Raw genomic sequence first — 54,619 nt, 5'->3', positions numbered from 1 at the left:
GCGACGTTGACGTTGATGCTGACCGCGACTTCGGCGTGCAGGTGCAGCGGCACATTGTGCAGGCCGACCGTCTTGATCGGGTCGGCGAGGTCGACCTGGCTGCGGGCGACGGTGAAGCCGTCGGCGCTCAGCGCCTCGGCGATGTCGCGCGAGCTGACCGAGCCGTAGAGCTGGCCGGTCTCGCCCGCCTGGCGGATGATGACCACGGTCTTGCCGTTGAGGCCGGCGGCGATGCCGGCGGCGGCTTCGCGGCGCTCGGCGTTGCGCTTTTCGATCGAGGCGCGCTCGGTCTCGAACTTCTTGCGGTTGGCTTCGGTGGCGCGCAGCGCCTTGCCCTGCGGCAGCAGGAAATTGCGGGCGTAGCCGTCCTTGACGGTGACTTCGTCGCCGATATGGCCGTGCTTGCCGACGCGCTCGAGCAGAATAACTTTCATGGGGGAGTTCCTTGGCTGTCCCGGCCGGCTGGCCGGTTAGGAGCGGCGGACCATTCCGCCACCCCAGCGAGTACGAGCGAGCCGGCGCGCGTCTCCGGCGCCGGCCGCCACGAGCCGTTCGTTACGAGACGGCGTAGGGCATGAGCCCGATGAAGCGGGCGCGCTTGATCGCCTGGGCGAGCACACGCTGCTTCTTGGCCGACACCGCGGTGATGCGGGACGGCACGATCTTGCCGCGCTCGGACACGTAGCGCTGCAGCAGGCGAACGTCCTTGTAGTCGATCTTGGGGGCGTTCGGGCCCGAGAACGGGCAGGTCTTGCGCCGGCGCTGGAACGGACGGCGCGACTGCGAAGTGGAGAGATCCTTGATGGCCATTTGGCTGCGTTCCCTGGATTAGAAGCGACGGGGAGGACGGGGGCCGCGGTCGAAACCGCCGCGGTCGCCACCCGGGCGTCCGCCCGGACGGTCGGAGCGATCGTCGTCGCGGTCGCGCTTCTGCAGCATGGCCGAGGGGCCTTCCTCGAGCTCGTCGACGCGCACCGTCATGAAGCGCAGGATGTCTTCATTGATGCGCATCTGGCGCTCCATCTCGGCCACGGCCGGGGCCGGGGCGTCGATGTTGAGCAGGCTGTAATGGGCCTTGCGGTTCTTCTTGATGCGGTAGCTGAGGGATTTGAGGCCCCAGTACTCGTTCTTGGTGACCTTGCCGCCGCCCTGGGTGAGGACTTCGGTCAGGGCGTTGGTCAGTTCCTCGACCTGCTGGGGCGAAACGTCCTGGCGGGCCAGATAGATATGCTCGTAGAGGGGCATGAAGCGCCTTCCTTCTGGTTCAACACGGCATGTCCGGCGCGGAGCCCCTTTGAAGCCCGGAAAGGCGACAAAGCAGTCTTCTAAAGAGCGGGAACACGGGAGGCCGGGAATTTCACCCTATCCGGCACTGCCTAGGGCAATGCCAAACCCTCCGTTCAGCCCCCGGCCGAACGAATGCGAGGCGTCAGATAGGGGAAAAGCGGCGGGATGGCAAGGCGGACGTCAATTGATGGACTCGAACGAAACGCCGAGACGCGTCGCAACCTGGCTCATTCGCTTGTCGCGCGTCCACAGCCGACAATCGTCGGAAGCCACGGCGGCTGCGATCAGGTGAACATCGATGTAGCCGAGGCCGACCGCAATGAGCTGCTGCCGTTCGATCAACAGCAGGACTTCCTCGGGGTCGGCGATGTGGATTGACGGCAGTTCGAGCAAGTCGGCGAGAATGGCCTGGCGCGGTCGCAGATGTCCGAGAGCCAGTTCGCCCAGAACGAACGGATGCATGACCACTTGGCCCGCATCGAGAAGTCTGAAGACCTCGGCTTCGCCACGCCGCAAATGGTCTGCCCAGACCGATGTATCGAGCAGGATCATTCCGCGTCGGGGGGAAACCTGCGGCGAGGAGGGGCAACGAAATCCGGCTGTGTTCCGCCCAGACGGGCCAGGCGACGACTCGCTTCGCGTTGTACGAGCGATTCAAGGCCCATACGAATAAGCGCGGAGCGCTCCTTCACGCCGGTGTAGCGCTCCGCTTTTTCCAGCAATTCGTCATCGACGGTGACCGTGGTACGCATGGATGTCCTCCGCATCAAAAGTAGCATCAGACGATGCGCATTTCAATGCGTGCCCCTTGACTCGCGCCGGCTGCTCCTGCACACGCCGCGCCAACTTGAAGCCGGGCGCGGCGGCCCGTAGGCTGATTCAGCACATCAAGAGGCGGGGACCATGGCCAAGCGGGCATTCACCTTTCCGGGGCAGGGCAGCCAGGCGGTCGGCATGGGCAAGGACCTGGCGGCGGCCTATCCCGCGGCAAAGGCGGTGTTCGACGAGGTCGACGCGGCGCTGGGGCAGAAGCTCAGCCAGGTGATGTTCGAGGGCCCCGACGAGACGCTGCGGCTGACGGCCAACGCGCAGCCGGCGCTGATGGCCGTCAGCATGGCCGTGGTGCGGGTGCTGGAGAGCCGGGGCGTCCGCATCGCCGACGCGGCGTCCTATGTCGCCGGGCACTCGCTGGGCGAATATTCGGCGCTGTGCGCGGCCGGGGTGATCTCGGTGGCCGACGCGGCAAAACTGCTGCGCATCCGCGGCGAGGCCATGCAGCAGGCGGTGCCGGTCGGGCAGGGCGCCATGGCGGCGATCCTCGGGCTGGACCTCGAAACCGTGCTGCGCGCCGCCAACGATGCCGAACAGGGCGATATCTGCGGTGTCGCCAACGACAACGCCCCCGGCCAGGTGGTGATCTCCGGCCACGCCGGGGCGGTGGCCCGGGCGATCGAGCTGCTGAAGGCGGCGGGGGCCAAGCGGGCGCTGCCGCTGCCGGTGAGCGCGCCCTTCCACTGCGCGCTGATGCGGCCGGCCGCCGACGCCATGGAACATGCGCTGGCGGCGGTGGCGTTCGAGGCGCCGTCGGTGCCGGTGGTGGTCAATGTCACGGCGCGTCCGACCAGCGACCCGGCGGCGATCAAGGCGCATCTGGTCGAGCAGGTGACCGGCATGGTGCGCTGGACCGAAAGCATCCAATGGCTGGCCGGCGAAGGCGGCGTGACCGAGTTCTACGAGCTCGGCGCCGGCAAGGTGCTGACCGGCCTCGCCAAGCGCATCGCGCCGGACGCGGCGGCCAGCGCCGTGGGCACGCCGGCGGATATCGAGGCGGCCCTTGCCGCTCTCTCCGCCTGACTCATTTTCTCCCACGGAGACTGCAAGTGTTTGATCTCACAGGAAAACGCGCGCTGGTGACGGGCGCTTCGGGCGGCATCGGGCGGGAGATCGCCAAGGCGCTGGCGGCGGCCGGGGCGACGGTGGCGCTGTCGGGCACGCGGGTCGCCGCGCTCGAGGACACCGCCACGCAGATGGGCGGTGGCAGCCATCCGATCCTGCCCTGCAACCTCGCCGACGCCGAGGCGGTGGACAAGCTCGGGCCGGCCGCCGAGGCCGCGCTGGGCGGGCTCGACATCCTGGTCAACAATGCCGGCATGACGCGCGACAACCTGTTCATGCGCATGAAGAACGAGGAGTGGGACGAGGTCATCGCCGTGAACCTGACCGCGGCGTTCCATCTGACCCGCTCGGTGCTGCGCGGGATGATGAAGCAGCGCTTCGGCCGCATCATCTCGATCACCTCGGTGGTGGGCGTCGCCGGCAATCCGGGGCAGGGCAATTACGCCGCCTCAAAGGCCGGGCTGATCGGCATGAGCAAATCGCTGGCCCAGGAAGTTGCCTCGCGCAATATCACCGTCAACACCGTGGCGCCCGGCTTCATCGCCTCGGCCATGACCGACGAGCTCAACGACAAGCAGCGCGAGGCGATCTTGCTGAAGGTTCCGGCCGGACGGCTCGGAACGGCGGCGGAAGTGGCCGGCTGTACCGTGTTCCTGGCGTCGGACGCGGCCGCCTATATCACCGGCCACACCTTGAGCGTGAACGGTGGAATGCTGATGATCTAGAGCGGTTGGCCGATCGGGCGCTCTCGCGACTGATCGGCCAGAGCTAATAAGGAGTTTCAGCGGTTGGCCGATCGGGCGCTCTCGCGACTGATCGGCCAGAGCTAATAAGGAGTTTCAGCGGTTGGCCGATCGGGCGCTCTCGCGACTGATCGGCCAGAGCGCGAAACAAAACAGGCTTCATGGCCCTGTGGGCCGGCCGTTTCTGCAATATGGCAAAAGCCCGGCGAGTATGTTAGTTGCCCGCGCTGAGTTGAACGGCCAGGACCCCGGCTTGCGGGGTTCGTGAAGCCCGCCTAGAGTTGCGCCGGTCTTTGCAGCGCTCGCGCGACAAGAACGAACGAAGACTATCGAAAGGGAAGTCAAAAACTATGAGCGATATCGCTGACCGCGTCCGCAAGATCGTTGTGGAGCACCTCAATGTCGATCCCGAGAAGGTGACCGACAAGGCCAGCTTCATCGACGACCTCGGCGCCGATTCCCTCGACCAGGTCGAGCTGGTGATGGCCTTCGAAGAAGAATTCTCGGTCGAGATCCCCGATGATGCCGCCGAGTCGATCCAGACCTTCGGCGATGCCGTGGGCTATCTTACCAAGGCGGTCGGCTGATCCCAGCCGGCCGAACGGCAGCATCGATGGAACTACGTCGCGTCGTCGTAACGGGAATGGGGGCCGTGACCCCGCTCGGATGCGGCGTAGAAGCCACCTGGCAGAACATCCTCGCGAGCAGGAGCGGCGCCAGGCGCATCGACGATTTCGAGATCGATGACATCGCCTGCCAGATCGCCCACCGCATCCCGCTCGGGGCGCTTGCCGACGGCAAGTTCAACCCCGACGACTGGATGGACGTCAAGGAACAGCGCAAGGTCGACCCGTTCATCGTCTTCGCGATGGCGGCCGCGACCATGGCCATCGCCGACGCCGGCGTCGAACCGAAGACGGCTGCCGAAGCCGAGCGCGCCGGCGTTCTGATCGGCTCGGGCATCGGCGGCGTCGGCACCATCTACGACGCCTCGGTGACGCTGCACGAAAAGGGCCCGCGCCGCGTCAGCCCGTTCTTCGTGCCCGGCCGCATCATCAACATGGCGTCGGGCAACGTCTCGATCCGCTTCGGCCTCAAGGGCCCCAACCATTCGGTGGTCACCGCCTGCTCGACCGGCGCGCACGCCATCGGCGACAGCTGGCGCATCATCGCCATGGGCGACGCCGACGTGATGGTGGCCGGCGGCGCCGAATCCCCGGTCAACCGGCTGTCGATGGCGGGCTTTGCCGCCTGCCGGGCGCTGTCCACCGGCTTCAACGACCGCCCCACCGAGGCGTCGCGCCCCTACGACAAGGACCGCGACGGCTTCGTCATGGGCGAGGGCGCCGGCGTCGTGGTGCTGGAAGACTACGAGCACGCCAAGGCGCGCGGCGCCAGGATCTATGGCGAAGTCATCGGCTACGGCATGTCCGGCGACGCCTACCACATCACCGCCCCGGCGCCCGACGGCGACGGCGGCTATCGCTGCATGCAGATGGCGGTGAAGCGGGCGGGAATCGCGCCGGCCGACATCGACTACATCAACGCCCACGGCACCTCGACGCCGCTCGGCGACGAGATCGAGCTGGGCGCGGTGACGCGGCTGCTCGGCGATGCGGCGCCCAAGGCGGCGATGTCGTCGACCAAATCGGCCATCGGGCACCTGCTGGGCGCCGCCGGCGCGGTGGAGGCGATCTTTTCGCTGCTCGCCATGCGCGACAACATCGCGCCGCCCACGCTCAACCTCGACAATCCGTCGGTCGAGACGGCGATCAATCTGGTGCCCAAGGCGCCGGTGAACAAGCAGATCGACGTCGCGCTGTCGAACTCCTTCGGCTTCGGCGGCACCAACGCCTCCCTGATCTTCCGCAAGGTGGCGTAGGGCGGCCCATGTCCAGTCCAGCGGATCTGAAGCGGCGGCTGATCTGTGGTGGCTGTGGCCCCCACCCCCATCCCCTCCCCGCAAGGGGGAGGGGAGCCTGACTGCGGCGCCGGGGGCAGGCGGCTCTATCGCCTCCCTCCCCCTTGCGGGGAGGGACCGAGGGTGGGGGCCCCAACCACCGGATGCGCATCCGCCAAAGCGCGAGGGCGCCAGCCGGGGGCGCAAGGCAGCCCCCACCGCCCGGCACGTTTTCCCAAGCTTCGGTTGCACTTGCGTCCTTGTTTTGCCCGCTTCGTTGAGGCAAATGGCTGGGCGGGCGGCGGTCGAGAGGGGAAGCCATGGCGTCGGGCGACAGGAAGAAGCGGCGGAAGCGCTCGAGCGCGGTGGTGTTGCTGAGCGGGCTGTTCGGCCTCGTGATCATCGCCATCCTGGTGCTGGGCGGGGTGACGGCCTACGGCCTGCACCTGTTCTACGAGCCGGGCCCCAAGGATGCCGATACGCCGTTCCTGGTGGAGCGCGGCAGCAACCTCAACGCCGTGACGCAGGACCTCGTGGCGCAGGGCTTCACCCAGGACGGGGCGCTGCAGCCGCTGGTGTTCCGCGCCGCGATCGAATTGCTGCACCTGAAGGGTTCGAAGCTGCTGCCCGGCCAGTACATCATGCCCGCGCATGCCTCGATGGACGACATGCTGCGCGTCGTGACCCAGACCAAGCCGCAGGAATTCTTCGTCAACGTGGTGCCCGGCGAAACCTCCTGGCAGGTGGCGCAGGCGCTCAACAATCCCGGCCTCAACCTCACCGGCGATCCGGTAACGCCGCCCCCCGAAGGCTCGCTGCTCGCCGTGCGGCACGATTTCTTCCCCGGCGACAGCCGCAAATCGGTGATCGACGGCATGCAGAAGAAGATGGCCGACACCGTCGCCGACATCTGGGCCAAGCGCGACCCGGCGATCGACGACGTCATCGGCTCGCCCGCCGACCTCGTCACCATGGCCTCGCTGGTCGAGAAGGAGACCGGCATCGACAGCGAGCGGCCGGACGTGGCCTCGGTGTTCCTCAACCGGCTGCGCAAGCACATGCGGCTGCAGACCGACCCCTCGGTGATCTACGGCATCACGCTGGGCCAGCAGAAGCTCGACCGGCCGCTGACCACCAGGGATCTCGGCTCCAAGACGCCCTACAACACCTACCAGATCGACGGCCTGCCGGCCGGACCGATCGCCAATCCGGGCGTCGATGCGCTCGAGGCGGTGGCGCATCCGTCCAAAACGTCGTTCCTGTATTTCGTCGCCAAAGGGCCCGACCCCAAAGACGGGCACACCTTCGCCTCGACCTATGCCGAGCACCGCCGGAACGTGCTGAAATACCGCCAGGCGGTGGCTTCGGACGAGGCCGAGCAGGCCAAGGAGCAATTGGAGGAGGAACAGGCCAAGGACGCCGGAGACACCACGCAATAAACGGTGTATCGGGCTCAGATGGCCTCACCCCTCGCCAGCATGACCGGGTATGCGCGCGCCCAGGGCGGCGTGCCCGGCATCGTCTTTGCGGTCGAGATCAAATCGGTCAATGCGCGCGGCCTCGACATGCGCATGCGGCTGACCCCGGGCTATGACGCGCTGGAGCCCGAAATCCGCCGCCGCGTCGGCAAGGCGCTGAGCCGCGGCTCGGTGACGGTCAACCTCAACATCGAGCGCGAAGGCGAGGGCGGGCGCGTGGTGATCAACCACGCCGCGCTCGATGCGGTGCTCGGCGCGCTGCGCGAGGTGGCCTCCCGCATCGACGCCACGCCGCCGACGCTCGACGGCATCCTGGCGCTCAAGGGTGTGCTGGAACAGCACGACGCGCCGCTCGACGCGGACGCCGAGGAGCGGCTGCAGGCGGCGATCTACGAGGCGGTCGATGCGGCGCTGGGCGATCTCAGGACGGCGCGGCAGGCCGAGGGCCGGGCGCTCGAAGCCATCCTCATGCGCCAGATCGACGAAATCGCCCGGCTGCGCGACCTGGCCGAGACGCATCCCGGCCGCGGCCGCGAGGCGACCCTCGGCCGGCTCCGCGAGCAGGTCGCCGAGCTCAGCGCCGCCGGCAGCGGCCTTAGCGAGGACCGGCTGCTGCAGGAGGCGTTGCTGCTCGCCACCAAGGCCGACATCCGCGAGGAGCTCGACCGGCTGGCGGCGCACGTCGCCTCGGCGCGGGCGCTGCTGCGCGAGGGCGGCCCGGCCGGCCGCAAGCTCGACTTCCTGTCACAGGAATTTAACCGCGAAGCGAATACGCTGTGCTCCAAGTCCAACGCCGTGGAGCTGACGGCGATCGGCCTCGACCTCAAGGCCGTGATCGACCAGTTCCGCGAGCAGGTGCAGAATCTGGAGTAGGCGGTGATCGAGTTCCCGCGCCGCGGCGTGATGTTGGTTCTGGCCTCGCCGTCGGGGGCCGGCAAGTCGTCCATCACCCGCGCGCTGTTTGCGCAGGACCCCAATATCGCCCTCTCGGTTTCGGTGACCACCCGGGCGCGCCGCACCGACGAGGTCGAAGGCCAGCACTATTACTTCCGCACCGTGCAGCAATTCGAGCAGATGCGCGCCAATGGCGAGCTGTTGGAATGGGCCAAGGTGCACGACAATTTCTACGGCACGCCGCGCGCCCACGTCGAAGAGCAGCTGGCTGCCGGAAACGACATTCTATTCGACATCGACTATCAGGGCACGCTGCAGCTCTACGACCGGTGCCGCCCCGACATGGTGACGGTGTTCATCCTGCCGCCATCGATCAAGGAGCTGAAGTCGCGCCTCGAGCGGCGGGCGCAGGACTCCGTCGGCACCATCGGCAAGCGGCTGAAGAACGCCAAGGTCGAGATGGCGCACTATCGCGAGTACGATTACGTGCTGGTCAACGAGGACCTCGAAGCCTCGACGCAGAAGGTGCGCACCATCCTCGCCGCTGCCCGCCTGCGGCGCGACCGCCTGCGCGACCTCGAGGGCTTCGTCAAGGATCTGCAGGACCAGATCGACTCGATCTAGCCGGCTGGGGCCACGGGCACCGCAGCAAGAGCTTTCGCCATCGCGAGGAAGGCGTCGATCGGCAGCACTTCGGCGCGTTCGTCGCCCTTGAGGCCGGCCGCGGCGAGCAGGGTGTCGACCGGGGCGCCGGTGGCCTTGAGGCTTTGCCGCACCATCTTGCGGCGCTGGCCGAAGGCGGCGCGGGTGACGGCTTCGAGCTTGCGCACCGGGATCGTTGGGTCGACCGGCCTGGGCACGAGATGCACCACCGCCGAGGTGACGTTGGGCGGCGGCGTGAAGGCCGAGCGCGCCACGTTGAAGGCGATGCGCGCCTCGCTGCGCCAGCCGGCCAGCACCGCCAGCCGCCCATAGGCGTCGTCGCCGGGCCGCGCCACGATGCGCTCGGCCACCTCGCGCTGGAACATCAGCGTCAGGCTCTCGTAGAACGGCGGCCACGGCTCGGCGGTGAGCCAGCCGATGAGCAGCTCGGTGCCGATATTGTAGGGCAGATTGGCGACGATCCGCGTCGGCCCGTCGGCGAGCGCGGCGTAGTCGGTGGCCATGGCGTCGCCGGCAATGATGCTGAGCCGGCCCGGATAGGCCACCGCGATCTCCTCGAGCGCCGGGATCGCCCGCTCGTCGCGCTCGATGGCGATGACGCGGCGCGCGCCCTCGGCCAACAGCGCCCGGGTGAGGCCGCCGGGGCCCGGACCGACCTCGATCACGGTGTGCTGCGCGAGATTGCCGGCGGCGCGCGCGATGCGGGCGGTGAGGTTGAGGTCGAGCAGGAAGTTCTGCCCGAGCTGCTTTTTGGCGCTGAGGCCGTGCCGCGCGATGACCTCGCGCAGCGGCGGAAGCGTGTCGATCCGGCTCAAGCGCCGCTCGTCATGCGGTCGGCGAGGCGGATGGCGGCGAGCATGCTGGCCGCCGACGCCTGTCCGGTGCCGGCCAAGGCGAACGCCGTTCCATGGTCGGGCGAGGTGCGCACGATGGGCAGGCCCAGCGTGACGTTGACGCCCTGGTCGAACGCCACCGTCTTGATCGGGATCAGCGCCTGGTCGTGGTACATGGCCAGCACCGCGTCGTAGGTCTTCCAGCTGGGCAGGTGGAAGATGGTGTCGGCCGGGAACGGCCCCTCGACGCGCGAGCCGGAATGCTGCAGGTCGGTGATGGCCGGCAGGATGATGTCGCGGTCCTCGGTGCCGATGCTGCCGCTCTCGCCGGCGTGCGGATTGAGCCCGGTGACGGCGATCCTGGGGTCGAGGATGCCGAAGCGGGTGCGCAGATCGTGCTCGAGGATCAGCACCGTGTCGCGGATCAGCTTCTGCGTGACGAGGCCCGCCACGTCGCGCAGCGGCACGTGGATGGTGAGCGGCACCACGCGCAGATCCTCGTGCGCCAGCATCATCACCGGCTGCGGCGTGCCCTTGCCGTTGGCGCACAGCGCCGCGAGATATTCGGTGTGGCCGGGATAGCGGAAGCCGGCGGTGTAGAGCGCCGCCTTGTGGATCGGCGCGGTGACCACGCCGCGGCAGGCGCCGCCCAGCGTCTCGCTGACGGCGCGCGCGATCGACTCGATCACCACCTTGCCCGACAGATGGCTGGTCTCGCCCGGCTTGTCGGGCACCAGCCCGTCGATATGGCTGACGGGCAGGGCGATGGGGAACTGCCCGGCCGCTTCGGCCGCCGTGGTCTGCGCGAAATTGATGTTGAGGCCGAGCCGGCGGGCCCGCGCCGCCAGGAACGCCATGCTGCCCATGACGATGAAGGGCGGCAGCTCGTACTCCGCCCGTTGCGCATAAAGCTGCAGGATGAGGTCGGGGCCGATCCCGGCGGGCTCGCCCATGCTGACCGCGAGGGGAGCGAGCCCGGCCATGATCAGTTGTAGACGATCTGCGCCTTCGCCTTGAGCTCGGCGAGGTATTTGTCGGCTTCCGTCTTCAGCGCGCCGTTGCCCTGGTTCTGGCGGATGCTGTCGGCGAGGTAGGTGGTGTCGTCCGACGTTTCCTTGCTGCACACGGCGAACATCGACACGCCGTTCTCGACCACCCGCGGCTTGGTGATGCCGCCGACATTGAGCTTGCTGAGCTCGGCGGCGATCGGATCGGGAAGCTGCGTCGCGTGGCGCCGTCCCACGTCGCGCACCGCCGCGTCGGTGTAGGCCAGCGATTCCTGCACCGCGCTGTCGCAGCCCTTGAACGCGGCGCGGTATTTGTTGGCCTGCGCCGTCCGCGCCGCCGCCGAGGGGCCGCCCTTGACGGTGAGGAACAGCACTTCCTTGAGGATGTAGTCGAAGCTGTTGGCGGCAGTCAGCTTGGCCTTGGCCTCCTTGTCGATCTCGGCCTCCGACACGGTGACGCGCGAGCTGACGGCGGTGGCGGTGATCTTGTTCCAGGCGATGTTGGCCTTGAGCCGGTCGCGCAGCGTCTGGATCGCCACGCCGCGGTCGGTCAGCACCTTTTTGAGGTTGGTGTCCGACAGGCGCATGTTGCGCGCCAGTTGCAGCACCGCCGCGTCGATGTCGGCTTCCGAGATCTCGAAGCCGAGGCGCTTGGCCTCCTGCACCTCCAGCGCCTCGTTGACCAGCTCGTCCTGCGCGGCTTTGCTGCCGCTGCGGTTCTCGAGCTTCATCAGCGCCAGGCGCTGGCTGATCTGCACGTCGGTGATGGGGGTGCCGTTGACGGTGATCTTGACCGTCGCCGCTCCGGCCGGCGCTGCCACGAGCAGCGTCAGGCTGAGGAGAGCGGCGCCGATAACACGATGCATGTTCATAGCGTGCCTGTTGAAGAGTGCCTCGCGGCGTGTGTGGGTGAAAAATGCGGCTGAAATCGGTGTGTCAGAAAACGGCCTGGCCGTCGGGTCCCTTCAATTTGAAGGTAAAGCCGGTGCCCCAGCTCGTCGGAGTGAAATTGGCGCCGGCCCCCAGCACCAGATAGCCGTCGTCATAGGTGACCCCGACATCGGAGCGCAGCCAGGAATTGCTGGCGAGGTTCCAGGTCAGGTCGCCGTTGAGGCGCCAGTAATCGGCGACGGGAATGCCCACCGCGCCCTGGATCTCGTGCTGGTCGACGGTGGTGCCGAGCGCCGCGTCCTTGGCGATGTAGATGTAGGTGCCGCTGGTCGACAGGCCGTTGGCGAAGGTGAAGCTGGCGCCGGCGCCGGCGCGGGTGATGCGCGGCGTCGATTGATCGACCTGCAGCTTGCCGGCGAGCGTCAGCCCGTTGGCGAAGCCGGCGCGGGCGCTGCCCACGAGGTACGATTCGGCGCTGCCCAGCCCGGTGCTGGTGCCGGTCTGCGCCGCGTCGCTGGCGCCGAAGGCGTTGACGCCGGCGAGATGGAAGGACTGGCCGGCGACGAGGTCGATCCAGCTCCCGTCGGCGAAATTGCCGAGATAGTGCGCGCCGATATTGGCCTGCAGCCCGGTATCCTGCCGGTCGATGCCGGAGAAATGGTTGTAGGTGAACAGGTTCGAGGTATCGAACACGAAGCTCTGCGCGTCGTCATTGGTGATGCCGACATTGGTGGTCGACGAGCCGCGATAGACCAGTTGCGCCACCGGCTCGACCAGGTGCGTGTCGAAGCCGGATTTGGCCACCAGCGGCCAGCGCACGTCCATCGCCGCGATCGGCGTGACGCTGAGCAGCGAACTGTCGAACTGCGTCGGGTAGGGAAGTGCCGGTGCGGGAAGCGACGGAATGGCCCCCAGCGTGCGGTCGTAGGAGGTGGCGTCGAGCCGGGCGCCGAGATAGGGCGTCGCCACCAGCCCGCCGGGCAGGATGAACTGGTCTTCCCACGCCCCTTCGAGCGCGAGGTGCTGCTTGGTGCCCTCGTAGCCGGTGACGTAGGGGATGCCGCCATAGGTCGCGGTCTGGTCGGCCTGGCGCGTGACGCGCAGCAATTCGCCGCTCAGATGCGCGCGGCCGAAGCCGGGGGCGAGGTCCTGCACGTGCTCGAACGTCACCTGCGGCAGCAGCGTCGCCTGCGCCGGATCGTCGGTGGCGTAGTTGCCGAGCAGGTTGCCCCGTTCGATGCGCGCATCGAAATAGGTCATCTCGTTGAGATAGGTGCCGTAGACGCGGTTGGTGTAGCTGTCGGCGTCGGTGAATTTGTAGTCGACCAGATACGCCTGGTCGGTGAAGGTCGAATACGACCAGCCGGCGATCCAGTGGTCGGCCGGGGTGAAGCGGCCCGAGGTCTGGATGGCGCCGCGCCACTGCCGGTCGCCGACCGTGCCGGCGAAGGCGGATTTGTCGAGCTGGTAGAGGCCGGACGCCTTGATCGACACCTCGCCATAGGGCGGCAGGCGCCATTTGAGCGCGCCGCCCATCAGCACGCCCTGCCGGCTCATCAATTGCGGCGTGAGCACCAGGTCGATGTCTTCGCCTACCGGCACGAAATACGGGATTGCGGCGACGGCGCCGCGCTTGGCGTCGTAGTCGACGCTGGGCATGCGCAGGCCCGTGGCGCGCGGCTGCGTCGGATCGGGAACCCAGAACCACGGCAGCCAGGCCACCGGAATGCCCAGCAGTTCGAGCGAGGGCTGCTCCAGCGTCACCGAGGCATGGTCGCGGCTGTAGTGGATCTTGGCGGCCTTCACCTTCCAGCCGATCTTGCGGCCCTTGCTGTCGATGCACAGGCCGCACGGCGAATAGCTCGCATCGGTCAGCATGGTCTCGAAATCGGACTGGAAGTGCACGCTGCCGGCGGTGATCCTGGCGCCTTCGCCGGTGGTGATCGTCAGCGAATTGAGGAACGCCTCCTTGAGGCCGCCCGTGACCTCGATCGAGTCCATGTGCATCACCGTGCCGCCATTGGTCAGCGTCACGTGGCCCACGGCCATGACCGAGCCTTTTTGCATGTTGTATTCGACGCGGTCGGCCGTCAGCGTGAAGCCCTGGTAGGACATCACCACCTTGCCGTCGGCGGCGATCATGCCGGTGCCGCCCTCGTACGACATCTGGTCGGCCTCGACCGCCGCAGGGTTGCCGCCGGGCGACGGCACCATGTCGAAAAAGCCCTCGGGCAGCAGCGTGGCGTGGGCCGGCAGCGCCGTGAGCAGCACCAGGCCGAATCCGGCGAGGACGCGCGCAATCGCCCGCCGCGTCCGAGATCCGTTGCTGCTGCCTCGGGGCAAGATCGTCATGCTCGCCCGTCCGGTTGTCTGAACAGCACCCTGCGCCCAACAAAAACGCCCACAAATGCCGGCCCCAGAGCGGCAGATGCGGGTCCCCACGCCCCGACGGCCGGATGCCCGGCCGCCAACTCGAAAGCTACATACAGCACAAAACCGGCGACGACACCATAAAGGACCACGCCGCAATGGTTATTTGGCGTTAGATAAACCTGCGTAAATTGCCGGCCGGCAGCGTGCCGGATGGTTAATTTCCGCCTCGCGCCGCCCCTCACGCTCATGCCGCCGCCTTCCGCCGCCAGCGGACCGGCCGGAACACCCGCAGCCGCGCGCCGAGCAGCACCAACGCGGCAGCGAGGATGATCACCGATCCCGACGCGACCCCCAGAATGCCCGGGCCGACGACGTAGGAGGTGAGGGCGCGCTCGATGAAGGCGGCGCCCAGCACCACGATCTCGACCGGCGCGTCGCCGCGCCGCCGGCCGCTGGGGAACAGCGCCAGCGCCGTGACCAGGGCGCACAGCGCCAGCACCCGCAGCCCTTCGCCGCTGCGCTTGAGCAGGGTCTTGACCACCGCCGGGTCCCAATGGCCGGTTTCGAGCGCCGTGGCGACCAGGTCGTAGCTCGGGCTCTGCGCCAGGCCGTCGGCGGCCCCGGAATCGGCCGCCAGCCGGTCCATCGGCAGATCGTACTGCTTGAACGCCACCTGCGAGAAGCGGCCGTCGGCCGTGAGGTATTGCACCGCCCCGTCGTGCATGCGCAGCACGTAGCCCTGCTCGTCATGGGTGATGATGGCGGCACGGGCGAAATAGGTGCGGTGCAGATCGGGGTCGCGCGGGTCGTCGGCGAAGAAATCGCTGATGTTGCCGCGCGAATCGCGCCCGCCGATGACCATCGACACACCGCCGCCCAGCGAGGTGAAGCGGTGCGGGATCATGCTGCGCGACACCAGGTCTGCCGCGATGCTGGTCGACCAGTCATTGGTGGCGCGCGAGCCCAGCGGATCGGCGACATGCGACAGCAGCAGCACCGCGACCGTGCCGATGAGGGTGTAGAGGCCGATGGCCCGCAGCAGCACCGGCAGCAGCCCGTTGGAATGGATGATGCCCAGCTCGCTGCTGGCCTGCAGCCCGCGCAGCGCCCGGCCGAGGCCGATGCCGAGGCAGACATACAGGAACGCCACGCCGAGCCCGGGCATGGTCAGCAGCGTCTGGCCCACCAGCGTCAGCACGTTCTGGCCCTTGTCGGAGACGAGGTCGAACAGCCTGAGGCACTGAATCAGGAACAGCAGAAAGGCGGCGACGGCAAACAGCGCCATCGCCTCGGACCAGAAAAGCCTTGCCAGATAGCGGCTTAGGCGGGCCACTTGCCGCCGTCCGTAAACTCCAGAATCGCGCTGCCCCTGTGGTGGTTATGCCGGGACTCTGGTGGCCTTCCGCGGCCAAGGCAAGGCGACAGGGCGCCCGGCGGCACGTTCGGCCGCCGGCTGTTGCGGGATTGACGCGGCGTCGTGATGCTGTTGCCTAGACCGGCCCGTTTCCGTATCGGTAACCATGACCCAAAGCCTGACCCTCCGCACCGCGCCGCTCTCCGTGAGCCCGGCCGGCATCGTTGTCCTCTATGTCGCGGAGGGCGCCGCTCCCTCCGGGCAGGCCGCCGCGCTGTGGGGCGCGACGGGGCTCGACTTCGCCCGCGTCGCCGGCGCCGCCGGCTTCGGCGGCAAGCAGGGCCAACTCCTCGACATCGCCGCGCCGCCCGGCCTCGACGTCACGCGGCTGTTCGTGCTGGGCGCCGGCAAGGCCGAGCCGGAGCGGCCGGCGTCTCCCGCCGCCTGGACCGATCGCGGCGGCTCGCTGGCCGCCAAGCTCGGCGCCGCCAATGCCGAGGCGGCGTCGGTGGTGCTCGACGGCGCCACGCCCGAGCAGGTGGCGGCGCTTGCGGCGGGCCTCAAGCTCAGGCAGTACCGCTTCGACAAGTACAAGACGCGCAAGAACGGCGACCGGACGCCCGAGACGCTGGCGGTGACGCTGCATGTCGCCGATCCGGCGGCCGCCGACGCGGCCATCGCCTCGCGCCTCGCCGCCGTGGACGGCACGCTGCTCGCCCGCGAGCTGGTGAACGAGCCGGCCAACGTGCTGGGGACGGAGGAGTTCGCGGCACGGGCGGCGGAGCTGTCGGCGCTGGGCGTCGCGGTCGAGACGCTGGGCGAGCCCGAGCTGCGCGCCCTCGGCATGCATGCTCTGCTGGCGGTGGCGCAGGGCTCGGTCCGCCCGCCGCGCCTGGTGGTGATGCGCTGGAGCAACGGCGCGCCCGGCACGCCGCCGGTGGCGTTCGTCGGCAAGGGCGTGGTGTTCGATTCGGGTGGCATCTCGATCAAGCCGGCCGCCGGCATGGAGGACATGAAGGGCGACATGGGCGGCGCCGCCGCCGTCACCGGGCTGCTGCAGGCGCTGGCGGCGCGCAAGGCGAAGGTCAACGCCGTCGGCGTCATCGGGCTGGTCGAGAACATGCCGAGCGGCACCGCCATGCGCCCGGGCGACATCGTCCGCGCCGCCTCGGGCACCACCATCGAGATCGTCAACACCGACGCCGAGGGCCGGCTCGTCCTCGCCGATGCGCTGTGGTACGTGCAGGAAAAGCTGAAGCCGCGCGCCGTCATCGACCTCGCAACGCTCACCGGCGCCATCGGCGTGGCGCTGGGCAGCGACCATGCCGGGCTGTTCGCCAACAATGACGAGCTGGCGGCGCAACTGGTGGGGGCAGGGCTCGCGACCGGCGAAAAGCTGTGGCGCATGCCGCTGGGGCCGGCCTACGACAAGCTCATCGAGAGCCGCTTCGCCGACATCAAGAATTCGGCCGGCCGGCCAGCGGGCGCCATCACCGCGGCGCAGTTCCTCGCCCGCTTCGTCGGCGACGTGCCCTGGGCGCATCTCGACATCGCCGGAGTGAGCCTGGGTCCGCCGGCGAGCGAGACCAACGCCTCCTGGGCGCCGGGCTTCGGCGTGGCGCTGCTCGACCGCTACGTGCGGGACGTGCTCGAGCCGAAATGAGTGAAATTCTGTTCTACCATCTCGAGACGCAGCCGCTGGAACGCGTCCTTCCGGTGCTGCTCGAGCGCTCGCTGGAGCGCGGCTGGCGCGCCGTGGTGGAAACCTCGAGCCGCGAGCGCGCCGCGGCGCTCGACGCCCTGCTGTGGACCTGGCGCGACGACAGCTTCCTGCCGCACGCCGTCGCCGGCGAGCCCACCGACCCGGACCAGCCGGTACTGATCACCACCGACGCCGGCAATGCCAACGCGGCCGAGGTGCGCTTCTTCGTCGACCGCGCTGTGCCGCAATCGGGCGAGGGCTACATCCGTATCGTCTACATGTTCTCCGGCCACGACCCCGACGCCGTCGCCGAAGCCCGCGCCGCCTGGAAGGCCCTGCGCGACGGCAACGACCTCACCTATTGGCAGCAGGACGAGGCCGGGCGCTGGGTGAAGAAGGGGTGAGACGAGGCTGACCGCCCGATGAACGGGCCGTTCCGTCCCGGCTCAGGTCGGCGGGCTATGGTGTCCGGCAGGAAATCGGAGGACCCCACTATGACCCGCCATCTCGTTGCTCTCGCTCTCGCCCTTGTCGTCGCCTTCACCGCCGCCGCTTATGCGGATGCGGCGGACAAGGGCGGTGACCATACGCGCAAAGGCCGCGTCTCGATGGGCATGATCGTGTTCACCAAGCACGTCGACAAATAGTCGTCCTGACGGCTGTCCCGGCTACGGCTCCCAGCCGGGCGGGGCGAGCTCGAAATGCTTGAACTCGAAGCCCGGGGCCACGGTGCAGCCGACCAGCGTCCAGTCGCCGAGCGACTGCGCCGATTGCCAGGCGCCGCGCGGCACGACGCCCTGCGGCCGCTGGCCCGCGGCGAGGTCGTTGCCGAGGGTGAGGGTGGTCTTGTCCACGCGCAGCTGGAGCGGCGCTCCAGCGTACCAGTGCCACACCTCGGCGCTGTCGACGCGATGCCAGGCCGAGCGGTCGCCGGCTTCGAGCAGGTAATAGATCAGCGTCGAATGGGCGCGGCCGCCGGGCACGTCGTCGCGGAAGGTCTGCCGGTACCAGCCGCCTTCCGGATGCCGTTCCAGATACAGCAGGGCGATGATCTCGCTGGCCGTCATGCGCGTTCCGCCTCTTCCAGCTCGGTGCTCAGCGTCAGCCAGCGCTCCTCGGTCGCCGCGATGTCGGCAGTGAAGCGCGCCTTGTCCTTGCCGAGCAGCGCGATGCGCTCGGGCGCGCCGTCATAGGTGCGCGGATTGGCGAGGATCGCATCCACCTTTTCGAGCTCGGTCTTCAGCCGCGTCAGCTTCTGCTCGGCCTCCTTGATCGATTTGCGTAGCGGCGCCACTTCGGCGCGCCGCGCCGCCGCGTCCTGCCGGGCCGCCTTGCGGTCGACGGCGACCGCCATCTGCGGCGCCGCGGTCTTGACCGGCCGGTCCTTGCCGCTGGTCAAAAGGCGCTGGTAGCTATCGAGGTCTTCGTCGAACTCCTCGATCGTGCCGTTCTGCGCGATCCACAGCTTGTCCACCGTGGCCTCGATCAGGTGCCGGTCGTGGCTGATGATCAGCACCGCGCCGGTGAATGCGTTCAGCGCCTCGACCAGCGCGTCGCGGCTGTCGATGTCGAGATGGTTGGTCGGCTCGTCGAGGATCAGCATGCCCGGCCCGGCGAAGGTGATGAGGCCGAGCAGCAGCCGCGCCCGCTCGCCACCGGACAGATTCTTGACCAGCGTATCCATGCGCGAGGTGGTGAGGCCCATCTGCGCCACACGGCTGCGGCGCTTGGCTTCGCTGTCATAGGGCATCAGGCTCGCGACGTGCTCGAGCGGCGTCTGCTCGGGCTTCAGCTTGTCCATCTGGTGCTGGGCGAAATAGGCGATCTCCAGCCCCTTGCCCTTGCGCATCTGCCCGCCCATCGGCTTCAAATCGCCGGCCAGCAGCTTGGCGAAGGTCGACTTGCCGTTGCCGTTGACGCCGACCAGCGCGATGCGGTCGTCGGGGTCGATGCGGTTGGTGATGTGGCGCAGCACCACATGCTCGCCATAGCCCACCGACACGTCGTCGAAGGTCAGCATCGGCGAGGCCAGCGCCTTCTTGGGGTTCTGGAAGGTGAAGGGCGCGGCGTATTCGTCGAACAAAGCCGCCGGCGGCTTCAGCTTCGCGATCATCTTCAGCCGCGCCTGCGCCTGCCGCGCCTTGCTCGCCTTGTAGCGGAAGCGGTCGACATAGGCCTGCATGTGCGCGATCTGCTCGAGCGTCTTCTCGCGCGCCTTGTTGTTGAGCTCCATCTGCATGCGGCGTGTGTCTTCGAAAGTGTCGTAGCCGCCGGAGTAGAGCGTCAGCTTGCCGCGTTCGAGATGCACGATCGAGCTCACCGCCTTGTTGAGCAGGTCGCGGTCGTGGCTGATCATGAACACGGTATAGGGGTAGGTGGCGAGGTACTTCTCCAGCCACAGCGTGCCTTCGAGATCTAGATAGTTGGTCGGCTCGTCGAGCAGCAGCAGGTCGGGCTGGCTGAACAGCACGCCGGCCAGCGCCACGCGCATGCGCCAGCCGCCGCTGAGCTCGCTGGTCGGGCCCAGCTGGCGGTCCTGCTCGAAGCCGAGGCCCTTGAGGATGGTCGAGGCGCGCGCTTCGGCGGTGTGCGCGTCGATATCGGCGAGCCGGGTGTGGATCTCGGCGATGCGGTGCGCGTCGGTGGCGGTCTCGGCTTCGGCCAGAAGCCGCGCGCGCTCGCTGTCGGCCGCCATCACCGTGTCGAGCACGCTGAGCGCGGTCGCCGGCGCCTCCTGCGCCACCGCGCCGATGCGGGCCCGCTTGTTGACCTCGATGGTGCCGGCATCGACGCTGATTTGCCCCAGGATCAGCCGGAACAGCGTGGTCTTGCCCGAGCCGTTCTTGCCCACGAACCCGGCCTTGGCCCCGTCGGGCAGCACCAGCGAGGCGCCCTCGAACAGAGGCCGCCCCTGGATGCGGTAGGTAAGGTCGGTGATGGTCAGCATGGTGGCGCTGCATATAGCGAGGGCAGCGGCGAAGTCCAATGCCGCGTGGCCTTGCCTCCGCCATCACCCGACGATAAAAGGCGCGACCTTTTCAGCCACATTCAGGGATGTCTCATGGCTCTCGAGCGCACTTTCTCGATCATCAAACCCGACGCGACGCGCCGCAATCTGACCGGCCAGATCATCGCCAAGATCGAGGCGGCGGGGCTGCGTGTCGTCGCCTCCAGGCGCATCAAGATGACCCGCGCCCAGGCCGAGGGCTTCTATGCCGTGCACAAGGAGCGGCCGTTCTTCGGCGAGCTGGTCGAGCAGATGAGCGCCGCCCCCGTGGTGGTGCAGGTGCTGGAAGGCGACAACGCCATCGCCAAATACCGCGAAGTGATGGGCGCGACCAATCCCGAGAAGGCGGCCCCCGGCACCATCCGCAAGGACTTCGCCCTCAACATGGGCGAGAATTCGGTGCACGGCTCCGACGCGCCGGAGACGGCCGCGCAGGAGATCAAGTACTTCTTCTCCGACGTCGAAATCGTCGGCTGACTGTTCAGGGCCGGCAGCGATGCCGGCCCTTTCGTTTGAGGGAGGGATCATGCCTTACGTCAATGTGCGCATCCTCGAAGGGGTGACCGCCGGGCAAAAGCTCAGGGTCATCGAGCGCATCACCCAGGTGCTGGTCGAGGAACTGGGCAAGAACCCGGCCTCGACCTTCGTGGTGATCGACGAGGTGCCGACCGACAATTGGGGCCATCACGGCACCTCGATCACCCGGTTGCGCGCCAGCGCCGGCGACGCCAGGCTGGCGCCGGCCAAGAAGGCACCGCCGAAAGTCCCGGGGATGAAGGGCGAGGCCAAGAAGGCGCCGGCAAAGAAGGCGCCGGCCAAGATGCCCGGCAAGAAGGCGGGGCCGTCCGCCGGCTGAGCCCGGCGCGGAACCCTCGGACTCCTGACCCGTTCTCCGGCCATCGCAGGACGGAGGCTCCGATGACGGACCACAAGGACATGGTCGGCGACCCCGATCGCGCGCGCGTTGCGGGCGGCGAGGATTACGAGGTGCGCGACTTCGCCCGCCGCCACGGCATTGCGCCCGACGAGGTGCGCGACATGATCGAGCGCGTCGGCAATTCCCGCGAGGCGCTGGAACGCGAAGTGCAGCGGATCAAGCCGCACTAGCTCCCGCTCTTGCGGCAGATCACGTCGCGGCTGCCGCCGGCGCGAAGCTGCCATGCGCCGCCGGCGGTTGTCCGGGCTCCCGGAAGCGCCCATCTTCGGCGCGTGAAAGGAGCACCGAAATGGGACTGATCGGCAATTTGAAAGCCGCCCTGCGTGGGCGCAGCCGCGAAGACGTGGAGCTCGACTATCTCAACCAGGCGACCTCGCGGGTCGACCTCGAGCTCCGGCAGCGCGAGATCGAGCACGGCCGCTTCCGGCATCTGTCGCGCCGCGGCTGAGGGCTTCACCTCGGGGCGGACATGCCCTAAATGACGGGCGCGGGGACGACCCCGCGCTGCATCTCAATTTCGGTCGGGACGGCCCGCCACACGGAGAAATCCCATGGCTTGGGTCTATCTCGCCGTCGCCGGCCTGTTCGAAATCGTCTGGGCCATCGCCCTCAAATACGCCGATGGCTTCACCCGGCTCTGGCCGTCGGCCGCCGCCATCGTCGGCATGATCGTGAGCGTCGTGCTGCTGGAGCTGTCGCTGCGCACCCTGCCGGTCGGCACCGCCTATGCCGTCTGGACCGGCATCGGCACCGTGGGCGCCGCAATCCTGGGCATGCTGCTGTTCCACGAGCCCGCCACCGCCATCCGCATCGGCTGCATCGGCCTGATCGTCTGCGGCATCGCCGGGCTGAAGCTCTTCGCCTGACCGGGCGAAACCCGTGCTTGTTGCGACCGCGACACGGCCGCCGCGACATTTTCGCGGCGGTCACGAAAATTCATGGAACCTTTTCGATTTTCGCGTAAGCCTATGCAGCAGCGGAGGAGTTGGGCCTTCGCCATGCAACCCTCGCATCGGCAACGCGTCGGCCAGTGCGGTTTGTTGAAAAGGCAAACCATGCTCTTTCGCGCCCGCGAAGTCGCCTCCGTCCTCGCCTTCGTCGTCCTGCTGCTGATCGGCAAGCACGTACCCGTGCTGGGCGATCTGCCGCTGACCCAGGTCACCGGCATCGTCTGCTTCGCCTTCGCGATTTTTTTGTCGCTGCGCATCTTCCAGTTCGAGCTGGCCCGGCTGCGCGCCGAAGACTAGTTGCCGCCGCCCCGCTGCGGCGCTAGGCGTGGCGCATGAACACGCCCGTCGCCGCCCGCATCGGCCGGTCCGTCTGCCCGCATGATTGTCCGTCGGCCTGCGCGCTCGACGTCGAGATCGTCGACGCGCACACCATCGGCCGCGTGCGCGGCGCCAGGGACGATCCGTATACCGCCGGCGTCATCTGCGAGAAGGTCGCCCGCTACGCCGAGCGCATCCACCACCCCGACCGTCTGACGCACCCGCTGCGCCGCGCCGGCCGAAAGGGCGAGGGGCGCTGGCAGCGCATCTCCTGGGACGCAGCGTTCGACGAGATCGTCAGCCGCTGGCTCGACATCGAGCGCGAGTTCGGCCCCGAGGCGATCTGGCCGTATTTCTACGCCGGCACCATGGGCCACGTGCAGCGCGACGGCATCGCCCGGCTGCGCCACGCCCGCGGCTATTCCGACCAGTACGACACCATCTGCACCGGCGCCGCGTGGCCCGGCTTCATCGCCGGCGCGGGCCTGCTGGGCGGCCCCAACCCCGAGCAGATGGCGGAGGCCGACTGCGTCGTGATCTGGGGCACCAACGCCGTCTCGACCCAGGTCAACGTGATGACGCACGCCATCCGCGCCCGCAAGGAGCGCGGCGCCAGGCTGGTGGTGGTCGACATCTACCGCAACGCCACCATGGAGCAGGCGGAGATGCCGATCCTGCTCCGTCCCGGCTCGGACGGCGCCTTCGCCTGCGCGGTGATGCATGTGCTGCTGCGCGACGATCTCGCCGACCGGCAATACCTGGCGCAGTTCACCGATTTCGACGCCGAGGTCGAGGCGCACCTGCTGACGCGCACGCCGGCATGGGCCGCGGCGATCACCGGCCTGAGCGTGGCCGAGATCGAGGCCTTCGCGCATCTGGTCGGGCGCACGCCGCGCACCTATTTCCGCCTCGGCTACGGCTTCACCCGGCAGCGCAACGGCAGCGCCAACATGCACGCCGCGCTCTGCATTCCCGCGGTCACCGGCGCCTGGCGGCATCGCGGCGGCGGCGCCTTTCACTCCAATTCCGGCACCTGGAAGCTCGACAAATCGCTGATCACCGGCACCGCGATGGGCCCGGCCGGCCGCTCGCTCGACATGTGCGAGATCGGCAAGGTGCTGACCGGCGAGGCGAAGGCGCTCAGGGGCGGCGGGCCGGTCAAGGCGCTGTTCATCCAGAACACCAATCCGATGAACGTGTCGCCCGAACAGGGCCTGACGCGGGCCGGCTTCGCCCGCGAGGATCTGTTCACCGTGGTGCACGAGCAGTTCATGACCGAGACGGCCGAGATGGCCGACATCGTGCTGCCGGCGACCATGTTCCTCGAGCACAACGACTACTATACCCGCGGCGGCCACACCCGCGTGCTGGTCGGGCCGAAGCTGGTCGAGCCGCCGGGAGAATGCCGTTCCAACTTCGTGGTGGTCGGCGAGCTGCTGCGCCGGCTGGGCGTCGAGGACGCCTCGCTCGATCTGACCGATCGCGAGATGGTGGCCGAGACCTTCCGCCGTTCGCGCTATCCGAGCCTGGACGACGTGGAACGGACCGGCTTTTTCGTCGACCGCGAGCGCCCCGACGACGAGGCGCGCTTCGCCAGCGGCTTCGGCTGGGCCGACCGGAAATTCCGCTTCCGCCCCAATTGGCAGGGCGCCGCCGACCGCAAGGGCTATCAATGGACCATCGATCCGGCCGCGGCGCCGGGCATGGTCGACTGGTGGGACATCAACGAAAAGACCAGCGCCGAAATGCCGTTCCGGCTGGCGACCAGCCCGTCGCGCAGCTTCCTCAATTCGACCTTCTCGGAGACGCCCGGCAGCCGCAGGCGGCAGCCCGAGCCGACGGTGTTCATCCGTGCCGACGACGCAGCGGCGAACGGCATCGCCGATGGCGCGCGGGTGGCGCTCGGCAATCATCGCGGCACGGTGGAACTCACCGCCCGCATCTTCGATGGCATGCAGCAGGGGGTGTTGGTGGCCGAGGGCGTCCACCCCAACAAGGCGCACGGCACGGGGCAGGGGATCAACATGCTGATCGGCTCCGACCAGGTGCCGCCCTTCGGCGGCGCCGCGTTCCACGATGCCGCGGTGTGGATCCGGCCGCTTCAGGCCAGGTAGGTGGTCCAGAAGAAGTAGAGCGTCAGTCCTACGCCGTAGACGATCACCAGCGCGCGGATGATCCGGGTGGGGATGCGGTAGGCGAGGCGGGCGGCGGCATAGCTGCCGATGGTGACGCCGACCAGCGCGATGCTGCCATGGTACCAGTCGATCGAGCCGGCGACGGCGAAGCGGATCACCGCCACCAGCGCCACCAGCACCGAGATGAAGAGCTTGAGGCCGTTGGCGGCGTGGATGTTGTCGATGCCGGCGAGCACCAGGAACGCCAGCAGCAGGATGCCGAGCCCGGCGTTGAAGAACCCGCCATAGACGGCGATGGCGGCGAGCAGCGCCAGCAGCAGCACGGCGCCCGCCGCCCTGGCGCCGCGTCCCGCGCCGGCATGCGCCGCAACGAGCGCATTGATGCGGCCGCCGAAGGCGAACAGCCCCACCGCGAACAGCATCAGCCACGGTACGGCGTAGGAGAACTGCGCGTCCGATACGTGCAGCAGCAGCTCGGCGCCGGCATAGCCGAAGATCGCGGCGATGAGCGCATAGACCACAAAGCGGTCGCGATATTTGACCAGGTCGGACCAGAAGCCCAGCGCTCCCGAGACGTAGCCGGGCAGGGCGGCATAGGTGTTGGAGGCGTTGGCGATCACCGGCGGCACCCCCGCCGCCAGCAGCGCCGGAAACACCACGAAGCTGCCGCCGCCGGCCAGCGAATTGAGCGCACCGCCGATGAGCCCGGCGACAAAAAGCAGGAGTTCGATCACCGCACGGGGCTAGCGCGCCGCGCGGGCAGACGCAACCACCCGCAGATTGCTTGCGTTATCATGACATGATAACATTCTGAGATGGCCCGTCGCGCCGATCCCACGCTCGACACCCTGCTCGCTCTCGATGGGCAGGTCTTCTTTGTCGACGACAAGGCGCGGTTATGGGTCAAATTCGAGGTAAAGCGGGTCGAGCCGAGTGATGAGCGGCCGCATGGCCTACGCTATTCGCTGACGCTGCACGGACCCGGGAATGAACGGCTCGTGGGGTTCGACAACGCTCACGCTGCCTGGGGCGGCAAGACGCCGGCGCGCGACCATCGGCATCGGTTTCGCACCATCCGGCCCTACGGCTATGTCGATGCCGCTGAACTGTTGGCCGACTTCTGGCGCGAGGTCGACATGATGATGAAGCAGATGGGTGTGAAATGAAGACGCTGCGGATCGGCATTGCGAGCTACGAGGATATGAAGCGGCGGACGCTGGACATCGCCGCGGGCCGCCGGCGGCCCGGCCGAGACGATCCGACCGTGTGGTTCACCTCTCTCGACAGTGTCGCCAAGGTGCTGTCCGACCGAAACAAGCTGCTGCTCGAACTGATCGCGGCGCAGAAGCCGCGCTCTCTGGCGGAGTTGGAGACGCTGTCGGGCCGCGCCAAGTCCAATCTCTCGCGTACGCTCAGGACGCTGGAGCGCTACGGCCTCGTGCGTCTGGCAAAGGACGCGAAGGGGCGGCTGGTGCCGACGGTGCCGTTCGACCGCGTGGCGTTCGAGATCGCGTTGCTGCCGCAGGCGGCTTGACGAACGCCCGGCGCCATCCCATATCCGCGGCGGCTGCTGGCGCCGGCCGCTCGCCGGGGTTGTCCCGATGGTGAAGCCAGCCCCGCATGGTGCGGGATGTCGATTTCATGGTTGCATCCTCTTCGAGGCGATCGTGGCAAGGCGGGCTCCCATGAGTTGATGCCTCGATCCGAAGGATCGACCGATGCCCTATTCCCTCGACACGCCCTCCATCCAGACCCTCAAATCCGAGGCCAAGGCCCTGCGCGAGGAGCGCGCCCGCGACGGCGCGCCGCTCAACCACGGCCAGGCGCTGGAGGAGATCGCCCGCCGCCACGGCTATCGCGACTGGAACACGGCCAGCGCCACGCTGCCTGAGCGCATCGCCATTCCGGTGCAGGTCGGCCAGCGCGCCAAAGGCACCTATCTCGGCCGGCCGTTCAGCGGCCTCGTCATCGCCATGAAGCTCATGCCCGACATGCAGCACTACGAGGTGACGGTGAAGTTCGACAGGCCGGTGAACGTCAGCAAATTCTCCTGGCCGATCGAGCGGCAGCGGGTGACGGCGACCGTCGGCCTCGACGGCGTCTCGCTCGCCCATACCTCGGACGGCGAACCGCATATGCGGCTCCGGCGCGAATAGCGAAAACGTGATCGGCCGGCCCGGGTTGTCTTCTATCGTCTGTTGCCGATAGAGTGTCGACCGACCTCCTCCGACGGCGTGTCACTTCGCAAGGTGGCACGCCGTCTTTCTCGCAAAGACCCCGCAAATGCAGCAGACCAAGCCCATCGACCTGTACTACGCCGCCACGCCCAACGGCCGGAAGATCACCATCATGCTCGAAGAGCTGGGCGTGCCCTACAGCGTGCACCCGATTTCGATCTCCCGCGGCGACCAGTTCAAGCCGGAATTCCTGGCGATTTCGCCCAACAACAAGATCCCGGCCATCGTCGATCCCGAGGGGCCGGACGGCCAGCCGATCTCGATCTTCGAATCGGGCGCCATCCTCAGATACCTCGCCGAGAAGTTCGGCAAATTCTACGGCAAGAGCTGGCGCGAGCGCGTCGAGATCGACGAGTGGCTGTTCTGGCAGGTCGGCGGCTTCGGCCCGATGCTGGGGCAGGCCAACCATTTCGCCCGCTACGCCAAGGAAAAGATCCCCTACGCCATCGACCGCTATATCAACGAGACGCACCGGCTCTACCGCGTGCTCGACACGCAGCTCGGCAAGCAGGCGCAGGCGGGCCGTCTCTATGTCGCCGGCGACGACGTCTCGATCGCCGATTTCGCCATCCTCGACTGGTCCAACGGCTACGCCACCTACGCCATCGACGAGGCGGAGTTTCCCAACTGGCTGGCGTGGCGCGCGCGCATGAAGGCGCGGCCAGGCGTCGCCAGGGCGCTCGCCTTCACGCTGCCGGAAACGCCGGTCGATCTCGCCAAGGACGAGGCGGCGCAGAAGGTGCTGTTCGGCCAGCGCTGAGGCGGCCCGGCCGGCGCCGGCTACTGCCCGCCATTGCAGGTGAAGGTCGGCGCGTCCGGGCGGTCGGGGACGCGCGGCCAGTCCTGCGTCACCGCGCACATGCCGGCGAAGCAGCCGCCGCCGAGCCGCAGCGTCGACCCGCCATTGACGACGAACAGCTGCACGTCGTTGGTGCTGCCGTCCTCGGGGTTGTAGGCGCTGCCCGTGTAGGTGTTGGGATCGTCCGTCGGCTTGATCGACAGCATGGTGAGGCCGAGCAGCGGCCGCGTCTGCAGGCTCTTGTCGGGGTTGCTGTAGTCCAACATCAGCGATGCGAAGGTCTGCGGGTCGGTGGCGTTGCACTGCGCCGCGTTCTTCTTCGGAATGACGATATAGCTCAGCGTGCCGCAGAGCTGGTCGCCGCACGGCGCGACGCTGACCTCGGTGCCGTTCGGCGTGCGCCAGGTGCCCACCACCGGCGGCCCGATCAGGGTGCTCAGCGGCACCGGAGCTGCCTGCGCCGGAGCCGCGAGGCCGGCGAGAACGACCAGCGCCGGGCGCAGCAAACCGCCCAACCGCATGTGGGAACCGCGAAGCGTCACGACGTCACCTCTTGCCGACTGGCCTGCCGCACTGCAATTGCGGATCAAATGCTGCGCGCCGTTTCGCGCGAATATGTGGCACCTGAAACGCGACTAGTTCGGCCGGCGCTCCCCTCGAAGGCAAGAGAGATCGCATCGCGGCACGGGCATTCCGGGTCGATCCTCCGCCGCCCGCGGCAGTTCTGCATCACTCGCCGCACCGGTCAGACAGGTGCGCAAAAAAAGACGGGGGCCCGAAGGCCCCCGCAGTTTCCCGTCGGGAAGTCGGAGGAGGCGGGAGTTCAGGACACCGCTTCGATCTTGGACGCCATGTCCTTCTTGCCCTTGGCGGTCCAGGTGATCGCCACCTTTTCGCCCACCTTGAGCTTGGAGAAGTCGCACTTGGCGGCGAAGTAGTAGGTGGTCTTGTTGTCGAGCGTGACGGTGCACGCCTTGGCGCTCAGCGCCTTGATCATGCCGTTGGTGACGGTCGGGGCGACGACGGCGGGCTTGGCCGGCGTGGTGGTGGCGGTGGCCGCCATCGCCGAAGTGGCGCCGAGAGCGGCGACGATCAGGATCGGAAGGGCAAGTTTGCGCATGGCAATCTCCTCTGGGGATTCGTCCGGCCGAAACATCGGCGCGGGGCCGGGCAGGTGCGCCGGCATCAACGGGGGAGAGCACTAAGGGAGCGGCCTTGCCTCCCTCTGTCGCCAACTATACTTCGAATTAAGGTTGCGGCGCTGCCGCCGGCACGACGTGTGGCGATGGCGCGACAGGCGCCGGCAGCGTACGCTCCGCCGGCCGCGGCGAGTCGGCGCTCGGCGGGAAGGTGATGGTGGCAATCAGTCCCGGGCCGTTGTCGCCCAGCACGATCGTGGCGTGGTGGCGCGCCGCCACCGCCTTGACCAGCGCCAGCCCCAGGCCGGCGCCGGGCGAGCCGCGATCGGCATCGAGGCGGCGGAAGGGCTCGAACACCTCGTCGCGCTTGTCGGCCGGGATGCCCGGCCCGTCGTCGGCGACCACGATCACCGCCTGTCCGTCGACCGTCCGCACCGCAAGCGAGATCGTCGCCTCGGGACCGGCGTAGCGCCCGGCATTCTCGATCAGGTTGACCAGCATCTGCTGCACCATCCGGCGGTCGCCGAACACCGGCGCGCCGCTCGGAGGAACCTCGTTCCAGCGCAGCGTCTGGCCATTGCCGTCCAGCACCGGCTCGAACGTCTGCGCCAGGTCGCGCACCAGCTCGGCCGCCGAAAACTCGGTGAAGCTCGAGCTGTCGTCGGAGGTCTCGATGCGCGAGATGCGCAGCACGGTGTCGAGCACGCCGCCCAGCGTCTCCATCTCGGCCTGTGCCCGCTCCAGCCTGGCCGATGCCGCCGCCGGCTCGCTCTCGGTCGCCGCCTCCTGCAGCAGCAGATAGGCGCGGTTGAGCGGCGATTTGAGGTCGTGGGCGATGGCGACGATGGTGTTGCGCATGCCCGCCATGAACTCGCTCAGCCGGTCGAGATGCGCGTTGATCTGCCGCGACACGTGGTCGATCTGGTCGTTGCTGCGCCCCACCGGCAGGCGGATCTCGGAATTGCCGCGCGACACCTGGTCGAGCGTGCGGTCGATCACTTCGAGCTTGGCCGAAACGCTGTGGCTGAGCACATAGCCGATCACCAGCGCGCTGGCGCAGATGACGACGCCCACCAGGATCAGCGCATTGAGGATGACGCCGCCCTCGGTGAGCAGGAACCGCTCGGAGCGCGCCGCCACCACCACGTTGTCGTCGAGCATCTCGACATAGCCGAGGAATGGCGCATCCACCGCCGCCTGCGCGCCTTCCGCCGGCAGCGTGCCCCAGCCGTGGAATTTCGGCGCCGCCACGATGTTGCCGGCGATGCGCCGGCCGCTGAGCTTGAACAGCCCGAACGCCGACTGCTTGTCGGAGCGGGTGGCGACGGCGGCGCGGATGAATTTGATCAGCTCGGTCTCGCCGCCGGTGACGTTGGCGTCGCGCAACAGGTCGAAATCCTGCGTGATCGAGGAGCGCAATTGGTCCGTCATCGACGCCTGCGTGGTCCTGAAGATGGCGTAGCCGCCGATCCCCAGCACCACCGCAAAGACCAGCAGGAACAGCAGCGCCGAGCGGAACGCGACGCCGGAAAAGACGCTGGCGCGGTCCACCGGTCGGGGAAAGCGGCGGCCCGCGCCGTGGGCGGGTCGCCTCGCGGGTCCACCTTCCGCAGCGGCGCCGAAGCGGAGGGCCGCGGCCAGCTTTTGCCGCAGCGCCCTAGCGCGGCGCATGGATGGAATAGCCGGAATTGCGCGTCGTATGGATCAGCGGCACGTCGAACGGCTTGTCAACCTTGGCGCGCAGCCGGCTCATATGGGTTTCGACCACGGTGGTCTTGGGGTCGAAGTTGAAGTCCCACACCTGCTCGAGCAGCATGGTCTTGGTGATGATGCGGCCGGCATTGCGCATCAGCACCTCGAGCAGCGTGAACTCCTTGGCCTGCAGGTCGATGCTGGTGCCGGCGCGCTTGGCGGTGTGGCTCAACAGGTCGAGCTCGAGGTCGTGCACCACCAGTCGGGTGACGGCCTCGCTGCCGGCGGGGCGGCGGGCGAGGGAGGTGACGCGGGCGATGAGCTCGGAGAAATGGAACGGCTTCACCAGATAGTCGTCGCCGCCGGCGAGCAGGCCCTCGACCCGGTCCTCGACGTCGCCCATCGAGGTGAGGAACAGCACCGGCAGCTTCCGCCCCGCCGCGCGCAGCGTCTTGAGCACGGTCAGCCCGTCCATCCCCGGCATCATGCGATCGAGGATCAGCATGTCGCAGGTGTTGTACAAACAGTAGCTCAGCGCGTCGCGGCCGTCGGCCACGCAGTCGACGCTATGGCCTTCCTGCACCAGCCCGCGGCGCAGGAATTCCGACGATTGCGGATCGTCTTCGGCAACCAGAATCTTCACGGCGTTATCCCCGCTTCGGATGTATTGCACACCCGGCGCGCTGTTTCCGCCACGATTTTGCACGAAGTGAGGCGGGCCGCCGGAGCGGCGCGCCCGCTGGCCTTGCGCCCGCGACTGGGCTAAGCGGGCGCGTGCAATCAGGATTTCCCATGCCGGCCGCCGCCCCTTCGCCCCGCTGGACGCTCGAAACGGTTCTGCTGGCGGCGGTGATTCTGTGCGTCGCCGGCTTGCGTCTCTATTACGATGTCAGCGCGCCGCCGATGGGCGACGAGGCCTATTACTGGATGTGGGGCCAGCGGCCGGGCTGGTCGTATTTCGACCACCCGCCGCTCGATGCCTGGCTGCAGGCCGGCGTGGCGGCGCTGTTCGGCTGGTCGACCGTAAGTCTCAGGCTGCTCACCTGGGTCAGCCTCGCCGGAACGCTCGCCGTGCTCTGGGCCTGGGCCGGGCGGCTGGCGCCGGAGCGGCCGCTCGCCGCCTTCCTGCCGATGGCGGCGATCCTGCTGACCGTGCCGGTGGTGGCGCTGTTCACCTTCGAGGCCTTCCACGACCATCTGCTGGTGTTCTTCGCGGTGCTGGCGCTCTACGCCCTGTGGCGCTTCGACGAGGCCTGGGAGAGCGCCCGCCGCGGCGCCGGCTGGCTCTATCTCGCCGGCCTCGCCATCGGGCTCGGCACGCTGTCGAAATACAATGGCGCACTGCTGGGGGTCGGCAGCGTGGCGCTGTTCGCCGCCCACCGGCCGCTGTGGAGCGCCCTGCGCACGCCGCACCCCTGGCTCGCGGCGCTGCTCGCCATCGCGCTGCAGGCGCCGGTGGTCTGGTGGAACCTGACCGAGGGCTTTGCCACGCTCAGCTATCATTTCGTCGAGCGGCCGGCGAACCATTGGGGCCATCCGGCTCTGGGGCAGGGCCTCGGCTTCCTGCTGCAGGCGCTCGCCGCCTGCGGCCCGGTCCTGCTGCTCGCGGCGCTGCGCTATCCATGGCTGCGCGACCCGGCGGGGCAACGCCTGCGGCCGGTGACGGCGGCCATGTTCGTGGGCTCGACGGGCGTCGTGCTGCTGGCGGCGCTCTACACCGACGTGTTGCTGCACTGGAACATCGTCGCCTATGTGGCGCTGGCGCTGGCCGGCCCCTGGCTGCTCGGCCGCTGGCTGCTCTGGCCGCAGGTGCTGATCGGCCTCTATGTGACGGCGATGGCCATTTCGAGCTATGCCGGCCTGCCGCTGAACCTGCCGGGCTTCCGCGACCCCACGATCCCCTCCAATTTCGGCTGGGACAGGGTGGCGGCGGCGGTGCGCGAGGCCGAAACCGGCCATCCGGGTGCCTTCCTGGCCGCCACCCGCTATACTTACGCCGCACAATTGGGGTTTGCCCTGCACGACGCCGGAGTCACCGCCATCAACCCGCTGCGCTCGCAATACGATTTCTGGTGGTCGCCGGCCGCCCATCAGGGGCAGGACGCCATCATCGTCGCCGATTCGAGCAATCCGGTTTCGCTGGCGGCGCCGCGCTTTGCCGCCGTCAGCAAGCTCGCCGAGGTGCCGGTGACGGTGGCGGGCCGGCAGGTGTGGAGCTTCGACATCTATCTCGGGCAGGGGTATCGCGCTCCATGAGGAAGCAGGCGTGACGAGCATCGACCGGCTGGTGCTGCGGCGCGTGCTGGCGCGCGTGCTGCTGACGGTGACCGTCTTCCTGGCGCTGTTTGCGCTGATCGAATCGCTCAACACCAGCAAGATCGGCACGCTGGCGGGCATCGGCGGGCCACCGCTGGTGATCGCCGGCATCCTGCTCAGCGCCATGCGCTCGTCCATCGGCGTGCTGCCGGTCACCGTGCTCATCGGCACCATCGCCGGCGTGCTCGACCTGCAGGCGCGGCGCGAGCTGACCATCATCCAGGCGACCGGCCGCTCGATCTGGACCGTGCTGCGCGCGCCGGTCCTTGCCGTGTTCGTGCTGTCGCTGCTGCTCTCGGTCGGCGGCGCCACCGTGCTGATCGTCGGCAACCGCCTGCTGCCCGGCCAGCCGGTCGACCAGCAATCCGGCCCGACCTGGATGGAACAGACCGGCGCCGACGGGCGCTACATCCTCAGGGCCGAGCGGCTGACCGGCAATCCGCCCGCGATCTACGGCGTCACCGTGTTCCTGTCCGGCACCGAAGGCCGCGACCGCATCGAGGCGGCGGAGGGCAATCTGCACGCCGGAAAATGGGTTTTCCCCACCGCCACCCGCTACCGCTTCGACCAGGCGCCCGAGCGCCTCGACGATTTCGCGATTGCCACCAAAACGACGCCCGGCGATCTCGATTTGCAGGCCAGCGGCGTGCGCGACCTGACGCTGGCCGAGCTGGTCGCCGCCGCCACCACCTCGCTCTCTGTCAGCGAGTTCCGGGCCATCTCGCTGACCAGCCTCTACCGCATCTTCACCCTGCCGGTGATGGTGGTGGGCTCGGTGCTGATCGGCTTCGCCACCGCCTCGGGCTATCGGCGCAACGTGCAGTACGGCAACACCGTGCTGCTCGGCATCGTTATGGGGTTTGCGCTGTTCACCATCAACGAGATGGCGGTGCGGGCCGGCAATGCCGACGTGCTGCCGCCGCTCTGGGCCATGGCCGGCCCCGCCGTCGTCTCGGTCCTCGCCGGCCTCACCGCGCTGCTCTACTCGCAGGACGGCAATCTGCGCCGGCGCTGAGGGCGCTAGCGCCGGCCTCGCCTGCGGATTTGGGCAATCTCTAGCCTTGCTTTGCCCGGGCAAACCGGATTTAAGGCGCGTCGGTAGGAGAGGTGGCCGAGTGGTCGAAGGCACGCCCCTGCTAAGGGCGCAGACCTCTAAAGGGTCTCGAGGGTTCGAATCCCTTCCTCTCCGCCAGCCCACCCGTGGCCGATATTTGCCGGTCCCGCTTCAGCCGGGGATCGCGGCGCAGCGCAGTTCGAGGCCGACGAGGCGCTTGGAGTCCGAGACTTCGAGCAGCGTGAAGGCCTGGCCCAGATAGGTGACGCGCTGGCCGCGGCCGACGCCCTCGAGAAAGGCGATATGGAACAGGATGCGCAGCGAGCCGTCATCGGCCTCCGCCTGCGCCTTTTCCCAGACCTTGACGCGGTCGCCCAGGGGAATGGTGTGCCATCCCGCGCCCTGTTTGCGTTCGATGCGGATGAAGCGCTCGACCTCGCGGGCCATCATGCATTCCTGACCAGCAGCAGCATCACGGCTCCGGCGATGAACATCCCGGCGGCGGTCAGGTGCAGCTCCATGTCGCTGAGGGGAATATGCGGCAGGAACTGCCGGTAGGGAGGCAGTGCAAAAGCAACCACTCCAAGCAAGACCAGCGCTAGCCCCGGGGCTTTCATGCCCAATACCATGCGCCGCAAATATTGATGAAGACCAAAGACCGCGTAGATTTTATCTAGTTTTGCGCGACGGAAGTTGTTTCGGCCCGGCGGCATGCGGCAAATGCCGCCGTCCGCCTTGGTGAAATCTTCATCATCCGCAGCGGTTGCGGCGCCGGCGGCGACAAATAAGCCGCTCCTTAAGGGTTGGCTGCCAGTCTCGCCGGCATGGCCGACCCTGCGGAAAAGACCGGTGAGCACGCCGACGCGCAAGTGTTTCGCTTCGATCAGAGCGGCGCGCTGCTGCGCAAGGTCATGGAGAGCGCCGCCGTGGGCATGGCGCTGGTCGGCATCGACCGGCGCACCATCTACGTCAACCGCGCCTACGAGACGATGCTGGGCCTGGCGCCCGACGAGCGGCTCGGCCGCCCGTCCGAGGAAGCGATCTTCGCCGACGACCGCGCCACCGTGATGCTGCATTTCGAGCAGGTGGTGCGCGGCGAACGCGCCGAGCTCCGGCTCGAATGCCGCATGAACCACAAGGACGGCCAGCCGCTCTGGGTGCTGATCACCGCCTCGCTGCTGCGCTCCGACAGTACCGGCCGGCCGCTTTACGTCATCGTCCAGATCATCAACATCGACCGGCAGAAGCGCGCCGAGGCGGCCCTGGCGGCGAGCGAAAGCCGCTGGAACCATGCTCTGGAATCGGCCGGGCAGGGCGTGTGGGACCACGACGTGCGCCGCGACGACATGTTCTATTCGCGCATGTGGCGGCGCATGCGCGGCATCCCGGACGACGAAGATGTCGATCCGGCGCAGGACAAATGGCTCGCCCGCCTGCACCCGGACGACGTGCCGCGCGTGCTCGCCACGGTCAAGAAGCAGGACCATGGCGAGGACGGCTACGACACGCTCGAATACCGCGAGCGCCATCGCGACGGCCACTGGATGTGGATCCTGAGCCGCGGCCGCCCGGTGGAATGGGACGCCGAGGGCAATGCGCTGCGCACCATCGGCACCGACACCGACATCACCCGCCTCAAGGCCGCCGAAACCGAGCTGGCCGAGGAGAAGGAGCGGCTGCGCGTCACCCTCGAATCGATCGGCGAGGGCGTCATCTCCACCGATGCCGACGAACGCGTGACCTTCATGAACCCGGTCGCCGAGGCGATGACCGGCTGGACCGCCGGCGAAGCCCTCGGCCGCCCGCTGCAGCAGGTGTTCGTCGCCAAATCCGAGGCCACCGGCGAGCCGGCCATCGACCAGGTGAAGGCGTGCCTCGCCTCGGGGGTCGCCGGCGAGATCGAGGACGACGTGATCCTCGCCGCCCGCGACGGCACCGGCCGCGGCGTCTCCGGCACCGCGGCGCCGGTGCGCACCGGCAACGGCCATGTCGTCGGCGCCGTGCTGGTGTTCAAGGACATCACCGACACCCAGGAGCAGCAGCGGCGGCTGGCCCATTCCGCCAACCACGACGCGCTCACCGGCCTGCCCAACCGCGCCGCCTTCGCCCGCCGGCTGGCCGAGGCCATGCGGCAGGCGGGCCCGGACGGGCAGCCCGCCGCGCTCTGCTTCATCGACCTCGACCGCTTCAAGCCGGTCAACGACACCGCCGGCCACGCCGCGGGCGATGCGCTGCTGCAGAAGGTGGCGCAGGCGATCCGGCGCTGCTGCCGCGCCAACGACTTTGCCGCCCGGCTGGGCGGCGACGAATTCGTGCTGCTGCTCGACGATTGCACGCTGGCCAATGCGCGGCGCGTCGCCGGCAAGCTGGTTGCGGCCGTCGGCGGCATCGATTTCGCCTGGAACGGCGCCGCCTATCGCATCGGCGCCTCCGTCGGCATCGCGCCGATCACCGGCGAAACCGGCGGCGACCCGCTCGCCGCCGCCGATGCGGCCTGCTACGAGGCCAAGGCCGCCGGCCGCGGCCGGGTCGCCATGGCGTCGCCCCGCCGCTGACCGCGCTGCTTCGCGCCTGCCGTTGGACGTTCGGATGGCTTGCGGACGCCGGTGCGAGCCGCTAGCTACGCACTCGACGACGGGCGAAGGAACATGTTCATGGGTAGACTGGATGGCAAGGTCAGCCTGATCACCGCGGCAGCGCAGGGGATCGGGCGGGCGACGGTGGAAGCGTTCGCGCGCGAGGGCGCGACGGTGATCGCAACCGACATCAACGCCGAAAAGCTGGCCGACCTCGCGGCCCTGCCCAACGTCACCACCCGCGTGCTCGACGTGCTCGACACCGCCGCGGTGAACGCCGCCGTGGCCGCGATCGGCCGCATCGACATCCTGTTCAACTGCGCCGGCGTCGTGCACAACGGCACCATCCTCGAAATGTCCGACAAGGACCTCGATTTCGCCCTCGACCTCAACGTCAAGGCGCAGGTGCGCACCATCAGGGCGGTGCTGCCGCAGATGCTGGAGCGCGCCGACGGCTGCATCATCAACATGTCGACGGTCGCCTCGTCGTGGAAGGCGGTGCCCAACCGCGCCGCCTATTCGATCAGCAAGGCCGCGGTGATCGGCCTCACCAAATCGCTGGCCGCCGACTACACCACCAGGGGTATCCGCGTGAACGCCATCGCCCCCGGCACGGTCGACAGCCCGTCGCTGCACGAGCGCTGGGCGGCCACCGGCGATTTCGAGGCGGCGCGCAAGGCCTTCATCGCCCGCCAGCCGATCGGCCGCATCGCCAAGCCGGAGGAGGTCGCCGACCTCGCCCTCTATCTGGCGACCGCCACCTACACCACCGGCCAGGTGCATGTGATCGACGGCGGCTGGACCGCCTGACGCCGGCAAACACCGGAAGCCGCTTCCAAGATCGGGCCGCCGCGACTAATACGGGGCGGCAGCGAATGGGATGTGTGCAATGCGGGTAGGAATTGTCGGCCTCGGTTTTCGCCTGGGCTATCTGGCGCGGGTATTCTCGCTGGCGAGCGAGCAGTTCGAGGTCGTCGGCTATGTCGATCCGGCCCCGGCGGGGCTGCCCTACACGCAGCAGCACGGCGTGTCCGTCGGCCGGCAATACGCCTCGCTCGAGCAGATGCTCGACGAGGCCAGGCTCGACCTGCTGATGGTCGGCTCGCCCAACCACATGCATCTGGGCCATATCCGCACCGGGCTCGAGCGCGGCCTGAAGGTGTTCTCGGAAAAGCCGGTGGTCACCAGCGTCGCCGAAACGCTGGAGCTGGCGGCGCTGCTGGGGCGGTACGGCGAGGATAGGGTGATGGTCGGCCTCGTGCTGCGCTATGCGCCGCTCTACGTCGACCTGCGCAAGGCGCAGCGCGACGGGCTGCTGGGCGACGTCGTCTCCATCGAGGCGTCCGAGCACATCCCGCCCTATCACGGCGCCTTCTTCATGCGCGACTGGCGCCGCTACGAGCGCTACACCGGCGGCTTCATGCTGGAAAAGTGCTGCCACGACCTCGACCTCTACAACGGCGTCATGGGCGTGCGCCCGCGCTACGTGTCGAGCTTCGGCGGCCGCCGCACCTTCATTCCCGAGAACGCGCCGCGGGCCGGCGGCGCCAACGACCTCGAAGTGTATCATCGCAAGCCGAGCGGCTGGATGGGCAGCGACAAGGTGTTCGACAGCGACGGCGACATCATCGACTACCAGACCGCGATGGTGGAATACGAGAACGGCGCGGCGCTGACCTTCCACACCAACCTCAACGTGCCGCACGATTTCCGCCGCTTCGCCGTGATCGGCGTCGACGGCATGGCCGAGGGCGATTTCGTGCGCAACTATTTCACCGTCACCGCGGCGCGCACCTCCGAGACGCTGATCGACACCAGATACCAGCTCTCCGACCTCTCCGATCACTACGGTGCCGACGAGCAGATGGCCGCCGACATCCTCAGGCACCTGACCGATGGCGCGCCGCTGCCCGTCTCGGTGGTCAACGCTCTCGAGGCGGGGCTGCTCGCGCTCAGCATGGACGAGGCCCGGATCAGCAATTCCGTCGTCGACATGCGCCCGATCTGGCAGGAGTTCGACGCCGCGCTTGCCGGCAAGACGGTCGCCGCCTGAGCCGTCGCCCATCTCATAGTCACGGACCGAGCATGGCCACGCCACGATTGCATCTCGCCACCACCTGGACGCCGGCCGCCGAGGGCAGGGAGGCGACCTACCGCATCGCGCTCAGCAATGCCGGCGAGACGCCGCTGCACGATTTCCGGCTCGGCATCAACGGTCCCGGCCGCATCGACGCGCATGCCGAAATCGACGGCGGCCGGCTGCTGGAACGGCTCTCCAATCACACGCTGCTGGCGCCGCCCGCCGGTGTCGTGCTCGAGCCGGGCAGCACCTGGGAGGTGACGGTGCGCAAGCTGTCGTTCCCGCTGCGACACTGGAACGACGGCGCCAACACCGCTTACGTCGTCCTCGGCGACGGCAACATCGTGCCGGTCGGCATCGAGCCGACGGCGCTGGTCGGCAGCAACGCGCCGCGGCTGCGGGGCGCCATGCGCTTTCCCATGCCGGCAACCGTGCCGGCGCCGATCTCGGTGATTCCATGGCCGCGGCACGTGGCGGTCACGGGCGCCGTGCCGGTGCCGCCCGGCCTCGCGCTCGATCCGCACGGCGCCGACGCCGCAGCGGCGGCCGACGCCTTCGCGGCGCTGACGGCGGACCTGTTCCCGGTCGAGGGCCTGGTGCGCCCGGCGGCTGAAAACGGCTGGCCGGTGCGCATCGCGGCGCAGCCCGGCCTGGCGCCCGAGGGCTACGTCATCGCCTTTGCCGCCGATGGCGCGACGGTGACGGCCAGCACCGGGGCCGGCATGCTCTACGGCCTGATCACGCTCGGCCACATCCTGCGCGGCGCCCGCCACGCTCCCGACCGGCTGGTGTTTCCTGCCGGCGGCACCATCGAGGACGCGCCGGACCTGCGCTGGCGCGGCACGCATCTCGACGTGGCCCGGCAGTTCTATGCGAGCGCCGAGGTCGAGCGGCTGCTGAAGCTCATCGCCTGGAACAAGATGAACCGCTTCCACTGGCATCTGAGCGACGACGAGGCCTGGCGCGTCGAGATCGACGCCTATCCGGAGCTGACCGAAATCGGCGCCTGGCGCGGCTACGGCAAGGCGCTGCCGCCGCTGCTCGGCAGCGGTCCGCAGCCGACCGGCGGCTACTACAGCAAGGCCGCCATCCGCCGCATCGTGGCGCTGGGCGACAGCCTCGGCATCGCCATCGTGCCCGAGATCGACATGCCCGGCCATTGCTATGCCGTGCTGCAATCGCTGCCCTGGCTGCGCGACCCCGGCGAGATCGGCGAATACCAGTCGGTGCAGGGCTTCCCCAACAACTGCCTCAACCCCGCGATCGAGCGTACCTACGAATTTGTCGAGACCGTGATCGACGAGATGCTGGAGCTGTTCCCGGCCGGCATCTTCCACCTCGGCGCCGACGAAGTGCCGCTCGCCGCCTGGTCGGGCTCGCCGCTGGCGCTGGCCCGGCTCGAGGCGCTCGGCGGCAAGGCGCCGGCCGACCGCCATCGCGCCCAGCTTAACCGGATCGGCCACCACGACGGCGCCGACGCCATCGAAGGCTCGGCCACTGCGGTGCTGCAGGCCGAGTTCATCCGCCGCATCCACGCGCATATCCGGCAGCGCGGCGCCATCACCGGCGGCTGGGAGGAGGCGGCGCATGGCGGCGTGCTCGACCAGGCGTCGAGCTACCTCGTCGGCTGGCGCAATGTCGAGATCAACGCGGCGCTGGCGGCGGCCGGCTACGACATCGTCGTCTCGCCCGGCCAGCGCTATTATCTCGACATGGCCAATTCGCCCTCGTGGGCGGAGCCGGGCGCCGGCTGGGCCGGCTGGTCGGGGCCAGAAGAGACCTATGCGTTCGAGCCGCGCGAGGGCATGGGCGCGGCGCAGCTCGAGCACCTGCTCGGCGTCCAGACCTGCATCTGGTCGGAATCGATGACCGACCGCGCCATCTTCGACCGCCTGGTCTTCCCGCGCCTGTCGGCGGTGGCCGAAACCGGCTGGACGACTCCCGAAAACAAATCCTGGCCCCGCTTCCGCGCCTTCGCCGGGCTGATGCCGATCATGTACGGCCATTGGGCCGAGGGCTGACCGATACGGGAGATGCCAATTCCACCCACACCTGTGGGGGGTGGCGTGTTGGCCGAGTCAGAGCGATATTCTAATCGGCTCTAGCCGAACGGGTTCTCCACCCGCGGCCAGATGTTCTTTGGCGCCTTGCGATACGCCGTGGTCGCCGGCGTATTGGGGTAGGGGTGTCCGGCGGCGCAGTAGATGATCTGTGCCGCGATCTTCGAGAACGACGCGTAGAAATGGTTGGTCGATTTGATCAGCAGGATCTTTCGCGAGGTCGGGTCGATCCCCATCACCGAATAGAGGCTCGGATCGAAGCTCTGCGCCCGCGTCGAATTGAGGATCACGTCGATGCCGTCGAAGCTGATCCACGCCGCGTCGCCGAACGGCGCGAAGCTCTCGCCGAACCGCATCTCGGCGTTCTTGACCAGCTTTCGGATGGTCACCCGCCTGTCGATCGGCGCGCCGGTGTCGGGCGCCGATTTGGCGCCGAAGCGCAACTGGATCTCGGCGCCTTCGCCGGCGGCGAAGCAGACCTGCACCGCGATCGGATCCCAGATGGTGCCGACGGCGACGTCGCGCGCGCCGCGCCGCATCAGCTCGGCCAGCAGCACCGTCGCGTCGCCCGCCGTGCCGCCGCCCGGATTGTCCCACACATCGGCGATCACCACCGGCCAGGCGGTCGCGGCCAGCGCCTGGTCGACCGCCGCCGCCTCGTCGACCTGCGGCGCCATGAAGGTGCCGCGCAGCGCGAACAGCTCGCGCCCGAGCTTTTCGGCCAGCGCCGCGCCGGCGCCGGGCGCATTGTCGGTGACGACCAGCATCCTGGTGCCCATCTGCGGGACATCACCTGCCATAAATCCATGGATCACCGAAATCGACAGCACCTCCGGCTCGGACTTTTCCAGCGCGAACAGCCGGTCGACGAACCCCCGCATCGGCTGGCGCGACGTGGGAAAAACGTCGATCATCCGGCAATCGAACACCGACATCGTCGGCGTCACCTCGCCGCGCAGCGTGCTTAGCGCGATCCGCCACAGATCGCGGGCCCGGTCGACGAAGTCGGTATGCGGGAACTCCTTGAACACAGTGAAGAAATCGGCCGCCGCGACCCGTTTGTCGGTGAGATGGCTGTGCGGATCGAGCTCGGCGCAGACCAGCACGTCCGGCCCCACGATCTCGCGCACCCGGGCAAGGAAATCGCCCTCGCAATCGTCATAGCCGTCGGCCACCATGGCGCCGTGCAGGCCCAGCACCACCGCATCCACCGGCAGCGCCGCCCGCAACTGGTCGAGGATTTCGTCGCGCAGCCCCTCATAGGCCAGCCGGTTGACCGGCCCTGCCGGATCGGCCCAGGCGGCGGTGCCCTCGATCAGCTCGAACCCCTCGCTCTTCGCCAGCTCGCGCCCCACCGTGATCGGCGCGCTGCACAGCGTCGGCGTCGCCGGATGCTGGCCGGGCGGGGCGTAGAGCGACGCCTCGAAGGCGCGCCGGTCGATCCAGATCGGGGCGAAGGTGTTGGTTTCGGTGGCCAGCACCGCTGTGAAGATACGCACGGGAAACCCCAGTGGACAGGGAGGACTCTGCTGCCCTGCCTAGCACGGGCGGAGGCGGCGATTCATGCGGCAAATGCGAGAATTTGCATCTGCCGCCGCCCGGCCCGCGCCGCTAGGATCGCCGCCACCCAACCGAGGAGTCCCGCCATGGCCACCGCGCCCGATCCCTTCCGTCTCGATGGCCGGAGCGTGCTGATCACCGGCGCCGGCGGCGGCATCGGCTCGGCGCTGGTCGAGCGCTTCATGGCGGCGGGCGCGCGGGTGTTCGGCGCCGACCGCGACGCGGCGGGCATGGCGCACCTGGCGCTGGCCGGGCAGTTGACCGTCGATCTCGCCGACCTGCCGGCCACCGAGGCGGCGTCGGCGCGCTTCGTTGCCGCCTCGGGCTGCCCCGACATCGTCGTCTCCAACGCCGGCTTCACCCGCGGCGAGAGCTTCGAGAGCCTCGATGTCGGCGTCTGGCGCTCGGAGGTCGACATCAACCTCAACGGCGCCTACGCGCTGCTGCGGCCGATCGTCGACGCCATGGCGGCGCGCCGCGCCGGCAGCATCGTCTTCGTGTCGTCGGTCAACGGCCTCGCCCATTTCGGCAATCCGGCCTATTCGGCGGCGAAGGCCGGGCTCATCGCCTATGCCAGGGCGCTGGCGGTGGAGCGGGGCCGCGACGGCATCCGCGCCAATGTCGTCGCGCCCGGCTCGGTGCGCACGCCGGCCTGGGACCACCGGCTGGCGGCCGATCCGGCGCTGCTCGAACGGGTGCTGCCGCATTATCCGCTGGGCCACCTGGTGTCGCCCGCCGACGTCGCCAACGCCGTGCTGTTCCTCGCGTCGCCGGCTGCTGCCGGAATCACCGGCGCGGTGCTGCCGGTCGACGCCGGGCTGACCGCCGGAAACATGCGCTTCGTCGATGACGTGCTGCGCGGCAAGGCCTGAGCCCGGCCGTGCCTGTCGAAAATCCGGCTTGGCAAGTGGTCTGATATTGGTATTATAGAGGTATGGCTTCGCCCGGATATCTGCTGTTCGACGGCACGTCGTCCGGGCTTCCGGGTGGCGGGCCGCTCTATCTGCAGCTCAAGCGCATGATCGAGGAGGCGGTGACCGGCGGCCGCATCCGCAGCGGCGATGCGCTGCCCTCCGAGCGCGATATGGCCGCCCGCATGGAGGTGTCGCGCGTCACCGTGCGCAAGGCGGTGCAGCATCTTGTGCGCGATGGCGTGCTGGTGCAGCGCCACGGCTCCGGCACCTACGTTGCGCCGCAGCCGAGCCGCGTCGAACAATCGCTCAGCCAGCTCACCTCCTTCACCGAGGACATGGCGCGCCGCGGCATGGTGGTGCGCTCCATCTGGCTGGAGCGCGGCCTCTACCCGCCGTCGCCCGAGGAGACGGTGGCGCTCGGCCTCTCGTCCGGCGACCGCGTGGCGCGCGTGGCGCGGTTGCGGCTCTCCGGCGAAACCCCGCTCGCCATCGAGCGCGCGGCGCTGTCGTCCGACATCCTGCCCGATCCCGAAGCAGTCGGAACGTCGCTCTACGCGCATCTCGAAAACACCGGCCACCGGCCCGTGTGTGCCATCCAGCGCATCCGCGCCGTCCGCCTCGACCAGGACGATGCGGATCTGCTCGAGGTCGCGCCGGGCGTGGCGAGCCTGCACATCGAACGCACGTCCTACCTGCCGTCGGGACGTGTGGTCGAATTCACCCGCTCGATTTATCGTGGCGATACCTATGACTTTGTGGCCGAGCTCCGCCTCGGCGATCCGCGAGCACGCTGATGACAAACAACGCGACCCATATGCGCATCGAGATCGAGGAGATACCCGACGCCACCCGCCGGCTTCTCGACCAGTCCGGCACCCGCCTCGCCGAGGCCGGCGCGGCGCTCAAGCATCTGCAGCCGGTGATGGTCGCGACCATCGCCCGCGGCTCGTCCGACCACGCTGCCGCCTACCTCAAATATGCCATCGAGCTCGTCGCCGGCGTGCCGGTGGCCTCGATCGGCCCCTCGATCATGTCGATCTACGGCCGCGAGCTGCAGCTCGACGGCTGCGCCGCCATCTCCATCTCGCAATCGGGCAAGAGCCCCGACATCGTCGCCATGGCGGAGTCGGCCAAGCGCAACGGCGCCCTTGGCATTGCCCTGACCAACACCGCGGATTCGCCGCTCGCTGCCGCCTCCAACATCACCGTCGACCTCAGCGCCGGCAAGGAGCAGTCGGTCGCCGCCACCAAGAGCTTCGTGAGTTCGGTGGTCGCCGGCCTCGGCATTCTCGGCCACTGGACCGGCGACGCCGTGCTGCTCAGCTCGCTGAAGCAGTTGCCCGACGCCTTCACGCAGGCGCTCGATGCCGACTGGACGCCGTTCCTCGACGCGCTCGGCACGCGCGACTCGCTTTATGTGCTCGGCCGTGGCCCCGCTTTCGCCATCGCCCAGGAGGCGGCGCTCAAGTTCAAGGAAACCTGCGGCATTCACGCCGAAGCCTACAGCGCCGCCGAGGTGCTGCACGGCCCGGCGCGCATCGTCGAGGCCGGCTTCCCGGTGCTGGCGCTCGCCGCGCGCGACGCGTCAGAGGCTGCGGTCGCCGAGATCGCCGACCGGCTGGCGAAGCAGGGCGCCACCGCGTTCGCCACCACCACGCGCGTCGCCGCCGCCAGGCAGTTGCCCTTCGCCCCCACCGGCCACCCCATCACCGACGGGCTGTCGCTGATCGTGTCGTTCTACGGCTTTGTCGAAAAGCTGTCGCGCGCGCGCGGTCTCGATCCCGACCACCCGCCTCACCTCAAGAAGGTCACGGAGACCGTATGACCCGCATCGCGTATACCGGCGCCCGCATTTTCGATGGCGAGCTGTGGTGGAAGCGCTCGGCGCTGGTCGTCAATGGCGACCGCATCGAAGGCATCATCGCCGCGGATTCGCCGACCGACGCACAGCGCGTGCCGCTCGATGGCGGCATCCTCGCGCCCGGCTTCATCGACCTGCAGGTCAATGGCGGCGGTGGCGTGCAGTTCAACCTGACGCCGGACCTGGCCACCGTCGAGACCATCTGCTCGGCGTTCACTCGCTTCGGCACCACGGCCTGCCTGCCGACCTTCATCACCGACACGCGCGAGAAGACCGCACTGGCCATCGCCGCCGGCGAGGCGGCGGCCGCCAAGGGCTTGCGCGGCTTCCTCGGCCTGCATCTCGAAGGGCCGCATCTGAGCGTCGCCCGCAAGGGCGCGCACGATCCGGCGCTGATCCGGCCGATGGATGAGGCCGATCTCGTGGCGCTGGTCGAGGCGCGCAAGCGCCTGCCCAATCTGATCTCCACCGTCGCCGCGGAAACCGTCACGCCGAACCAGATCACCCGGCTCAGCGAAGCGGGCATCACCGTCAGCATCGGCCACTCCAACGCCAGCTACCCGGTGGCCAGAGCCGCCGCCGGAGCCGGCGCCAGCATGGTGACGCATCTGTTCAACGCGCAGAGCCAGATCGGCAACCGCGACCCCGGCGTCGTCGGCACGGCGCTCGACCTGGGCGCGCTGTGGGCGGGGTTGATCGCCGACGGCATCCACGTCGATGCCGCCGCGATCGGCATCGCGCTGCGCGCCAAGCGCGGTCCGGGCCGCATCTTCCTCGTCACCGACGCGATGTCGCCGACCGGCACCGACGCGACCAGCTTCGAGCTCACCGGCCGCACCGTCTATCGCAAGGACGGCGCGTTGCGGCTTGCCGACGGCACGCTGGCCGGCGCCGACCTGACCATGATCGACGCCGTGACCTACGTGCACAAGACGCTCGGCCTGCCGCTCGAGGAGGCGCTGCGCATGGCGTCCCGCTATCCGGCGGAGGCGATCGGCGTCGAGGCCGAGCGCGGCTCGCTGGCGCCGGGCAAGCGCGCCGATCTCGTGCATCTGTCCGACGATCTTGCCATGCGCCGCACCATCATCGGCGGCGAGACGGCCTGGCCGGCATAGGAGGCCGGGTCATGAAGATCGGCGTGTTGGGTACCGGCGCCGCCGGCCAGACGATCGGCACCAGGCTCGTCGCCATGGGCCACGACGTGATGATGGGCGCCCGCGCCGCCGACAACGAGAAGGTCGTCGGCTTCGCCCGGCGCACCGGCGGCAAGGCCGGCACCTTCGCCGACGCCGCGCGGCATGGCGAGATGGTGCTCAACTGCACGCGCGGCGACAAATCGGTGGGCCTGTTGTCGCTGCTCGCCAACGAGCTCAGCGGCAAGGTGCTGCTCGACGTCGCCAACCCGCTCGATTTTTCCAACGGCTATCCGCCGCATCTGTCGGTGGTGAACACCGACTCGCTGGGCGAGCAGATCCAGCGCGCGCTGCCCGCGACCTTCGTGGTCAAGTCGCTCAACACCGTCAACGCCGAGGTGATGATGCAGCCGGGGCGCGTGCCGGGCAACCACACCATCTTCGTGTCCGGCAACGACAAGGCCGCCAAGGGCCGGGTGATGGATTTCCTGCGCAGCCTCGGCTGGCATTCCATCATCGATCTCGGCGACATCACCAGCGCGCGCGCCGCCGAGCAGATCCTGCCGCTGTGGGTGCGGCTCTACAGCGTGCTCGGCACCGCCGATTTCAACATCGCGGTGATGAAGGCGTAGCCGCAAACCAAGAATGGAACGCTACTCGACCGGATAGCCGAAGAAGTCGGCCCATTTGCGCAGCGGCTTCGCAGCGTCCGACTGGAACAGAAATCCATAGTTGCGCCACTGCGTCTGCACGCCGATGGAAAGCCCCTGCCGCACCTTCTGGTAACTCGGCGTCTTGGCGGCGCGGTTGCTTGCGGCAGCCGAGAAATCGCGCACCGACTCGCTCCATTCGACGCCGAGGAAATCCAGCACCCGCCGCGTCACTGGCTCGAAATCGGTGACCAGCTCGTCGTAGCGCACGTAGCAGACGTTGGCGTCGTCGAGCGTGTGATGCGCGAACCACTCGCTCATCACGATGTCGTAGAGACGGATCGAGCTCTCGATGCTACGGAAATTCTCCATCGCCGGGTTGGGCGAAAACCGCTGCTTGAAGCAGCTCAGCACCACGTCGTAGGGATGGCGGATGGAGAAGATGTAACGCCATTCCGGAAACAGCCTGGAGATAAGCGCCGCATCCGCGGAACGGATCGGCATCTTGTCCACCAGCACCGTCGCCTCGGGCTTGCGGCGATGGAACGCCAGCTCCTCGAAATAGCGCGCACGAGCGGCCGCGAACGTCGCCTCCGGCGGCTCGGGCGGAACCTTGCCGAGCAGCACGCGCTCGATGCGGTCGATCGCGACGTTGAGGTCAGGGATTTCCTCGAACGTTTCGATGCTGGGGTGGGCGGCGAGCACGTTTTCGAGCAGCGTGGTGCCCGAGCGCGGAAAGCCCAGCATCTGCGTCACCACCGGAAAATCGTCGGGCGGCAGCGGGGGGACGTTGAGCTTGGCGCGGATGCGGATGCCGCGGACGAAGTCGTCGGGGGTGATGGTCTTGTCGCGCTCGCCTTCCTGCAGCAGGCGATAGGCCTCGTACGCCTCGCGGTACTGGCCGAGCTTCTCGTAGGCGGCGGCGCGCAGCGCCCGCACCGGCCCCAGGTAATTGTGGAGGGCCGGATCGGCGAGCAGCTTGGCATCGCTGAGCCCGCGCAGCCGCTCGAGGCAGCGCTCGGGCTCGCCGCGCAGCTGCGCTGCATTGGCCAGGAACACCTGCGACATCTGCAGGTGCAGGTTGCGCGCCAGCAGGATCTCCGCCACCTCCTGCAGCAATTGCGGCTGCCCGGAATTTTCGAGCACGACATACAGCCGCTGCACGGGGGAGGGGTTCAGCGGCGCGGCGGCGAGGAAGCGCAGCGCCCAGTGCAGCGACGGGCGCCAGCCGCCGGCACGCTCGGCCTGTTCGGAAGCCGACAGCAAATGCTTGAGGTCACCGGTTTCGCGATAGAGCGCCCCGTGCAGCTCGGCGATCTCTGCCGCATCGTCGTGAGCTTCGGCCACCATCAGGCGTTGCTGCAGATCGCCCGACTGTGTCAACGGCGTTTGCGCCACCTGCAGGGCGAGCCCGTGCTCCTTGAGTTCCTGGAAATAGCCGAAGGCGCGGCTGCGCACGGCGCCATGCCCGCATTGCGTCAGCAATTGCGGCCAGTCGGTGGTGCTGAGCAGCCTGCCGTCGAGTAGCGTGCACCAGGCGGCGACGACGAGATGCGGGTCGCTGCTGCGCCGCAGGTCGGTGTAGTAGGCGCGTGCGCCCTGCTGCACGCTGCCGAGCACCGACAGCGGCTTCAACAGGTCTGACTTGATCGGAAGGGGCAGGGCCAAGGCGAAGGTCCGGCGTTGGGAAGGTTAGCCGCGCCCGATATAGGGCATCGTCGTCGCCATGACAGTCATAAACTGCACATTCGCCTCGAGCGGCAGATTGGCCATGTAGAGCAGGGCATCCACGACGTGCTGCACGTTGAAGGTCGGCTCCGGCCGCATCGAGCCGTCGGCCTGCAGCGACCCCGCCGACATGCCGGCAGTCATGTCGGTCGCGGTGTTGCCGATGTCGATCTGCCCGCAGGCGATGCTGAACGGCCGCCCGTCCAGCGAGATGGCCTTGGTGAGGCCGGTGATGGCGTGCTTGCTGGCCGTATAGGACGCCGCGCCGGGCCGCGGCGCATAGGCCGAAATCGAGCCGTTGTTGATGATGCGTCCGCCCTGCGGCGACTGCGCCCGCATGGCCCGGAACGCCTCGCGCGCCACGTAGAAGGCGCCGTTGAGGTTGACGTCGATCATCCGCCGCCAGGTGTCGACCGGCAGGTCGCCGACGACCGCGGCCGGCGCGAACGCCCCGGCATTGTTGAAAACCACGTCGATCCGCCCGAATCGTTCGGTTACGGCGGAAAACAGCCGCTCGACCTCTTCGGGGCGCGTCACGTCGGCGGTTTCGGCGAGTTCCACCCCGGCCGCCCGCAATTCCGCGACCTTGTCGGCGCGCCGGCCGCAGGTGGCGACGCGCCAGCCGGCGCCGGCGAAGCCGAGCGCCGCGGCCCGCCCGATTCCAGACGTTCCGCCGGTGACGACGATGCTGCGCTGCGTATCCAAACCAAGGCTCCTGTGGTCGATAGGGGAGGGGAGGCCGCCCCGGGACTGCCTGTTCACCGCCACAATTGGCGGCGGCCAGCAGGGTCCGGGACCGCAATGAAGCGCAATATTAACCCGCGATTCAGGCCCGTTAACAGGAGGTTTCCAAAGCTGTGCTGAATCTGCAACATCGCCGGGTCAACCATGGTGGCGCATCCACAATTTGGCCTTTGTGCGATTGCGCCCCTCCCCGTCGTGGGTAATGTGGCTAATGCGAATCCATGCATGGGATCGTTTGTCGGTCGCAAACGCGACGGCAACACACACAAGCAAGTGTGGTCGCGTTTCGGCAAACCGTCGGGGTAACCCGGCAAAATGAATGACTGACTTTGGAGGTCAACAATGAAAATCAGGAGCCTGCTTCTCGGTTCCGCCGCGCTGGCTGGTCTGTCGACCGCCGGCTACGCCGCCGACCTGGGCGTCGTGACGTCGCTGGACGTCTGCGACGAGCTCGGTCTGTCTGGCCTGACGATCTCGTCGGATGACAACTGCCTCGTCATCACCGGCAACGTCGCGTTTGAATACGACTGGGGCGACTACACCCCGGGCCGCGTCTATGGCGACTTCGCCAGCGTTTCGAACGACAACAACTACAACGTTCTGAACCCGGCTTCGCCGCTCGACAGCAACCAGGGCGACGTTGACACCTGGCTGAAGTTCGTCGCCACCGCCGATTCCGACTTCGGTCCGGCCCAGGCGGTGATCAAGCTGATCTCTGAGAATGGTACCGGCGACAAGGCTGGTAACACGGGCAAGAACGGCTTCCCCTCGAATGCTGACCAGACCGTCGGTATCGACGAGGCTTGGGTCGGCATCGGCGACACCACCATGATCATGGCCGGCTACAAGTCGTCCATCTTCAACAAGGGTGACGACGCTCCGTTGAACTACCTCGGCCTGTTCAACTCCAACGCCGTGAACACCGGCGTGAGCTGGCACACCTCCGGTGCGACCACCGGTGGCGACGTGATCCAGATCGTGTCGAACCTCGGCAATGGCGTGTCGGTCGGCGGCGGCCTCGAAGGTCTTGCCGGTACGTTCGGCAACCTCACCGCGGTTGGCGTGATGTCCTATGCCGGTGACGGCATTTCGGCGCACTTCAGCGGTGCTGTCGGCAATGGCGGCTGGAAGATCCACACCGGTTTCACCGGCGCGTGGGATCCGATCAAGGTTGTGGCCGCGGTAGCGACCGACAACACCGGCTACTATAACGCCCTCGGCTCTGTGGCGGCCACGTTCGACATGTTCACCCTCGCGGCTTCGGGCGAAACTGCCTCTGACGGCTACGGCGTTGGCGGTTCGGCCACCGCCAAGGTGACCGATGGCGTGACCATCAACCTGGGTGGCAACTACTGGCACCACACGACGTATACCGGTCCGGGCGCGAGCACCAACGATGGCGCTGCTGCGTACGACCTGTGGCGCGTCGAGGCTGGTCTGTCGGCCGCGGTCACTGAGTCGATCACGCTCACCGCTGCTGCCGGTTACGAGTCGACGACTGCGCCGGCCGTGGGCACCCTGGGTGGTCCGTCGTCCGACTTCTACGGCAAGGCGGGTGTTGCTTGGGCTCCGGGCGGTGGTTTCACCTCCAGCACCGCGCTCACCGTCAACTCGCTGGGCGGCTACAAGGCGGTGTTCAAGGCTGCCAAGTCGATCAAGTAAGATTTCCACTCTGGTGGATTTCGGAAAGGCCCGGCCCAGCCGGGCCTTTCTCTTTTCGGGGAGTTCAGGCGGCGTTCAACTTGCGCGCGATATCCGAAGCGCCGGAGTGCGGTCAGGAAAAGTGCGATGCGGCTTGCTGTTCGACGGTGCGATCAAGCACTGCGTCAAAGAATTGCCGATAAGCAATTGGATAGACCGATGTTCTTGAGCTGCGCCGTCTGCTATCGCGGGCGTCGCGAAGCGGCTGCGGCGGCGTTTCGGGGGTAAGATGGCGGGCATGGTCTGGAAGTGGCTCGTTCCGGGGGCGATCACGGTGATCGCCGGAACGGCATTGGCGGTGACGCAGACTGGAGCGATGGTCTCCGACGATCTGTCCGCGCGGGCTGGCGCTGCCCTCGATCCGGGCCAGTTTCCCTGGGCCCACGTGTCGGTCGACGGCCGTGATGCAACCATCAGCGGAACCGCCACCACTCAGGCCGCCATCGACCAGGCAGTGGCGAAGGTCGCGGCGGTCAGCGGCGTCCGCGCCGTGACCTCCGCCGTGGCGCTCGCCGAAAAGATGAGTCCGTTCGTGTTCTCCGCCTCCGTGAGTGCGGGGCAGGTCGCGCTCTCCGGGGGATATCCCGACGACGCGCTGCATGCGGCGTTGCTGAGCGCCGCCGGCACCCCGGCGGATTCGATGAAGCTCGCGTCGGGCGCGCCCGACAATTTCGGCGCCGGCGCGAAATTCGCCCTCGCGGCATTGGCCGATCTCGACGAAGGGCACGTCGAGCTCGCCGATTCGACGCTGTCGGTCGAAGGCCGCGCCAAATCCGCGGTCGCCTTCGATTCGCTGCAGACGCTGCAGGCCAGTGCGCCAGCCGGATTGCAGCTTGCCGCTCTGAAGGTGACGCCGCCGCTGGCCTCGCCCTATGTCTGGACCGCGGCGTTCGATGGCGCCGCCGTCACCATCTCGGGAAACACGCCGGACCCGGATCTTGCCGACAAGCTGCGGGCCCTGGCGCCGGCCGGCATCACGGTGTCGACGACATTGGCGCTGGCTTCCGGTGAACCGGCAGGTTTCGCCGCCAACACCTTGGCGCTGCTCAAATCTCTGCTGCAGCTCGAACAGGGCCAGGCATCGATCAATGATGGCAAGATCACCCTCAGCGGGGCGCCGGCCAGTGCCGCCATCGCCGACGCGGTGACCGCAGCGGCGGCGGGCCTCGGCGGCACCGCCAGCCTCGAGCCGCCGCGCGTCGCCGATTTCGCCCTCGTGATCGACAAGGCCGACAAGGGCCTGGTGTTTTCCGGCGTGGTGCCGGATGAGGCGACCAAGGATCGGCTTGCTGCCCTGCAGGGCGCCGATGTCGCCGGCCTGACGCTGGCCCGCGGCGCACCGCAGCGCTTCGCCTCCGCGGTCGATTTCGGCCTCGACCTGCTGGGCCATCTGGCCAGCGGCAAGGCCAGCGTGGACGGCGAGCGCCTGAGCGTGAGCGGCCGGGCCGGCACCATCGCCGATTTCAAGGCCGCCACCGGCCTTTTGGCGCAGGGCGCGCCGCAGGGGGTGGCTCTCGCGGCGACCGACCTGCACCCGCCGATCGCCAAGCCGTTCACCTTCTCCGCCCGCAAGGCCGATGGCGGCGCCGTCACCCTCGGCGGCTTCGTGCCCGACGAGGCGGCTCGCGCCGCGCTCGAGGCCAAGATCGCAAAGCTCGCCGGCGACACGGCCGATCCGGCGGACGGCGCCCCCCAGAACTTCGTGCTTTCGGCCGGCAAGGGCCTCGACATCCTGGCGCTGCTCGATTCCGGCACGCTGGCCTACGACGGCGCCAACTGGTCCATCGACGGCACCGTCGACAGCCCCAAGAAGGGCTTCGCCGCCGATGCCGCCTATTCGGTGGCCGGTCTGCGCACGGCGGGCTGGTCGTATTCGGTGCATGTCCCCGAGCCCACGCTGCCCATCATCGCTCCCTATGTCTGGCGGGCGCAGAAGGCCGCCGACGGCAGTCTCGCCATCTCGGGCTTCGTGCCCAGCGACGATGTCAAAGCCAGCCTCGCGACGCGCGCCGCCAACGTCAGCGATTCGACCGCGCTCGGTGCCGGCGCGCCAGCCGATTTCGAGACCGGGGTCGCGGCCGGCCTCGATGCGCTGCAGGCGCTGGACGACGGCGCGCTCAGCCTTTCGGGCAGCAAATGGACGCTAACCGGATCCGTCGCCGACGCCAAGGCGCGCGACAGCATCCAGGCGGCCCTGACGGCCCGCATCAATCCGGCCAATTGGCAGGTCGCGATCCAGGCGCGGGATTCGGCCCCGGTGGCCGCGCCCTATGTGTGGAGCGCCACCCGCGCCGCCGACGGTTCGGTGGAGCTCTCGGGCTACCTGCCGAGCGAGTCGCTGAAAGGCTTTGCCGCCGCGCGCGCCGGCACCGTCAGCCGCGACGCCACCGCGATCGCCTCGGGCGAGCCGGCCGGGTTCTCCGACGATCTGCTGGCCGGGCTCGATGCCCTGTCGCATTTGACCGAGGGCAGGGCGGCGTTCGACGGCAGCGCCTGGCGCCTCAGCGGCACTGTCGCCACCGCCGCCGATGGCGACGCCGCGCTGGCCGCGCTCAAGGCCGGCAGCAAGGGCGGCGCGCTGTGGACCACGGCACTGGCCAACTATCCGCCGGCGCCGTCGAGCGCGGCTTCGGCGGAGCCCAGCGCGTCGTCGATGCCCGACGTGACCTCGCTGCCGCCGGCCTCGTCCTCGAGCGAGCCGCCGCTCGCCGTCTCGTCTGCGCCGCCGGCCTCGTCGGCGGAGCCTGAACCTGCCGCGAGCGAGCTGCCGGCCTCGTCGGCAGAACCGGCGTCCGCGTCGGTGGAAGAGCCCAGCAGCTCTGCGTCCTCGGAGCCCGCGTCGTCCTCGCCCGAGGCCTCGTCGGTCGCGCCGTCGTCGTCCGCACCCGCCAGTTCATCCTCGGCGGAGTCCCGCGCCATCGCGCCCACCACGCTCACCGCCGTGCAGCCGATGCCGGAGACGCTGCTGTTCGAGGCCAGCCGCACCGCCGGCGGCCCGATGTCGCTTACCGGCGTGGTGCCGAGCGCGGAGGTCGCCGACGATCTCGGCACGCTCGCCGGCGCCAGGACCGACAAGCTGACCGTGGCGGCCGACCTGCCCGCGGGCTTCGCCGAAAGCGCCACCGCCGGCATCAGCGCGCTGGCGCAGCTTGCCGAAGGCCGTGTCGGCTTCGACGGCAGCAGATGGTGGCTGCGCGGCAAGGTCGGGCAGCAGGCGGTGATCGACTCCGTCGGCGCCGCCATCGCGGCGCTGCCGGGCGGCCGGGACTGGTCGGTGGGGCTCGACCTGCTGGCGCCGATCGACGCCTGCCGCCTGCGCATCGACGGCCTCAGCACCCGCAACGCCATCGTCTTCAAATCGGGAACGGCGGCGCTCGAAGACAGCTCGACGCCCATTCTCGACGAGCTCGCGGCCGATCTTGCGCTGTGTCCCAAGGCGTTCGTGCACGTGCAGGGCCACACCGATTCCGACGGCGACGCCGACAGCAATCTCGCTTTGTCGGTGGCCCGCGCCGAGGCCGTGGTGTCCGAGCTGGTCAAGCGCGGCGTCGACGAGGGGCGCCTCTATGCCGAAGGGTTCGGCGAGACCGATCCGATCGCCTCCAACGACACTCGCGAGGGCAAGGCGAAGAATCGTAGAATCGCGTTCGAGATCACCGAGGAATAGCGCCTTGCTCGCGTCCCTGACCTATCTGCTGCCGATCTACTGGCCCTATATGGCGGGCGCACTGCTCGTCGGCCTCGTCGCGGGCTGGTTCAGCTACGCCCGTCCGAAGAGCTAAGGCGGATCCTCCAAGCATCATGGGAACCCTGATCCACATTGCCGAGGTCGCCGCGTTGCTGGGCATCGCCTATGCGATCGGCTGGCTGCTCGGCTACGCCGCCCGCCGTCTCGCCGCTCGCCCGGCGCAACCCGCGATCCCGGCCGAACGCCTCGCTGCGGCGCTTGCGCCGGCCGCTCCGGCCGAAGACGCATTGGTGAAGGCGCCGGTTGTCGCGCCCGTCGC

The 54,619-nt window shown here is 68.4% G+C and carries 57 protein-coding genes and 1 tRNA gene (1 of these 58 cut by a window edge); 36 read left to right on the top strand and 22 right to left on the bottom strand.

Annotated features, from left to right (window positions below):
• From rplI to BGO82_RS11235, 5 genes are all read right to left on the bottom strand, one after another.
• Nucleotides 1-434 carry the 5' portion of a 50S ribosomal protein L9 gene (gene rplI / locus BGO82_RS11255; RefSeq protein ID WP_291305644.1) on the bottom strand. The gene continues 142 nt to the left of window position 1, outside the view, so 434 of the gene's 576 nt are visible here — the first part of the coding sequence; the start codon lies at nucleotides 432-434; the stop codon falls past the left edge of the window.
• 121 nt (nucleotides 435-555) lie between these two features.
• Nucleotides 556-804: a 30S ribosomal protein S18 gene (gene rpsR, locus BGO82_RS11250; RefSeq protein ID WP_291305713.1), complete on the bottom strand. Its 249-nt coding sequence runs from the start codon at nucleotides 802-804 to the stop codon at nucleotides 556-558.
• Nucleotides 805-828: 24 nt separating this feature from the next.
• Nucleotides 829-1,245 carry a 30S ribosomal protein S6 gene (rpsF, locus tag BGO82_RS11245; RefSeq protein WP_291305643.1) on the bottom strand — a complete coding sequence of 139 codons (417 nt, stop codon included), beginning with the start codon at nucleotides 1,243-1,245 and terminating at the stop codon, nucleotides 829-831.
• 222 nt (nucleotides 1,246-1,467) lie between these two features.
• Nucleotides 1,468-1,839, bottom strand: coding sequence for a type II toxin-antitoxin system VapC family toxin (locus BGO82_RS11240; protein ID WP_291305642.1), 372 nt, complete (start codon nucleotides 1,837-1,839; stop codon nucleotides 1,468-1,470).
• A complete protein-coding gene (locus BGO82_RS11235) occupies nucleotides 1,836-2,039 on the bottom strand; it encodes a type II toxin-antitoxin system VapB family antitoxin (RefSeq protein ID WP_291305641.1) in 204 nt (67 codons plus the stop codon). The genes BGO82_RS11240 and BGO82_RS11235 overlap by 4 nt, the downstream gene beginning before the upstream one ends.
• Before the next feature lie 151 nt (nucleotides 2,040-2,190).
• Here BGO82_RS11235 and fabD point away from each other — a divergent pair, with 151 nt between their 5' ends.
• The 7 genes from fabD (at nucleotide 2,191) to gmk (ending at nucleotide 8,822) form a co-directional block, all read left to right on the top strand.
• Nucleotides 2,191-3,141 (top strand): ACP S-malonyltransferase, encoded by a 951-nt coding sequence (fabD, locus tag BGO82_RS11230; protein WP_291305640.1) that lies wholly within the window; start codon nucleotides 2,191-2,193, stop codon nucleotides 3,139-3,141.
• A gap of 26 nt (nucleotides 3,142-3,167) precedes the next feature.
• Nucleotides 3,168-3,908 (top strand): 3-oxoacyl-[acyl-carrier-protein] reductase, encoded by a 741-nt coding sequence (gene fabG, locus BGO82_RS11225; RefSeq protein ID WP_291305639.1) that lies wholly within the window; start codon nucleotides 3,168-3,170, stop codon nucleotides 3,906-3,908.
• 368 nt (nucleotides 3,909-4,276) lie between these two features.
• Nucleotides 4,277-4,513, top strand: a complete 237-nt coding sequence (locus tag BGO82_RS11220; protein ID WP_291305638.1) for an acyl carrier protein — start codon at nucleotides 4,277-4,279, stop codon at nucleotides 4,511-4,513.
• A gap of 26 nt (nucleotides 4,514-4,539) precedes the next feature.
• Nucleotides 4,540-5,808, top strand: coding sequence for a beta-ketoacyl-ACP synthase II (gene fabF / locus BGO82_RS11215; protein ID WP_291305637.1), 1,269 nt, complete (start codon nucleotides 4,540-4,542; stop codon nucleotides 5,806-5,808).
• A 338-nt stretch (nucleotides 5,809-6,146) separates the two neighbouring features.
• Nucleotides 6,147-7,265, top strand: a complete 1,119-nt coding sequence (gene mltG / locus BGO82_RS11210) for an endolytic transglycosylase MltG (protein ID WP_291305636.1) — start codon at nucleotides 6,147-6,149, stop codon at nucleotides 7,263-7,265.
• A gap of 18 nt (nucleotides 7,266-7,283) precedes the next feature.
• Nucleotides 7,284-8,177 (top strand): YicC/YloC family endoribonuclease, encoded by an 894-nt coding sequence (locus BGO82_RS11205; RefSeq protein ID WP_291305635.1) that lies wholly within the window; start codon nucleotides 7,284-7,286, stop codon nucleotides 8,175-8,177.
• Nucleotides 8,178-8,207: 30 nt separating this feature from the next.
• Nucleotides 8,208-8,822: a guanylate kinase gene (gene gmk / locus BGO82_RS11200; protein WP_291305712.1), complete on the top strand. Its 615-nt coding sequence runs from the start codon at nucleotides 8,208-8,210 to the stop codon at nucleotides 8,820-8,822.
• Here the strand turns inward: gmk and rsmA are convergent.
• From rsmA to BGO82_RS11175, 5 genes are all read right to left on the bottom strand, one after another.
• Entirely contained in the window at nucleotides 8,819-9,676 is an 858-nt protein-coding gene (gene rsmA, locus BGO82_RS11195) for a 16S rRNA (adenine(1518)-N(6)/adenine(1519)-N(6))-dimethyltransferase RsmA (protein ID WP_291305634.1), read from the bottom strand. The genes gmk and rsmA overlap by 4 nt on opposite strands.
• Entirely contained in the window at nucleotides 9,673-10,677 is a 1,005-nt protein-coding gene (gene pdxA / locus BGO82_RS11190) for a 4-hydroxythreonine-4-phosphate dehydrogenase PdxA (protein ID WP_291305633.1), read from the bottom strand. Before pdxA ends, rsmA begins: the two co-directional genes overlap by 4 nt.
• 2 nt (nucleotides 10,678-10,679) lie before the next feature.
• Nucleotides 10,680-11,573, bottom strand: coding sequence for a peptidylprolyl isomerase (locus BGO82_RS11185; protein WP_291305632.1), 894 nt, complete (start codon nucleotides 11,571-11,573; stop codon nucleotides 10,680-10,682).
• A 64-nt stretch (nucleotides 11,574-11,637) separates the two neighbouring features.
• Complete coding sequence (gene lptD / locus BGO82_RS11180; protein ID WP_291305631.1) at nucleotides 11,638-13,863, bottom strand: LPS assembly protein LptD; 2,226 nt, start codon at nucleotides 13,861-13,863, stop codon at nucleotides 11,638-11,640.
• 346 nt (nucleotides 13,864-14,209) lie between these two features.
• The gene (locus BGO82_RS11175; RefSeq protein ID WP_291305630.1) at nucleotides 14,210-15,298 is read right to left on the bottom strand and encodes an LptF/LptG family permease; all 1,089 of its coding nucleotides are present in this window, start codon (nucleotides 15,296-15,298) and stop codon (nucleotides 14,210-14,212) included.
• Between the two features lie 187 nt (nucleotides 15,299-15,485).
• On the opposite strand from BGO82_RS11175, the gene BGO82_RS11170 reads away from it, so the two are divergent.
• The 3 genes from BGO82_RS11170 (at nucleotide 15,486) to BGO82_RS11160 (ending at nucleotide 17,668) form a co-directional block, all read left to right on the top strand.
• Complete coding sequence (locus tag BGO82_RS11170; protein WP_291305629.1) at nucleotides 15,486-16,982, top strand: leucyl aminopeptidase; 1,497 nt, start codon at nucleotides 15,486-15,488, stop codon at nucleotides 16,980-16,982.
• A complete protein-coding gene (locus BGO82_RS11165) occupies nucleotides 16,979-17,425 on the top strand; it encodes a DNA polymerase III subunit chi (protein WP_291305628.1) in 447 nt (148 codons plus the stop codon). Before BGO82_RS11170 ends, BGO82_RS11165 begins: the two co-directional genes overlap by 4 nt.
• A 90-nt stretch (nucleotides 17,426-17,515) precedes the next feature.
• Complete coding sequence (locus BGO82_RS11160) at nucleotides 17,516-17,668, top strand: hypothetical protein (protein WP_291305627.1); 153 nt, start codon at nucleotides 17,516-17,518, stop codon at nucleotides 17,666-17,668.
• Between the two features lie 21 nt (nucleotides 17,669-17,689).
• Here BGO82_RS11160 and BGO82_RS11155 read toward each other — a convergent pair whose 3' ends face one another.
• The gene (locus BGO82_RS11155) at nucleotides 17,690-18,088 is read right to left on the bottom strand and encodes a cupin domain-containing protein (protein WP_291305626.1); all 399 of its coding nucleotides are present in this window, start codon (nucleotides 18,086-18,088) and stop codon (nucleotides 17,690-17,692) included.
• Nucleotides 18,085-19,968 carry an ABC-F family ATP-binding cassette domain-containing protein gene (locus tag BGO82_RS11150; RefSeq protein ID WP_291305625.1) on the bottom strand — a complete coding sequence of 628 codons (1,884 nt, stop codon included), beginning with the start codon at nucleotides 19,966-19,968 and terminating at the stop codon, nucleotides 18,085-18,087. Before BGO82_RS11150 ends, BGO82_RS11155 begins: the two co-directional genes overlap by 4 nt.
• 114 nt (nucleotides 19,969-20,082) lie before the next feature.
• Here BGO82_RS11150 and ndk point away from each other — a divergent pair, with 114 nt between their 5' ends.
• From ndk to BGO82_RS11115, 7 genes are all read left to right on the top strand, one after another.
• A complete protein-coding gene (ndk, locus tag BGO82_RS11145; RefSeq protein WP_291305624.1) occupies nucleotides 20,083-20,505 on the top strand; it encodes a nucleoside-diphosphate kinase in 423 nt (140 codons plus the stop codon).
• 49 nt (nucleotides 20,506-20,554) lie between these two features.
• The gene (locus BGO82_RS11140; RefSeq protein WP_291305623.1) at nucleotides 20,555-20,884 is read left to right on the top strand and encodes a 4-oxalocrotonate tautomerase family protein; all 330 of its coding nucleotides are present in this window, start codon (nucleotides 20,555-20,557) and stop codon (nucleotides 20,882-20,884) included.
• 62 nt (nucleotides 20,885-20,946) lie between these two features.
• Complete coding sequence (locus BGO82_RS11135; RefSeq protein ID WP_291305622.1) at nucleotides 20,947-21,135, top strand: DUF3606 domain-containing protein; 189 nt, start codon at nucleotides 20,947-20,949, stop codon at nucleotides 21,133-21,135.
• Nucleotides 21,136-21,254: 119 nt separating this feature from the next.
• On the top strand, nucleotides 21,255-21,413 hold the full coding sequence (locus BGO82_RS11130) for a DUF3563 domain-containing protein (protein ID WP_291305621.1): 159 nt from the start codon (nucleotides 21,255-21,257) through the stop codon (nucleotides 21,411-21,413).
• Between the two features lie 103 nt (nucleotides 21,414-21,516).
• Nucleotides 21,517-21,831, top strand: coding sequence for a quaternary ammonium compound efflux SMR transporter SugE (gene sugE / locus BGO82_RS11125; protein WP_291305620.1), 315 nt, complete (start codon nucleotides 21,517-21,519; stop codon nucleotides 21,829-21,831).
• A 189-nt stretch (nucleotides 21,832-22,020) separates the two neighbouring features.
• Nucleotides 22,021-22,212, top strand: a complete 192-nt coding sequence (locus BGO82_RS11120; protein WP_291305619.1) for a hypothetical protein — start codon at nucleotides 22,021-22,023, stop codon at nucleotides 22,210-22,212.
• A gap of 35 nt (nucleotides 22,213-22,247) precedes the next feature.
• Complete coding sequence (locus BGO82_RS11115) at nucleotides 22,248-24,347, top strand: molybdopterin oxidoreductase family protein (RefSeq protein ID WP_291305618.1); 2,100 nt, start codon at nucleotides 22,248-22,250, stop codon at nucleotides 24,345-24,347.
• Here BGO82_RS11115 and BGO82_RS11110 read toward each other — a convergent pair.
• On the bottom strand, nucleotides 24,335-25,102 hold the full coding sequence (locus BGO82_RS11110; protein ID WP_291305617.1) for a sulfite exporter TauE/SafE family protein: 768 nt from the start codon (nucleotides 25,100-25,102) through the stop codon (nucleotides 24,335-24,337). The genes BGO82_RS11115 and BGO82_RS11110 overlap by 13 nt on opposite strands.
• 81 nt (nucleotides 25,103-25,183) lie before the next feature.
• On the opposite strand from BGO82_RS11110, the gene BGO82_RS11105 reads away from it, so the two are divergent.
• From BGO82_RS11105 to BGO82_RS11090, 4 genes are all read left to right on the top strand, one after another.
• Nucleotides 25,184-25,534 (top strand): DUF6516 family protein, encoded by a 351-nt coding sequence (locus tag BGO82_RS11105; protein WP_291305616.1) that lies wholly within the window; start codon nucleotides 25,184-25,186, stop codon nucleotides 25,532-25,534.
• A complete protein-coding gene (locus BGO82_RS11100) occupies nucleotides 25,531-25,902 on the top strand; it encodes a helix-turn-helix domain-containing protein (RefSeq protein WP_291305615.1) in 372 nt (123 codons plus the stop codon). The genes BGO82_RS11105 and BGO82_RS11100 overlap by 4 nt, the downstream gene beginning before the upstream one ends.
• Nucleotides 25,903-26,086: 184 nt before the next feature.
• Nucleotides 26,087-26,524, top strand: a complete 438-nt coding sequence (locus tag BGO82_RS11095) for a glyoxalase superfamily protein (RefSeq protein ID WP_291305614.1) — start codon at nucleotides 26,087-26,089, stop codon at nucleotides 26,522-26,524.
• Nucleotides 26,525-26,651: 127 nt separating this feature from the next.
• Nucleotides 26,652-27,365 carry a glutathione S-transferase N-terminal domain-containing protein gene (locus BGO82_RS11090; RefSeq protein ID WP_291305613.1) on the top strand — a complete coding sequence of 238 codons (714 nt, stop codon included), beginning with the start codon at nucleotides 26,652-26,654 and terminating at the stop codon, nucleotides 27,363-27,365.
• Between the two features lie 20 nt (nucleotides 27,366-27,385).
• On the opposite strand, the gene BGO82_RS11085 is transcribed toward BGO82_RS11090, so the two are convergent.
• The 4 genes from BGO82_RS11085 to BGO82_RS11070 form a co-directional block, all read right to left on the bottom strand.
• Nucleotides 27,386-27,946 carry a DUF2147 domain-containing protein gene (locus BGO82_RS11085; protein ID WP_291305612.1) on the bottom strand — a complete coding sequence of 187 codons (561 nt, stop codon included), beginning with the start codon at nucleotides 27,944-27,946 and terminating at the stop codon, nucleotides 27,386-27,388.
• A 281-nt stretch (nucleotides 27,947-28,227) separates the two neighbouring features.
• Nucleotides 28,228-28,524: a DUF1344 domain-containing protein gene (locus BGO82_RS11080; RefSeq protein ID WP_291305611.1), complete on the bottom strand. Its 297-nt coding sequence runs from the start codon at nucleotides 28,522-28,524 to the stop codon at nucleotides 28,228-28,230.
• Nucleotides 28,525-28,651: 127 nt separating this feature from the next.
• Nucleotides 28,652-30,094, bottom strand: coding sequence for a HAMP domain-containing sensor histidine kinase (locus tag BGO82_RS11075; RefSeq protein ID WP_291305610.1), 1,443 nt, complete (start codon nucleotides 30,092-30,094; stop codon nucleotides 28,652-28,654).
• A 106-nt stretch (nucleotides 30,095-30,200) separates the two neighbouring features.
• Nucleotides 30,201-30,878, bottom strand: coding sequence for a response regulator (locus tag BGO82_RS11070; RefSeq protein WP_291305609.1), 678 nt, complete (start codon nucleotides 30,876-30,878; stop codon nucleotides 30,201-30,203).
• Between the two features lie 149 nt (nucleotides 30,879-31,027).
• Here BGO82_RS11070 and BGO82_RS11065 point away from each other — a divergent pair, with 149 nt between their 5' ends.
• From BGO82_RS11065 to BGO82_RS11055, 3 genes are all read left to right on the top strand, one after another.
• Nucleotides 31,028-32,491 (top strand): glycosyltransferase family 39 protein, encoded by a 1,464-nt coding sequence (locus BGO82_RS11065; RefSeq protein WP_291305608.1) that lies wholly within the window; start codon nucleotides 31,028-31,030, stop codon nucleotides 32,489-32,491.
• Between the two features lie 10 nt (nucleotides 32,492-32,501).
• A complete protein-coding gene (locus BGO82_RS11060; protein ID WP_291305607.1) occupies nucleotides 32,502-33,566 on the top strand; it encodes an LptF/LptG family permease in 1,065 nt (354 codons plus the stop codon).
• An 86-nt stretch (nucleotides 33,567-33,652) separates the two neighbouring features.
• Nucleotides 33,653-33,743: transfer RNA gene (locus BGO82_RS11055), tRNA-Ser, on the top strand.
• 33 nt (nucleotides 33,744-33,776) lie between these two features.
• Here the strand turns inward: BGO82_RS11055 and BGO82_RS11050 are convergent.
• Nucleotides 33,777-34,052 (bottom strand): hypothetical protein, encoded by a 276-nt coding sequence (locus BGO82_RS11050; protein WP_291305606.1) that lies wholly within the window; start codon nucleotides 34,050-34,052, stop codon nucleotides 33,777-33,779.
• A complete protein-coding gene (locus BGO82_RS11045; RefSeq protein ID WP_291305605.1) occupies nucleotides 34,052-34,474 on the bottom strand; it encodes a hypothetical protein in 423 nt (140 codons plus the stop codon). Before BGO82_RS11045 ends, BGO82_RS11050 begins: the two co-directional genes overlap by 1 nt.
• Here BGO82_RS11045 and BGO82_RS11040 point away from each other — a divergent pair, their 5' ends adjacent.
• The 4 genes from BGO82_RS11040 (at nucleotide 34,475) to BGO82_RS11025 (ending at nucleotide 40,282) form a co-directional block, all read left to right on the top strand.
• Nucleotides 34,475-36,160, top strand: a complete 1,686-nt coding sequence (locus BGO82_RS11040) for a PAS domain S-box protein (protein WP_291305604.1) — start codon at nucleotides 34,475-34,477, stop codon at nucleotides 36,158-36,160. It begins immediately after the preceding gene.
• Between the two features lie 99 nt (nucleotides 36,161-36,259).
• The gene (locus BGO82_RS11035; protein WP_291305603.1) at nucleotides 36,260-36,991 is read left to right on the top strand and encodes an SDR family oxidoreductase; all 732 of its coding nucleotides are present in this window, start codon (nucleotides 36,260-36,262) and stop codon (nucleotides 36,989-36,991) included.
• A gap of 79 nt (nucleotides 36,992-37,070) precedes the next feature.
• A complete protein-coding gene (locus BGO82_RS11030; protein ID WP_291305602.1) occupies nucleotides 37,071-38,234 on the top strand; it encodes a Gfo/Idh/MocA family oxidoreductase in 1,164 nt (387 codons plus the stop codon).
• Nucleotides 38,235-38,266: 32 nt separating this feature from the next.
• A complete protein-coding gene (locus BGO82_RS11025; RefSeq protein ID WP_291305601.1) occupies nucleotides 38,267-40,282 on the top strand; it encodes a beta-N-acetylhexosaminidase in 2,016 nt (671 codons plus the stop codon).
• Between the two features lie 80 nt (nucleotides 40,283-40,362).
• Here the strand turns inward: BGO82_RS11025 and BGO82_RS11020 are convergent, their stop codons facing one another.
• Nucleotides 40,363-41,820, bottom strand: coding sequence for a M81 family metallopeptidase (locus BGO82_RS11020; RefSeq protein ID WP_291305600.1), 1,458 nt, complete (start codon nucleotides 41,818-41,820; stop codon nucleotides 40,363-40,365).
• A 147-nt stretch (nucleotides 41,821-41,967) separates the two neighbouring features.
• Here BGO82_RS11020 and BGO82_RS11015 point away from each other — a divergent pair, with 147 nt between their 5' ends.
• The 5 genes from BGO82_RS11015 to BGO82_RS10995 all read left to right on the top strand — a co-directional run bounded on the left by BGO82_RS11015 (nucleotide 41,968) and on the right by BGO82_RS10995 (nucleotide 46,421).
• Nucleotides 41,968-42,753 carry an SDR family oxidoreductase gene (locus BGO82_RS11015; protein WP_291305599.1) on the top strand — a complete coding sequence of 262 codons (786 nt, stop codon included), beginning with the start codon at nucleotides 41,968-41,970 and terminating at the stop codon, nucleotides 42,751-42,753.
• A 62-nt stretch (nucleotides 42,754-42,815) separates the two neighbouring features.
• A complete protein-coding gene (locus BGO82_RS11010) occupies nucleotides 42,816-43,589 on the top strand; it encodes a GntR family transcriptional regulator (protein WP_291305598.1) in 774 nt (257 codons plus the stop codon).
• Nucleotides 43,589-44,620, top strand: coding sequence for an SIS domain-containing protein (locus tag BGO82_RS11005; RefSeq protein ID WP_291305597.1), 1,032 nt, complete (start codon nucleotides 43,589-43,591; stop codon nucleotides 44,618-44,620). The genes BGO82_RS11010 and BGO82_RS11005 overlap by 1 nt, the downstream gene beginning before the upstream one ends.
• Nucleotides 44,617-45,771, top strand: coding sequence for an N-acetylglucosamine-6-phosphate deacetylase (gene nagA, locus BGO82_RS11000; protein WP_291305596.1), 1,155 nt, complete (start codon nucleotides 44,617-44,619; stop codon nucleotides 45,769-45,771). The genes BGO82_RS11005 and nagA overlap by 4 nt, the downstream gene beginning before the upstream one ends.
• Nucleotides 45,772-45,782: 11 nt before the next feature.
• Nucleotides 45,783-46,421, top strand: coding sequence for an NAD(P)-binding domain-containing protein (locus BGO82_RS10995; RefSeq protein ID WP_291305595.1), 639 nt, complete (start codon nucleotides 45,783-45,785; stop codon nucleotides 46,419-46,421).
• A gap of 21 nt (nucleotides 46,422-46,442) precedes the next feature.
• Here the strand turns inward: BGO82_RS10995 and BGO82_RS10990 are convergent, their stop codons facing one another.
• Together BGO82_RS10990 and BGO82_RS10985 are read right to left on the bottom strand one after the other, a co-directional pair.
• A complete protein-coding gene (locus tag BGO82_RS10990; RefSeq protein ID WP_291305594.1) occupies nucleotides 46,443-48,107 on the bottom strand; it encodes a sulfotransferase in 1,665 nt (554 codons plus the stop codon).
• Between the two features lie 24 nt (nucleotides 48,108-48,131).
• Nucleotides 48,132-48,872 carry an SDR family oxidoreductase gene (locus BGO82_RS10985; RefSeq protein WP_291305593.1) on the bottom strand — a complete coding sequence of 247 codons (741 nt, stop codon included), beginning with the start codon at nucleotides 48,870-48,872 and terminating at the stop codon, nucleotides 48,132-48,134.
• A gap of 381 nt (nucleotides 48,873-49,253) precedes the next feature.
• Between BGO82_RS10985 and BGO82_RS10980 the strand changes: the two genes are divergently transcribed.
• The 3 genes from BGO82_RS10980 to BGO82_RS10970 all read left to right on the top strand — a co-directional run.
• Nucleotides 49,254-50,573 (top strand): hypothetical protein, encoded by a 1,320-nt coding sequence (locus tag BGO82_RS10980; RefSeq protein ID WP_291305592.1) that lies wholly within the window; start codon nucleotides 49,254-49,256, stop codon nucleotides 50,571-50,573.
• 277 nt (nucleotides 50,574-50,850) lie between these two features.
• Nucleotides 50,851-54,279 carry an OmpA family protein gene (locus tag BGO82_RS10975; RefSeq protein ID WP_291305591.1) on the top strand — a complete coding sequence of 1,143 codons (3,429 nt, stop codon included), beginning with the start codon at nucleotides 50,851-50,853 and terminating at the stop codon, nucleotides 54,277-54,279.
• Nucleotides 54,280-54,413: 134 nt separating this feature from the next.
• On the top strand, nucleotides 54,414-54,619 hold a 206-nt coding region (locus BGO82_RS10970; protein WP_291305590.1), incomplete at its 3' end, for a hypothetical protein.

Source organism: Devosia sp. 67-54, from assembly GCF_001899075.1.
In the GTDB taxonomy this organism is placed as follows: domain Bacteria; phylum Pseudomonadota; class Alphaproteobacteria; order Rhizobiales; family Devosiaceae; genus Devosia_A.
Note: the sequence above shows the minus strand (reverse complement) of the source record. Positions and strands in the feature narration are given on the sequence as shown.

Excerpts from the sequence above, each read along its gene's own strand:
- rpsF (WP_291305643.1), bottom strand. The coding sequence starts at position 1,245 with ATGCCCCTCTACGAGCATATCTATCTGGCCCGCCAGGACGTTTCGCCC.
- BGO82_RS11240 (WP_291305642.1), bottom strand. The coding sequence starts at position 1,839 with ATGATCCTGCTCGATACATCGGTCTGGGCAGACCATTTGCGGCGTGGC.
- BGO82_RS11235 (WP_291305641.1), bottom strand. The coding sequence starts at position 2,039 with ATGCGTACCACGGTCACCGTCGATGACGAATTGCTGGAAAAAGCGGAG.
- fabD (WP_291305640.1), top strand. The coding sequence starts at position 2,191 with ATGGCCAAGCGGGCATTCACCTTTCCGGGGCAGGGCAGCCAGGCGGTC.
- BGO82_RS11220 (WP_291305638.1), top strand. The coding sequence starts at position 4,277 with ATGAGCGATATCGCTGACCGCGTCCGCAAGATCGTTGTGGAGCACCTC.
- fabF (WP_291305637.1), top strand. The coding sequence starts at position 4,540 with ATGGAACTACGTCGCGTCGTCGTAACGGGAATGGGGGCCGTGACCCCG.
- mltG (WP_291305636.1), top strand. The coding sequence starts at position 6,147 with ATGGCGTCGGGCGACAGGAAGAAGCGGCGGAAGCGCTCGAGCGCGGTG.
- BGO82_RS11205 (WP_291305635.1), top strand. The coding sequence starts at position 7,284 with ATGGCCTCACCCCTCGCCAGCATGACCGGGTATGCGCGCGCCCAGGGC.
- gmk (WP_291305712.1), top strand. The coding sequence starts at position 8,208 with ATGTTGGTTCTGGCCTCGCCGTCGGGGGCCGGCAAGTCGTCCATCACC.
- pdxA (WP_291305633.1), bottom strand. The coding sequence starts at position 10,677 with ATGGCCGGGCTCGCTCCCCTCGCGGTCAGCATGGGCGAGCCCGCCGGG.
- BGO82_RS11185 (WP_291305632.1), bottom strand. The coding sequence starts at position 11,573 with ATGAACATGCATCGTGTTATCGGCGCCGCTCTCCTCAGCCTGACGCTG.
- BGO82_RS11170 (WP_291305629.1), top strand. The coding sequence starts at position 15,486 with ATGACCCAAAGCCTGACCCTCCGCACCGCGCCGCTCTCCGTGAGCCCG.
- BGO82_RS11165 (WP_291305628.1), top strand. The coding sequence starts at position 16,979 with ATGAGTGAAATTCTGTTCTACCATCTCGAGACGCAGCCGCTGGAACGC.
- BGO82_RS11160 (WP_291305627.1), top strand. The coding sequence starts at position 17,516 with ATGACCCGCCATCTCGTTGCTCTCGCTCTCGCCCTTGTCGTCGCCTTC.
- BGO82_RS11155 (WP_291305626.1), bottom strand. The coding sequence starts at position 18,088 with ATGACGGCCAGCGAGATCATCGCCCTGCTGTATCTGGAACGGCATCCG.
- BGO82_RS11150 (WP_291305625.1), bottom strand. The coding sequence starts at position 19,968 with ATGCTGACCATCACCGACCTTACCTACCGCATCCAGGGGCGGCCTCTG.
- ndk (WP_291305624.1), top strand. The coding sequence starts at position 20,083 with ATGGCTCTCGAGCGCACTTTCTCGATCATCAAACCCGACGCGACGCGC.
- BGO82_RS11140 (WP_291305623.1), top strand. The coding sequence starts at position 20,555 with ATGCCTTACGTCAATGTGCGCATCCTCGAAGGGGTGACCGCCGGGCAA.
- BGO82_RS11135 (WP_291305622.1), top strand. The coding sequence starts at position 20,947 with ATGACGGACCACAAGGACATGGTCGGCGACCCCGATCGCGCGCGCGTT.
- BGO82_RS11130 (WP_291305621.1), top strand. The coding sequence starts at position 21,255 with ATGGGACTGATCGGCAATTTGAAAGCCGCCCTGCGTGGGCGCAGCCGC.
- sugE (WP_291305620.1), top strand. The coding sequence starts at position 21,517 with ATGGCTTGGGTCTATCTCGCCGTCGCCGGCCTGTTCGAAATCGTCTGG.
- BGO82_RS11120 (WP_291305619.1), top strand. The coding sequence starts at position 22,021 with ATGCTCTTTCGCGCCCGCGAAGTCGCCTCCGTCCTCGCCTTCGTCGTC.
- BGO82_RS11115 (WP_291305618.1), top strand. The coding sequence starts at position 22,248 with ATGAACACGCCCGTCGCCGCCCGCATCGGCCGGTCCGTCTGCCCGCAT.
- BGO82_RS11105 (WP_291305616.1), top strand. The coding sequence starts at position 25,184 with ATGGCCCGTCGCGCCGATCCCACGCTCGACACCCTGCTCGCTCTCGAT.
- BGO82_RS11100 (WP_291305615.1), top strand. The coding sequence starts at position 25,531 with ATGAAGACGCTGCGGATCGGCATTGCGAGCTACGAGGATATGAAGCGG.
- BGO82_RS11095 (WP_291305614.1), top strand. The coding sequence starts at position 26,087 with ATGCCCTATTCCCTCGACACGCCCTCCATCCAGACCCTCAAATCCGAG.
- BGO82_RS11090 (WP_291305613.1), top strand. The coding sequence starts at position 26,652 with ATGCAGCAGACCAAGCCCATCGACCTGTACTACGCCGCCACGCCCAAC.
- BGO82_RS11080 (WP_291305611.1), bottom strand. The coding sequence starts at position 28,524 with ATGCGCAAACTTGCCCTTCCGATCCTGATCGTCGCCGCTCTCGGCGCC.
- BGO82_RS11065 (WP_291305608.1), top strand. The coding sequence starts at position 31,028 with ATGCCGGCCGCCGCCCCTTCGCCCCGCTGGACGCTCGAAACGGTTCTG.
- BGO82_RS11050 (WP_291305606.1), bottom strand. The coding sequence starts at position 34,052 with ATGGCCCGCGAGGTCGAGCGCTTCATCCGCATCGAACGCAAACAGGGC.
- BGO82_RS11035 (WP_291305603.1), top strand. The coding sequence starts at position 36,260 with ATGGGTAGACTGGATGGCAAGGTCAGCCTGATCACCGCGGCAGCGCAG.
- BGO82_RS11030 (WP_291305602.1), top strand. The coding sequence starts at position 37,071 with ATGCGGGTAGGAATTGTCGGCCTCGGTTTTCGCCTGGGCTATCTGGCG.
- BGO82_RS11025 (WP_291305601.1), top strand. The coding sequence starts at position 38,267 with ATGGCCACGCCACGATTGCATCTCGCCACCACCTGGACGCCGGCCGCC.
- BGO82_RS11015 (WP_291305599.1), top strand. The coding sequence starts at position 41,968 with ATGGCCACCGCGCCCGATCCCTTCCGTCTCGATGGCCGGAGCGTGCTG.
- BGO82_RS11010 (WP_291305598.1), top strand. The coding sequence starts at position 42,816 with ATGGCTTCGCCCGGATATCTGCTGTTCGACGGCACGTCGTCCGGGCTT.
- BGO82_RS11005 (WP_291305597.1), top strand. The coding sequence starts at position 43,589 with ATGACAAACAACGCGACCCATATGCGCATCGAGATCGAGGAGATACCC.
- nagA (WP_291305596.1), top strand. The coding sequence starts at position 44,617 with ATGACCCGCATCGCGTATACCGGCGCCCGCATTTTCGATGGCGAGCTG.
- BGO82_RS10995 (WP_291305595.1), top strand. The coding sequence starts at position 45,783 with ATGAAGATCGGCGTGTTGGGTACCGGCGCCGCCGGCCAGACGATCGGC.
- BGO82_RS10980 (WP_291305592.1), top strand. The coding sequence starts at position 49,254 with ATGAAAATCAGGAGCCTGCTTCTCGGTTCCGCCGCGCTGGCTGGTCTG.
- BGO82_RS10975 (WP_291305591.1), top strand. The coding sequence starts at position 50,851 with ATGGTCTGGAAGTGGCTCGTTCCGGGGGCGATCACGGTGATCGCCGGA.